General features: G+C 64.6%; 57 protein-coding genes and 1 riboswitch (2 of these 58 cut by a window edge). Of the genes, 16 read left to right on the top strand and 41 right to left on the bottom strand.

Features of this window, described 5'->3' with window-relative positions:
• The 12 genes from J7355_RS03015 to J7355_RS02955 form a co-directional block, all read right to left on the bottom strand.
• Positions 1-69 carry the 5' end (the start) of an alpha/beta hydrolase gene (locus J7355_RS03015; RefSeq protein WP_247739731.1) on the bottom strand. It extends 822 nt beyond the left edge of the window, so 69 of the gene's 891 nt are visible here — the first part of the coding sequence; it begins with the start codon at positions 67-69; its stop codon lies off the left edge, out of view.
• 69 nt (positions 70-138) lie between these two features.
• Complete coding sequence (locus tag J7355_RS03010) at positions 139-345, bottom strand: DUF2945 domain-containing protein (RefSeq protein WP_209059831.1); 207 nt, start codon at positions 343-345, stop codon at positions 139-141.
• 67 nt (positions 346-412) lie between these two features.
• A complete protein-coding gene (locus tag J7355_RS03005) occupies positions 413-682 on the bottom strand; it encodes a hypothetical protein (RefSeq protein WP_209059830.1) in 270 nt (89 codons plus the stop codon).
• A 2-nt stretch (positions 683-684) separates the two neighbouring features.
• On the bottom strand, positions 685-1176 hold the full coding sequence (locus J7355_RS03000; protein WP_209059829.1) for a hypothetical protein: 492 nt from the start codon (positions 1174-1176) through the stop codon (positions 685-687).
• Positions 1177-1213: 37 nt separating this feature from the next.
• On the bottom strand, positions 1214-2359 hold the full coding sequence (locus tag J7355_RS02995; RefSeq protein WP_209059828.1) for an ion channel: 1146 nt from the start codon (positions 2357-2359) through the stop codon (positions 1214-1216).
• A 149-nt stretch (positions 2360-2508) separates the two neighbouring features.
• Entirely contained in the window at positions 2509-2856 is a 348-nt protein-coding gene (locus J7355_RS02990) for an AzlD domain-containing protein (RefSeq protein ID WP_209059826.1), read from the bottom strand.
• A complete protein-coding gene (locus J7355_RS02985; protein ID WP_209059824.1) occupies positions 2853-3563 on the bottom strand; it encodes an AzlC family ABC transporter permease in 711 nt (236 codons plus the stop codon). Before J7355_RS02985 ends, J7355_RS02990 begins: the two co-directional genes overlap by 4 nt.
• A 139-nt stretch (positions 3564-3702) precedes the next feature.
• Positions 3703-4098, bottom strand: a complete 396-nt coding sequence (locus J7355_RS02980) for a DoxX-like family protein (RefSeq protein WP_209059822.1) — start codon at positions 4096-4098, stop codon at positions 3703-3705.
• The gene (locus J7355_RS02975) at positions 4088-4609 is read right to left on the bottom strand and encodes a thiol-disulfide oxidoreductase DCC family protein (protein ID WP_209059820.1); all 522 of its coding nucleotides are present in this window, start codon (positions 4607-4609) and stop codon (positions 4088-4090) included. Before J7355_RS02975 ends, J7355_RS02980 begins: the two co-directional genes overlap by 11 nt.
• A 201-nt stretch (positions 4610-4810) precedes the next feature.
• Positions 4811-5428: a hypothetical protein gene (locus J7355_RS02965; protein WP_209059818.1), complete on the bottom strand. Its 618-nt coding sequence runs from the start codon at positions 5426-5428 to the stop codon at positions 4811-4813.
• Positions 5429-5443: 15 nt separating this feature from the next.
• Positions 5444-7636 carry a xanthine dehydrogenase family protein molybdopterin-binding subunit gene (locus tag J7355_RS02960; protein WP_209059815.1) on the bottom strand — a complete coding sequence of 731 codons (2193 nt, stop codon included), beginning with the start codon at positions 7634-7636 and terminating at the stop codon, positions 5444-5446.
• 2 nt (positions 7637-7638) lie between these two features.
• Positions 7639-8094 carry a (2Fe-2S)-binding protein gene (locus J7355_RS02955; protein WP_209059811.1) on the bottom strand — a complete coding sequence of 152 codons (456 nt, stop codon included), beginning with the start codon at positions 8092-8094 and terminating at the stop codon, positions 7639-7641.
• 253 nt (positions 8095-8347) lie between these two features.
• On the opposite strand from J7355_RS02955, the gene J7355_RS02950 reads away from it, so the two are divergent.
• The gene (locus J7355_RS02950) at positions 8348-8995 is read left to right on the top strand and encodes a M15 family metallopeptidase (RefSeq protein ID WP_209059808.1); all 648 of its coding nucleotides are present in this window, start codon (positions 8348-8350) and stop codon (positions 8993-8995) included.
• 83 nt (positions 8996-9078) lie between these two features.
• Here the strand turns inward: J7355_RS02950 and recQ are convergent, their stop codons facing one another.
• From recQ to J7355_RS02935, 3 genes are all read right to left on the bottom strand, one after another.
• On the bottom strand, positions 9079-10893 hold the full coding sequence (gene recQ / locus J7355_RS02945) for a DNA helicase RecQ (protein WP_209059806.1): 1815 nt from the start codon (positions 10891-10893) through the stop codon (positions 9079-9081).
• 1 nt (position 10894) lies between these two features.
• Positions 10895-11599, bottom strand: a complete 705-nt coding sequence (locus J7355_RS02940) for a hemolysin III family protein (RefSeq protein WP_209059804.1) — start codon at positions 11597-11599, stop codon at positions 10895-10897.
• 155 nt (positions 11600-11754) lie between these two features.
• Positions 11755-14007 carry an acyl-CoA dehydrogenase gene (locus J7355_RS02935; protein ID WP_209059802.1) on the bottom strand — a complete coding sequence of 751 codons (2253 nt, stop codon included), beginning with the start codon at positions 14005-14007 and terminating at the stop codon, positions 11755-11757.
• A gap of 272 nt (positions 14008-14279) precedes the next feature.
• On the opposite strand from J7355_RS02935, the gene J7355_RS02930 reads away from it, so the two are divergent.
• The gene (locus J7355_RS02930) at positions 14280-14966 is read left to right on the top strand and encodes a TetR/AcrR family transcriptional regulator (RefSeq protein ID WP_247739729.1); all 687 of its coding nucleotides are present in this window, start codon (positions 14280-14282) and stop codon (positions 14964-14966) included.
• Between the two features lie 30 nt (positions 14967-14996).
• Here J7355_RS02930 and J7355_RS02925 read toward each other — a convergent pair whose 3' ends face one another.
• The 10 genes from J7355_RS02925 to fabD form a co-directional block, all read right to left on the bottom strand.
• Positions 14997-15365, bottom strand: coding sequence for a PilZ domain-containing protein (locus J7355_RS02925; protein WP_209059799.1), 369 nt, complete (start codon positions 15363-15365; stop codon positions 14997-14999).
• Positions 15365-16393 carry a DNA polymerase III subunit gene (locus J7355_RS02920; RefSeq protein ID WP_209059798.1) on the bottom strand — a complete coding sequence of 343 codons (1029 nt, stop codon included), beginning with the start codon at positions 16391-16393 and terminating at the stop codon, positions 15365-15367. Before J7355_RS02920 ends, J7355_RS02925 begins: the two co-directional genes overlap by 1 nt.
• Positions 16390-17025, bottom strand: a complete 636-nt coding sequence (gene tmk / locus J7355_RS02915; RefSeq protein ID WP_209059797.1) for a dTMP kinase — start codon at positions 17023-17025, stop codon at positions 16390-16392. The genes J7355_RS02920 and tmk overlap by 4 nt, the downstream gene beginning before the upstream one ends.
• Positions 17025-18032: an endolytic transglycosylase MltG gene (gene mltG, locus J7355_RS02910; protein WP_209059796.1), complete on the bottom strand. Its 1008-nt coding sequence runs from the start codon at positions 18030-18032 to the stop codon at positions 17025-17027. Before mltG ends, tmk begins: the two co-directional genes overlap by 1 nt.
• Positions 18033-18083: 51 nt before the next feature.
• A complete protein-coding gene (gene pabC / locus J7355_RS02905) occupies positions 18084-18893 on the bottom strand; it encodes an aminodeoxychorismate lyase (protein WP_209059795.1) in 810 nt (269 codons plus the stop codon).
• Positions 18886-20241 (bottom strand): aminodeoxychorismate synthase component I, encoded by a 1356-nt coding sequence (locus tag J7355_RS02900; RefSeq protein ID WP_209059794.1) that lies wholly within the window; start codon positions 20239-20241, stop codon positions 18886-18888. Before J7355_RS02900 ends, pabC begins: the two co-directional genes overlap by 8 nt.
• Before the next feature lie 38 nt (positions 20242-20279).
• Complete coding sequence (fabF, locus tag J7355_RS02895; protein ID WP_209059792.1) at positions 20280-21521, bottom strand: beta-ketoacyl-ACP synthase II; 1242 nt, start codon at positions 21519-21521, stop codon at positions 20280-20282.
• A 105-nt stretch (positions 21522-21626) separates the two neighbouring features.
• Positions 21627-21866: an acyl carrier protein gene (gene acpP / locus J7355_RS02890; protein WP_006912784.1), complete on the bottom strand. Its 240-nt coding sequence runs from the start codon at positions 21864-21866 to the stop codon at positions 21627-21629.
• A 101-nt stretch (positions 21867-21967) separates the two neighbouring features.
• A complete protein-coding gene (fabG, locus tag J7355_RS02885; RefSeq protein WP_209059789.1) occupies positions 21968-22723 on the bottom strand; it encodes a 3-oxoacyl-ACP reductase FabG in 756 nt (251 codons plus the stop codon).
• 44 nt (positions 22724-22767) lie between these two features.
• A complete protein-coding gene (fabD, locus tag J7355_RS02880) occupies positions 22768-23730 on the bottom strand; it encodes an ACP S-malonyltransferase (protein ID WP_209059785.1) in 963 nt (320 codons plus the stop codon).
• A 104-nt stretch (positions 23731-23834) separates the two neighbouring features.
• On the opposite strand from fabD, the gene J7355_RS02875 reads away from it, so the two are divergent.
• From J7355_RS02875 to acnA, 4 genes are all read left to right on the top strand, one after another.
• Complete coding sequence (locus J7355_RS02875; protein WP_209059783.1) at positions 23835-24293, top strand: NUDIX hydrolase; 459 nt, start codon at positions 23835-23837, stop codon at positions 24291-24293.
• Positions 24277-25443 carry a tRNA 2-thiouridine(34) synthase MnmA gene (gene mnmA / locus J7355_RS02870; protein WP_247739728.1) on the top strand — a complete coding sequence of 389 codons (1167 nt, stop codon included), beginning with the start codon at positions 24277-24279 and terminating at the stop codon, positions 25441-25443. The genes J7355_RS02875 and mnmA overlap by 17 nt, the downstream gene beginning before the upstream one ends.
• On the top strand, positions 25440-26069 hold the full coding sequence (locus tag J7355_RS02865) for a DUF489 family protein (RefSeq protein WP_209059780.1): 630 nt from the start codon (positions 25440-25442) through the stop codon (positions 26067-26069). Before mnmA ends, J7355_RS02865 begins: the two co-directional genes overlap by 4 nt.
• Positions 26070-26207: 138 nt before the next feature.
• The gene (gene acnA, locus J7355_RS02860; protein ID WP_209059779.1) at positions 26208-28946 is read left to right on the top strand and encodes an aconitate hydratase AcnA; all 2739 of its coding nucleotides are present in this window, start codon (positions 26208-26210) and stop codon (positions 28944-28946) included.
• Between the two features lie 181 nt (positions 28947-29127).
• On the opposite strand, the gene J7355_RS02855 is transcribed toward acnA, so the two are convergent.
• Complete coding sequence (locus tag J7355_RS02855; protein WP_209059778.1) at positions 29128-31245, bottom strand: EAL domain-containing protein; 2118 nt, start codon at positions 31243-31245, stop codon at positions 29128-29130.
• Between the two features lie 234 nt (positions 31246-31479).
• Positions 31480-32277, bottom strand: coding sequence for a PilZ domain-containing protein (locus tag J7355_RS17980; RefSeq protein WP_209059777.1), 798 nt, complete (start codon positions 32275-32277; stop codon positions 31480-31482).
• Positions 32278-32689: 412 nt separating this feature from the next.
• Between J7355_RS17980 and J7355_RS02845 the strand changes: the two genes are divergently transcribed.
• The gene (locus J7355_RS02845) at positions 32690-32896 is read left to right on the top strand and encodes a cold-shock protein (RefSeq protein ID WP_209060148.1); all 207 of its coding nucleotides are present in this window, start codon (positions 32690-32692) and stop codon (positions 32894-32896) included.
• 374 nt (positions 32897-33270) lie between these two features.
• Positions 33271-33726, top strand: coding sequence for a YaiI/YqxD family protein (locus J7355_RS02840; RefSeq protein ID WP_209059776.1), 456 nt, complete (start codon positions 33271-33273; stop codon positions 33724-33726).
• 44 nt (positions 33727-33770) lie between these two features.
• Here J7355_RS02840 and eat read toward each other — a convergent pair whose 3' ends face one another.
• From eat to J7355_RS02810, 6 genes are all read right to left on the bottom strand, one after another.
• A complete protein-coding gene (gene eat, locus J7355_RS02835; protein WP_209059775.1) occupies positions 33771-35198 on the bottom strand; it encodes an ethanolamine permease in 1428 nt (475 codons plus the stop codon).
• Between the two features lie 24 nt (positions 35199-35222).
• Entirely contained in the window at positions 35223-36116 is an 894-nt protein-coding gene (gene eutC, locus J7355_RS02830; protein WP_209059774.1) for an ethanolamine ammonia-lyase subunit EutC, read from the bottom strand.
• On the bottom strand, positions 36109-37521 hold the full coding sequence (locus tag J7355_RS02825) for an ethanolamine ammonia-lyase subunit EutB (RefSeq protein WP_209059771.1): 1413 nt from the start codon (positions 37519-37521) through the stop codon (positions 36109-36111). Before J7355_RS02825 ends, eutC begins: the two co-directional genes overlap by 8 nt.
• Before the next feature lie 219 nt (positions 37522-37740).
• Positions 37741-40326: an EAL domain-containing protein gene (locus tag J7355_RS02820; protein WP_348522989.1), complete on the bottom strand. Its 2586-nt coding sequence runs from the start codon at positions 40324-40326 to the stop codon at positions 37741-37743.
• Between the two features lie 418 nt (positions 40327-40744).
• Entirely contained in the window at positions 40745-41041 is a 297-nt protein-coding gene (locus J7355_RS02815; protein WP_209059768.1) for a hypothetical protein, read from the bottom strand.
• Positions 41042-41185: 144 nt separating this feature from the next.
• Complete coding sequence (locus J7355_RS02810) at positions 41186-42985, bottom strand: DEAD/DEAH box helicase (RefSeq protein ID WP_209059765.1); 1800 nt, start codon at positions 42983-42985, stop codon at positions 41186-41188.
• Between the two features lie 266 nt (positions 42986-43251).
• Between J7355_RS02810 and J7355_RS02805 the strand changes: the two genes are divergently transcribed.
• A complete protein-coding gene (locus J7355_RS02805; protein ID WP_209059761.1) occupies positions 43252-44823 on the top strand; it encodes a hypothetical protein in 1572 nt (523 codons plus the stop codon).
• On the opposite strand, the gene J7355_RS02800 is transcribed toward J7355_RS02805, so the two are convergent.
• Positions 44820-46061, bottom strand: a complete 1242-nt coding sequence (locus J7355_RS02800) for a D-amino acid dehydrogenase (protein WP_209059759.1) — start codon at positions 46059-46061, stop codon at positions 44820-44822. The genes J7355_RS02805 and J7355_RS02800 overlap by 4 nt on opposite strands.
• A 161-nt stretch (positions 46062-46222) precedes the next feature.
• Positions 46223-46313: riboswitch (glycine riboswitch) on the bottom strand.
• Between the two features lie 101 nt (positions 46314-46414).
• Here J7355_RS02800 and J7355_RS02795 point away from each other — a divergent pair.
• A complete protein-coding gene (locus J7355_RS02795; protein WP_209059757.1) occupies positions 46415-46780 on the top strand; it encodes a cupin domain-containing protein in 366 nt (121 codons plus the stop codon).
• A 21-nt stretch (positions 46781-46801) separates the two neighbouring features.
• Here J7355_RS02795 and J7355_RS17975 read toward each other — a convergent pair whose 3' ends face one another.
• The gene (locus tag J7355_RS17975; protein ID WP_209059756.1) at positions 46802-47830 is read right to left on the bottom strand and encodes a GGDEF domain-containing protein; all 1029 of its coding nucleotides are present in this window, start codon (positions 47828-47830) and stop codon (positions 46802-46804) included.
• A 510-nt stretch (positions 47831-48340) separates the two neighbouring features.
• On the opposite strand from J7355_RS17975, the gene J7355_RS02785 reads away from it, so the two are divergent.
• The 3 genes from J7355_RS02785 (at position 48341) to J7355_RS02775 (ending at position 50290) form a co-directional block, all read left to right on the top strand.
• On the top strand, positions 48341-48967 hold the full coding sequence (locus J7355_RS02785; RefSeq protein WP_209059755.1) for a carbonic anhydrase: 627 nt from the start codon (positions 48341-48343) through the stop codon (positions 48965-48967).
• A 156-nt stretch (positions 48968-49123) separates the two neighbouring features.
• Positions 49124-49603: a DUF302 domain-containing protein gene (locus J7355_RS02780; RefSeq protein ID WP_209059754.1), complete on the top strand. Its 480-nt coding sequence runs from the start codon at positions 49124-49126 to the stop codon at positions 49601-49603.
• A gap of 87 nt (positions 49604-49690) precedes the next feature.
• A complete protein-coding gene (locus J7355_RS02775) occupies positions 49691-50290 on the top strand; it encodes a cysteine hydrolase family protein (RefSeq protein ID WP_209059753.1) in 600 nt (199 codons plus the stop codon).
• Positions 50291-50329: 39 nt separating this feature from the next.
• Here J7355_RS02775 and J7355_RS02770 read toward each other — a convergent pair whose 3' ends face one another.
• Positions 50330-51469, bottom strand: coding sequence for an aminotransferase class V-fold PLP-dependent enzyme (locus J7355_RS02770; RefSeq protein ID WP_209059752.1), 1140 nt, complete (start codon positions 51467-51469; stop codon positions 50330-50332).
• Positions 51470-51592: 123 nt separating this feature from the next.
• On the opposite strand from J7355_RS02770, the gene J7355_RS02765 reads away from it, so the two are divergent.
• Positions 51593-52168 carry an ACP phosphodiesterase gene (locus J7355_RS02765; RefSeq protein WP_209059751.1) on the top strand — a complete coding sequence of 192 codons (576 nt, stop codon included), beginning with the start codon at positions 51593-51595 and terminating at the stop codon, positions 52166-52168.
• On the opposite strand, the gene J7355_RS02760 is transcribed toward J7355_RS02765, so the two are convergent.
• From J7355_RS02760 to J7355_RS02740, 5 genes are all read right to left on the bottom strand, one after another.
• On the bottom strand, positions 52141-52770 hold the full coding sequence (locus J7355_RS02760) for a hypothetical protein (protein ID WP_209059749.1): 630 nt from the start codon (positions 52768-52770) through the stop codon (positions 52141-52143). The genes J7355_RS02765 and J7355_RS02760 overlap by 28 nt on opposite strands.
• A gap of 94 nt (positions 52771-52864) precedes the next feature.
• Positions 52865-53383, bottom strand: coding sequence for an invasion associated locus B family protein (locus J7355_RS02755; RefSeq protein ID WP_209059748.1), 519 nt, complete (start codon positions 53381-53383; stop codon positions 52865-52867).
• An 85-nt stretch (positions 53384-53468) separates the two neighbouring features.
• The gene (locus J7355_RS02750) at positions 53469-53885 is read right to left on the bottom strand and encodes a VOC family protein (RefSeq protein ID WP_209059747.1); all 417 of its coding nucleotides are present in this window, start codon (positions 53883-53885) and stop codon (positions 53469-53471) included.
• Between the two features lie 26 nt (positions 53886-53911).
• Complete coding sequence (locus tag J7355_RS02745; RefSeq protein WP_209059746.1) at positions 53912-54745, bottom strand: aldo/keto reductase; 834 nt, start codon at positions 54743-54745, stop codon at positions 53912-53914.
• Positions 54746-54853: 108 nt separating this feature from the next.
• Entirely contained in the window at positions 54854-56032 is a 1179-nt protein-coding gene (locus tag J7355_RS02740; protein ID WP_209059744.1) for an acetyl-CoA C-acetyltransferase, read from the bottom strand.
• Positions 56033-56108: 76 nt separating this feature from the next.
• Between J7355_RS02740 and J7355_RS02735 the strand changes: the two genes are divergently transcribed.
• Positions 56109-56459 carry an MGMT family protein gene (locus J7355_RS02735; RefSeq protein ID WP_247739727.1) on the top strand — a complete coding sequence of 117 codons (351 nt, stop codon included), beginning with the start codon at positions 56109-56111 and terminating at the stop codon, positions 56457-56459.
• Positions 56460-56634: 175 nt separating this feature from the next.
• Positions 56635-56876: the start of an SDR family NAD(P)-dependent oxidoreductase gene (locus tag J7355_RS02730; RefSeq protein WP_209059742.1), read on the top strand. The gene runs 529 nt beyond the window's last position; the window shows 242 of its 771 coding nt (coding positions 1-242); its start codon is at positions 56635-56637; its stop codon lies beyond the right edge, outside the window.

Genomic DNA, 56876 nt, shown 5'->3' with positions numbered 1-56876 from the left:
GTGTGCCACATGCAACGTCACCTCGCCCGTATCGACTGCAGTGCTGTCGAAGTCGTCCGGCATCGGCATCGGTCACTCCCTATCGGTCAACACGGCGGAGTGTAGCCTGCGGTCAGCGCATGCGGTCTTCGCCGCGGCTCAATCCAGCTCGGACGCCAGCTTGAGGACCTGGTCGCCGTCATCCTGTTCGATCAGGTAGGCCGGGTTGTCCTCGCTGCCTTCGCGCACGATCTCGGACCCCTTGAGCGTCTTGCTCACCCGTGTCTTGTAGATCTGCGTGATTCGGCCCTCGGCCGTGCCCTGCCCCCAGTTCCAGCGAACCGTGTCGCCTATCGAACGCGCCATACGTGAATCCTGTTGTCGTGAAAGAAGAACAGCTTACGCCGGGTTGCAGGCATCGGTTGCCCGGCAGCTAATCGTTGCTGCGCAACTTGAACCACTTCAATGCGCCGGGCGCCATCCCGCGAAACTTGGGATGCGCCGAAAGCGGTGCCACAAGCAGGCCGTCCGGCAGGCACAGATCACGCACGGCATGGTAGAGCTCGGACCGGCTCAGCCGCGTATGCACGGCAAACAGGTCGTCACGCAGCCGTACGGCATCGAAGTTTGCCTGCAGCGCCCGCTCATCGGCGCCATCGGCGAACACGAGAAAGAAGCGCAGCGTATCTTGCGACACGGTCATCCTTATTTGTCCGGCAAGGCCAACCAGTGCGCCCAGGGCGTATCCCGGCCCGGCCAGGCGGCATGCGTGAAGCACCAGCGATCGGCAATCCAGGAATGCAGCGCATCGTCGAGCCGGGATTCCAGCCCCGTGGCCAGTTCGCTGTCGCGCACCCAGAAGAACACCTGCGCGTCGTAGCCCTGCTTTGGCGACGGCTCGACGTAGGCACAGCCGAGGCAGCGGGTCTCGTCCGGCGTCATCACCGTATACGCAAAGGACTGGCGGATCTGGAACTCCTTCTGATGCCATCCGAGATCGATCAGGTCCTGCTCCAGCGACAGATCCGGCGCAGGCCAGCCGTGGCCGGGACCGAAAAGATCCAGCAGCCGCGCCTGGCTGGTCATCACGGCGTCGTAGTCCTTGACCACGTCGTTGATCGTCAGCGGGCGCAACACGAAGCCATCGCCCGCGAGGCGTTCCGGTACGTCGAAATCATCGGGGACGAAAGCGGTCATGGCATTGTCTGTGTAGCGTGAAGAAATCGGCGCGCCGTCAACTGCCGGGCGCGGTCGTGGCGTGCGGCGACTGCGCGGCGATCGCCGCCAGGCATTCACGGATACGCGCCGGCGTCGGCTCCTGATTGGCGCGCACCATCACGATCAACCCGGTGCCGTGGACGCGGGTCTCCGAAGGGGGATTGCAGACGACTTCGCCGGCGTCATCCGTATAAGCCAACGCGGTGCCAAGGTCAGCCTGGATAAGCCCGGCCACCAGATCCGCCCAGCGGAGCCCGTCCACCGGCAGGTCGTAGCGCTGGGAATGATCGCCGTGATGGGTGAATAGATTCTCCATCATCGTTTCCACGCCCGGCGATACGATGGCACGCACGATCAACTCCGGATAGGCGCGAATCGGGCGGATCACGGAATGCGCGCCCAGGTCGCGCAGGCGCTGCCGGTTGGCATCGTTCACGCACTCGACCACCACATGCGTGCGACTTCGGTCGACGTGCTGCATCAGCCGGTGGGTGGTGTCGAACGTCAGGCTGTCGGCGTGGCGATCGTAGTGGTCGTGCGCGAGCACGACCACATGACGCGCGCGCTCGGGTTCGACGCGTGCCAGATCGTCGGCGTTGTCGGCCTCGCCGTGGCGATGCAGCGCGCCGTGAGCACGAAGATCGTCGGGCAGGCCGTGCGGGAAGCCTGTGGTCAGAAACTGGATCGGCACATCGGCAAAAGCGGGTGTTTCACGAATCTGGCGCACGAGGATCTCGCAGTAGTGCGCGCCGTTGAACTTCGGCGTGTTGATGACGAGCAGGTGGTCTTGCATGTCCCAGTCCCATTTACCTTCGATCATGCGCTGGCGGCGCTGCAGGCGATAGTCGATATAGTCGCTGGCCAGTTGCGCAAGCACGGTGATGCCGATCGCATACATCAGCACGGTGGTCGCGATCCGGCCACCGACCGTCGCCGCCGAGAAATCGCCATAGCCCACAGTCGTGAGCGTGGTCAGCGTGAGCCAGATGGCGTCCGACACGCCGATGTCTTCGAACCAGAGCACGGCCAGCGTATGCGCGATCGCCACGCCCAGCAGCACGAGCAGCAGCCGTCGCACACGCGCGCCGATATCGAAATACAGTTCGCGGGCGATACGCTGGTGCGAGCGTCGCCGCAGGCGTTTGAGTCGGAGCTGGAACATGGCGACACGCGCGGGCCGAACAGCGGCCCGCGGCGGTGATTCATTCGACAGACAATGCGCTCACGATACCTGCTGTCCGGGTCAATGCGAACGCCCAACCCGGCCTTTCGAGACGACGGCAGCAGCCCCTTGCTGACAGCAACACAGCCTCAGCCGATATTTACAAGCGCGGTCAAACCCCAGAGTGCGAGCATGCCGGTCGCGATCGTGTAAAAGATGCTGCGCGTGCGCCAGGCCACCACCGCAGCCACCAGCGCCGCGATCAGGCGGAGGTTGTCGGGCGACAGATCGACCGCGCCGTTCTGCACGACGACCGCCGGCCCGATGATCGCCGACAGTACGGCCGCCGGCACGAAGCGCAATGCACGGCGCACACCGGAAGGCATTTCCAGCGAGTCGATCATCGCAATGAACGACCAGCGCAACACGAACGTCAGCAGGCCGGCCGCGGCTATGGTGAACCAGAGCATTGTCGTGCCCAGCGGCTCCGCGTTCATGTCGACGCCTTATCGCCCGCGAGGGTCGAAACGAGCATACCGGTCGCGATACCGGCGAGTGCGCCGAGAATCAGCCCGAGATTCCATGGCAGCGCATGGCCCGCCACCGCGAGCGCGCCGCCGACCAGGGCCGCCGCGCCCGTCGCCCTGTCGGTGATCGACGGCACGACCATTGCCATGAACGTCAGCGGTATGCCGAACTCCAATCCCCACGACTCCGGCAGGCGTGACCCGGCTACCGCGCCGACCACGGTCGCGACCTGCCAGCATAGCCACAGCGGCAGCGCCACGCCGAGATAGAACGCGATCCGGCGCGCAAGCGCTGGACGGTCCGAAAAGCCATAAAGACCCAGCACATAGGCTTGATCGGTGAGCAGATACCCGAGCATGGCCTTGGTACGCGCTCGCGCGCCGCGAAAATGCGGCGCGATCGAGGCGCTGTACATGGTGAAACGCAAGTTGATGAAAAACACCGTGATCAGGATGATCAGCAGCGGCGCGCCGTCGTGTATCAACTGGATCGCGGCGAGCTGGGACGCGCCCGCGAATATCAGCACGGACAGCCCGCTCGCCGCGAGCGGCGACAGCCCCAGCCGAACGGCGACCACCCCTGCAATCAGCGCGAACGGCAGCACGCCGATCAGCACGGGTGCCACCACGCGCGCACCGGAGAGAAAGTCGTCCCGCAGCCCCGTCTGCCCGCCCATGTTCGTGCTCCCCGCCTACCCGAAATGTCACGGCGCCGTCGCCGCCGAAACGCGATATTGCACGATACAGACAAGGCCTGAAACCGTTGCCCGCCCATAGGCTTGAAACGGCATTCGACACCCGAGCGGCGGCGAACGGCTATCGCGTCGGCGATCGCATGGCGGGTTGGCTCGCATAAATCGCATAGCACAGCCCGAGCGCCGCAATATTGGTCGTCGCCGGGTTGAACGCCTGCACGAACAGACCGGGCGCGAAAAGCATAGCGTCCGCCAGCAGAGCGACCAGTAGCGCACCAGCGACGCCAACCGGCCACAGAACGCGTGGGCGCATCGCGATGGCCAGCGCGATCGCGATCTCGAACACGCCCGCGACCGCCGCAAACAGCGCAGGCGGCAACGGCAGGTGATGCGCATTCACCCAGGCGACTTCGACCGGGCTCAGCCAGAGAATCTTTGGCACGAGACCGTGAAAAGCGAACACGAAAGCCAGCGCGTAACGGCAGACGCGATTGATACGCGCCGGCTCAGTCGTCATCGGCAATCGTGTCGTCCAGAAACCGCCGCTCGTGATCCGGGCTCGGCAACACGCATTGATCGTAGCGACCGAAGATCGTGTAGCGGTTTAGCGCGATTCGGTCATAGCACCAGTCGCGCACCACGCGCGGGCATAGTCGTGCCACTGCGAGCAGTTTCCAAGACCAACCGAGCTGAACGACGATTCGCAGAAAGGCATCGCTTTTCTCGAACGCCCGGTCACCCTCGACATAGAGCATGGTGTCGAAGGTCGTCGTCGACATATCGAAATGCGCGAGGATGCGCTGGCCCGCCGGCGACTGCACTGACGCCAGCCGAAACAGGCGCCCATGGTCATGACGAATGATAAATCGGCACCACGCGTTGCAGAGCTTGCACACGCCGTCGAACAGAATCACACGCTCGCCCGCCGCCACCGGCGATGAAGATGGCCGCGCGTTCACGCCGCACCCGGGCGCTGGGTCACATACCGCACCGCTACAACCCCAGTTCGGACAACCCGGGGTGATCATCGGGTCGCCGACCGATCAGCCAGTAAAACTTGCGCTCGTCTGCGCTGATCGGCAAATCGTTGATGCTGGCGATATACCGACTCATGGGCACCACGTTGCGGATGTTCGAATTCTCGTCGCCATAAGCTGGAAGCCGGGAACACGCATCACGGCCACGCCGTTAGTCGTGAAACCAGGCGATGCGAAATCGGCGGATTAGCCCTATTCAACCGGACAATGCGCCCCGGAATGCACCCAGGCGGCGAAGAGCTTGCCGAACTTCTCCTGCGTGCCGGGCACCGGCTGGCGGTCGCCGCCTGGGTTCCAGGCCCAGCCGACGAGGCTGTCTTCGGCCATGTGCTGAATGAGGTCATCCATATCCATGCCGCCGTTGCGATCCTGATCCTTGATCTGGGTGCAGATCTCGGCAAGTGACTTGCCGTACCAGGCCATGGATTTCGGCGCGAGATGCCATTTCGGGTTGCCGGGCACGCCGTTGCCGACCGGGTCGACATTCTGGGGCTGGTGGCAGGTGCTGCAGACCATGCCGGGGGCGCCGTGGTTGTCCGGCCCGCGCACGACCGGCGGTTCATGCGGGCGCATGTCCAGGCCCTGGCGCGGGGTGTCGGAAACGGGATGGCAGTTCACGCAGCGCGGGTGCTGGATGACCTTGCCGGCCTCCTTGAACATGGCACGCGAACGCTCGGTTTCATCCTCGATCTGGCTGAAGGCTTCGGGCCCCTTGAGCTCTTGGCTGCTTGGGAGTTCGGTGGCATGCACGCTGCCCAGCAGGCCAAGGCCCAGAGCAGCGGTAAAGCTGGCGATACGTAGAATATTCACGGTGGCCGGCATCCTTTAGGAAATGGTCACGAAAGGCAGATCGCGCACGGTGTCGCCGGTGAGGCGGCGCCAGGCGTTGGCGAGCGCGGGGGCGATCGGCGGCACGCCGGGTTCGCCCACGCCGGTGGGGTCGGCATCGGATTGCACGATGGTGACCTTGACCTCCGGCATTTCGTGAATACGCAGCGAGCGGTAGCGGTCGAAGTTGGCCTGCGCGACCGTACCGCCCTCTTCCAGCGTGATCTCGTTATACAGCGCGGCGCTCAGGCCGTAGCCGATACCGCCTTCCATCTGTGCGGTGATGACGTTCGGGTTCACGGCCACGCCGCAGTCCACCGCGCACCAGACCTTGTTCACCTTCGGGCGGCCGTCGTCGTCGCGCGAGACTTCCACGATCTGGGCGACATAGCTGCCAAAAGACTTGTGTACGGCCACGCCGCGGGCGCGATCGGGTGACGACGGTTCGAGCCCGCCGGCGAGATCGGCCACAGCCTTGAGCACGCCAGCATGGCGCGGATGTTCGCCGAGCATGGCGATCCGGCCTTCGATCGGGTCCTTCTCGGCGAGTTCGAGCAGCTCGTCGACGAACGTTTCTGTCGAGTACGCGGTATGCGTATGGCCGACCGAGCGCCACCAGAGAATCGGTACGCCGGCTTCGCCGTCGTGCAGCGAAACGCGGAAGTTGTCGATCGCATACGGCAAGTCTTCCGCGCCTTCGACCGAGGACGGATCGATCCCGTCCTTGATCATCGCCGCGAAGGCGCTGCCGCCGAAAATGGACTGGCCGACGATGGTCTGATCCCAGCCGACGATATTGCCGTCGGCATCCACGCCGCCGGTCAGGCGATGCACGTTCAGCGGGCGATACCAGCCGCCCTGGATATCGTCCTCGCGCGACCACACCAGCTTGAGCGGGCGCGACTCGGCATGTGCCTTGGCCACATGCGCGGCTTCCGCGGCCAGCGGGCTGCCCGGCTGGGCACGCCGGCCGAAGCTGCCGCCGGCGAACATGGTGTGAATGGTCACCTGCGGGGGTTCGATACCGAAGACCTCGGCGATCGCACCCTGGTCCCCGGTCTGCAACTGCGAGCCGAACCAGGTCTCGACCGTGCCTTCCCCGGCATGGATCACGCAGTCGAGCGTTTCCATCGGCGCATGGGCCAGATAGGGGAAGCTGTATTCCGCGGTGAGCGTCTTCGTGGCCGTACCCACCTGTTCCGGCTTGCCGCGCGAGGCCGCGGTCTTGCCCGGCTTCTGGGCGCGCTCGCGGTAGTGTTCGGTTATCTGGCGGCTGGAACGGGTTTCGGCCTTGGCCGTGTTCCATTCGATCTGCAGCGCGCGCCGGCCCTGCAGCGCGGCCCAGGTGTCTTCGGCATAGACCGCCACGCCGGTAGGAATCTGCTGGATATCGACCACGCCCGGGGTTTTCATCGCCGCGGCCTTGTTCACCGAGGCCACCGTGGCGCCGAACTGCGGCGGGTGGGCGACCATGACAGTGAGCATGTCGTCGAAATGCAGGTCCTGGGTGAACAGGGCCCGGCCGTCGGTCTTGATGTTCGTATCCAGCTTCGGCACGTCGGTGCCGATGAGCTTGAATTCGCTGGCCTTCTTGAGCGGCACGTCCTCGGGCGGGTCGTACTGCGCAGCGGCCTGGGCGAATTCGCCGAATTTGGCGGACTGGCCGCTGCCGGCATGCGAGATCACGCCTTTTTCGACCGTGATCTCACTCTCCGGTACCGACCACTGTTCGGCCGCGGCGCGTACCAGCAGCGCCCGGGCCGTCGCGCCCGCCTTGCGCATCTGATTATAGGAATTGGCGATCGCGGTAGAGCCGCCGGTGCCCTGCATACCGAAGGCGAAGTTCTTGTACAGCTCGGAGTCGGCCGGCGCGCTGGCGGCGCGCATCTGGGACCAGTCCGCATCCAGTTCTTCGGCCACCAGCGTGGACAAACCGGTGAACGGCCCTTGGCCGAATTCGATGTGCTTGATAAGTACGGTAACGGTGTTGTCCGGCGCGATCCGCACAAAGGCATTGGGGGCGAAATCGGCGTTTTCGCCACCCAGAAGCGCGGAATTCGCCGCGCCCAGGTCGGCCTCGGCGGCACGCCCGCGTCCCGGCAGCGCCATGGCGATGACCAGGCCCGCACTGCCCCAGGCGGCGTTGCGCAGGAAGGCACGCCGGCTCAGCGATGTGGTTGTCATGCTCATGGTTACGCCTCTAGCGTGTCTGCGGCGTCGTGCACGGCCTGGCGAATGCGCACATAGGTCGCACAGCGGCAGATGTTGCCGGCCAAGGCGTTGTCGATATCGGTATCGCTGGGCGCGGGTTTTTCCTTGAGCAGCGCAACGGCGGTCATCACCTGGCCGGACTGGCAGAAGCCACATTGAGGCACGTCGATGGCGCGCCAGGCGTTCTGGATGGCTTCGTACTCGGCGCCGTCCATGCCCTCAATGGTGGTGATCTCGTGATCGACGGCGAATTTCAGCGGCGTCACGCAGGAGCGCTGCGGCTTGCCGTCCACCATCACCGTGCAGGCGCCGCACTGGGCCACGCCGCAGCCATACTTGGTGCCGGTGAGCTTGAGCCGGTCGCGAATGGCCCAGAGCAAAGGCATGTCCTCCGGCGCGTCGATATCGTGGCTCGACCCGTTGACGGTAATCTTCATGTGCCGCGATCCCCCGTTTACTTGTATGAGGCAAATGTACCGCTTCAGGTCATGAGCGCAACCCCGCGAAATGCAGATTATCGGTATCGCGACCGGCTATCATTTGCATCGAATTCTCAACAACTTGCATTGCCCACTCGATTACCCTGTGCGGCTCGCCCAGCTTTCACGAACGCCAATACCCCCGATTCCCCAACAGCCCATACCACCCCAGCCAACGCCCGACACGCCGCGTATTCGCGCGTTACCCATCGTGGACAATGGCGAACCCCTGGTACCCGCCAGCCTCGCTCCCGAACAGGTGCTCGCCCGCCCGCGCTATCACCTCGAAGGTCTGCCGGGTGCCTTGCCGGAATGTTTTGTGAGGGAAGGCGTATGGACGCGCCTGCTGGCCGCCGCCGCGGCGCTGCCCACGGGTCATCGGCTGGTGCTGTTCGATACCTGGCGACCGGTCGGGCTGCAGCGCTGGCTGTTCGAACGCTTCGTGGCCGAATGTGAAGAACACGAACCCGGGGCCGGTCTCGAACAGGCCGAATCGTTCGTTTCGCGCCCCATGGCGGATAGCCAGACCAACCCGCCCTATCACCTCACCGGCGGCGCGGTGGATCTGTCGATCGTCGACCCGCGCGGGCGGTTACTCGACATGGGTACCGATTTCGACACCATGACCGCGGCATCGCATACGCGAGCGTTCGAAGACGCTGCGGCTGCAGGCGAGCGCACGATCCGCGACAACCGGCGTTTGCTCTATCACGCCATGATCGACGCCGGCTTCGTGAACCTGCCGAGCGAATGGTGGCACTACGACTACGGTGACCAGCTGTGGGCCTGGACGCGGGACGAACCGCAGGCGATCTATGGCGCGGCGCGACCGACGTTTCGATGGGGCGCGGTGCCGTGAAACGCGGCGGATAGCCATAGCCTGGGCGTTGCCGACGAAGCCCGGCGCGGCGACGCTAGCGCGCGAGCGCCGCTAACGTTCGTCTACGACACGTGTGCGGCGATGACGTCCACGAAAGCGCGCCCGTAGGCATCGCGCTTCTTTTCACCGATGCCGGGCACGTCCGCGAGTTCGCGCACTTCGGTCGGCCGTCGCGCCAGCATCTCGCGCAGCGTCGCATCGTGAAAGATCACGTACGGGGGCACGTCCTGTTCCTTCGCGAGGTCGAGGCGCAGCGCCCGTAACGCCTCCCAGAGCGGTTCGTCCTCGAGCTCGATCGGCGGCAGTTCCTTTTTCAGCCGGCTGCGGCTGCGGCTACGCTTGGCGCTGCGGTCCACCCGCAGCTCCAGCGTCTCCCGGCCCTTGAGCAGGTCGCGACAGGTGCCCCCGAGCGCGAGCCCGCCATAGGCCTGGTCCACCCGCACGTAACCGAGCGCGATCAGCTGTCGCAGCACGGAACGCCACTGCTTGGTTTCGGTTTCGGCGCCAACGCCGAATGTCGAGAGCCGGTCGTGGCCGAGTTCCTTTGCGCGATCGCTGTCGCCGCCGCGCAGATGGCTGATCACATAGCCGGTGCCGAACCGCTGCCCGGTGCGATAGATCGCGGATAGCGCCATGCGCGCGTTGCGTGTCGCGTCGTAAGTTTCGGGCGGGTTGAGACAGGTGTCGCAGTTGCCGCAGGCCGCATCGCACTGCTCACCGAAATAGCCGAGCAGGCTCACCCGGCGGCAACTGGCCAGCTCGCAGTAGGCCAACATGGCGTCGAGCTTGGCGCGCTCGACGCGCTTGCGCTCCTCGGGCGCGTTGCCCTGCTCGATCATGCGCGTGCGCTGAACCACGTCGTTGAGCCCGTACAGCATCCAGGCCGTGGCCGGCGCGCCGTCACGGCCGGCGCGGCCGGTCTCCTGGTAATAGGCTTCCATGCTTGCCGGCAGATCGACATGGGCGACGAAGCGGACATCGGGCTTGTCGATACCCATGCCGAAGGCGACCGTCGCACACACGATCACCCCCTCTTCGCGCAGAAAGCGCGCTTGGTGGGTCTGGCGCAGCGCTGCGGGCAAGCCGGCGTGATACGCAAGCGCGGTCTTGCCGCGCGCATTCAGCCATTCGGCTGTTTCCTCGGTCTTGCGTCGCGACAGGCAGTAGACGATGCCCGCATCGCCGTCGTGCTCGCGCTCGATGAAATCGAGCAGCTGCTGGCGCGCACTGCCGCGCTCGGCGACGCGATACTGGATGTTGGGCCGGTCGAAGCTGTGCAGATAGATCGCGGCGCGTTCCAAGCGCAGGCGTTCGACGATCTCGTCGCGCGTGGGCAGATCGGCCGTGGCCGTGAGCGCGACACGCGGAATGTCCGGAAACCGGTCCGCGAGCGCGGCCAGCTGGCGATACTCGGGCCTGAAGTCGTGTCCCCACTGGGATACGCAATGCGCTTCGTCGATTGCGAACAGCGAGACATGGCAGTCCGCGACGAGGTCCAGCATGCGCGGCTGCATGAGCCGCTCCGGCGCGACGTATACGAGATCGATGGTGCCGGCACGCATGGCCTGCTCGATATCCACCTGGCGGCCGAATTCGAGCGTCGAGTTCAGATACGCTGCGCGCACGCCGAGCTGCTCGAGCGCGGCCACCTGGTCCGCCATGAGCGCAATCAGCGGCGAGACCACGATGGCCACACCGCTGCGCACCAGCGCCGGAATCTGGTAGCACAGCGACTTGCCACCGCCGGTGGGCATGAGCACCAGGGCATCCTGGCCGGCACAGACGGCATCGATGATTTCGGCCTGACGCCCCCGGAAAGCGTCGTAGCCGAACACCGATTGCAGTACGGCGGTCGGCGTGCGCGCCTCGTCCTGCATGCTAGCCCAGCAGCTCGAGCGCGGCCGGCGCGAGCGGGATCACGTAGAACAGCACGGCGAAGAAATGGAACACGCTGCCGCCGATCACGAACAGATGCCAGATCGCATGGTTATAGGGCATGCGATTCCAGACATAGAACAGCACGCCGACCGTGTAAGAGATGCCGCCGGCCAGCAGCAGCCACACGCCGCCCATGGCGACGTTCTCGATCACCGGGCCGATCACCAGCACGACGGTCCAGCCCATGGCTACATAGAAGGCGGTCGACAGATACTTCACATCGTTGAGCCGCGTGAGCTTGATCAGCACGCCGCCGATCGCGAGCGACCAGATCAGGGCGAACAGGCTCCAACCCCAGACACCACGCAGGTTGACCAGCGTGAAAGGCGTATAGGTGCCGGCGATCAACACGTAAATCGCCAGGTGATCGAAGACCTTGAGCACGCTCTTCGCGCGCGGCGGCGCGATGGCGTGGTACAGCGTGGACGACAGATGGCTGAGAATCAGGCTGGTGCCGAAAATGCTCACGCTGATCACGTGCCAGACATCACCATGCAGCGCGGCATAGACGACGAGAAGCACCAGCCCCGCGATCGAAAGCGCGGTGCCGATGCCCGAGGTGATCGCGTTGGCGATCTCTTCGCCGAGGGTGTAGCCGGAGCTGTTCACGCGCGGCTGGTTCGGTGTGCTGGCGGTCGTTGTCATGGCGCGCATTCTGCCATGCGCCGGGCTCATTTGCCGCTGCAATGGCGTCGATAGGCAACGCACCGAACCCGGCCCGCAGGCCGTAGCCGCGCCCCGAACGAAAAACGGGCGCCCCCGAAGGAGGCGCCCGTCTGTCTCAGGCTAGCGAGCCAGCGCTACTGATTGGCCGCACGTGCCATGTGCGGGGCCTCGCGATTGTCGGCGACCTCGTCCTTGTAATAGTCCTCGGCCGAGAAGGTATCGACCTGGATCGCCTCCATGCGGGCGGCTTCGGCGCGACGAATCTTGTCGCCCTCGTCCTGCGTGATCACACCGGCTTCGACCGCGGGGTCGATCGCCGCGACCAGATCCGTGGCCTCGACCTGTTTCTTGTGCATGGCCTTGCGAACCTTGAAGGTCGCGGTCTGTGCATCGCTGACCAGTCGCCAGGCGTGGATCAGGCGGCCCATGCCGGGTTCATCGTCGCGCGGCGTACCCAGCCCGCCGGCAACGCGCGCATACTGCTCGCCCGGCTTCTGGATGCTGGCGGCGACCGCTCGATCCATGGCGTCCTTGGGCCCGGTGGACAGCGGGTTGATACGCAGCCAGAACCGGCCCGGGTAGCGCAGGAACCAGCCGATCACCGGCACATCGAAGTTCGCGTAGATGCCTTCGAATGCCTGCTGGATCTGCTGCAGGCTGTAACGCAGCGCCCAGTGCACCAGCGGCAGGTCTTCCTTACGGCGACCTTCGGCATCGAAACGCCGCAACGTGGTCACGCCGAACAGCATCCACGACAACGCATCCGCAAACCGCCCCGACAGCTTTCCGCGCTGCTTGAGCTTGCCGCCGATCAGGAACATCGCCAGATCGGTCATGAAGGCAAAGCGGCTGGCGGCCCAGCCGAGCTTGCGGAAGTACTGCGCGGTTTCATCGTTGACCGGCGTGCGCACCGTCCAGCCGCGCGTGAGCCCGCGCACGATCCCGCGGAAGAAGTTGGCTGTCGAATGCCGCATCCATCCGAGGATGGCCTTGCGGAACGCCGGCACATCGTCCGCCTGGATGGCGTTGAGCGTATCCAGCGCATGCGGATGACAGCGCACCGCGCCCTGCCCGAAGATCATCAGCGTACGGGTCAGGATATTCGCGCCCTCGACGGTGATACCGACCGGCGCACCGACATACCCGCCGCCGAGGATGTTGTTCGGCCCCTGCATGACGCCGGCCCCGGCCATGACATCCATGCCGTCCGTGACCAGCTGCTGGCCCACTTCCGTGGTCTGCTGCTTGAGGATCGCCGAAATGACCGGCGGGTGGTTGCCATTATCGACACCGGCACAGACGTAGATACGTGCCGATTCCATGGCATAAGTCAGCGCCGCGATGCGCGCCACGCGGGTTTCCACCCCTTCCATGAGGCCGACCGGAATTCCGAACTGCTCGCGCACCATGCTGTACGGGCCGGTTGCCGCCGCGCTGACCTTGGCGAGTGCCACGCCGCCGGCGGGCAGCGAAACCGCGCGGCCACCGCCGAGCTGCTCCATGAGCATGCGCCAGCCCTGGCCCGCGCCGTCGCGGCCGCCAACGATATTGTCGACCGGCGCGATGACGTCCTTGCCATAGATCGGCCCGTTGTCGAACGGCCCGATCGGCAGATGATGATCGCCCAGCTCCAGCCCCTCCGTGCCCTTCTCGAGCATCACGACGCTGATACCGGGGAACTCGCCCTTGCCGAGCAGGTTGTCCGGGTCGTGAAGAGAACAGGCGAGGCTCACGATGTTCGCGACCGGCGCGAGCGTGATGTAGCGCTTGGAGAAATTAAGCCGGATCTTGGCCTCACCGTCCATGTCCTTGAAGACCACGCCTTCGGCCTTGATCGACGCGGCGTCCGAACCGGCGGTCGGCTCGGTCAGGCCAAAGCACGGCACGAGCTCGCCGCTGGCAAGACGCGGCAGGTACTTGTCCTTCTGCGCATCCGTGCCGTACTCGATCAGCAGCTCGGCGGCACCCAGCGTGTTGGGGATGACCACCAGTGTGCCGATCGGGCCGAGGTTCGAGGTCTTCATCATTACCGCGCTGCGGCCCAGCACGGAAAAGCCCGAGCCGCCGTACTCCTTCGGGATAATCAGCCCGAAGAAGCCCTTCTCGCGCAAAAACTGCCAGATATCGTCCGGAATGCGGCGCGTTTCGCGCAGCTTCCAGCTGTCGACCTTGTGCAGCAGTTCCTCGACCGGGCCATCCAGAAACGCCTGCTCTTCGGCCGGTAGCGCCGGATAGGCTTCTGCCATGATGCGGCGAAAATCCGGATTACCGCTGAAGAATTCGCCGTCCACCCAGACCGATCCGGCTTCGAGCGCGTGACGCTCGGTATCCGAGATCTTGGGCAACAGCTTGGCGTCGTTGATTTTTTTGAGAAGCGTGGCAAACATGGCGTCTCCGGGGTATTCCCAACAAGATGAACGATCTAGCGGCCTTGCGCGGCCGTCGGTCTTGACTCGTGTCTGGTTCGACTATACCCCGCCACGGTGCACTGCACAAAGATAATTGAAATTATCATTTGCGCCGATGACCCTGTGCGTACGCGACATGACCCGTGCGATTTAAAGTTGCACACAATTATCTCAAGCAGTTACACAAACTTGGGCGCACTCGTTCAGGTTGCTAGAGTTACCCGTCACACGCCGCGTAATGGGGATTACTGTTGATTGACCGGTATCCGAGAACGACAAGCGAACGCGAACGCACCCTGGCCCGTCTGGACCCGGCAACACGCCAGCGCATCGAAGCCGCCGCGCTCGATCTCTTTTCGGAGCGCGAGTTTCACCGGGTCAAACTGATCAACATCGCGCGCGAAGCCCGCATCAGTCTGCAGACGCTGTACAAGTACTACGGCAGCAAGGAAGCCGTGCTGTTCGCCAGCCTCGATACCTGGCTCGGCGACCTGGCCACGCGGATGATCGATCACCTGCAGGGCATCGAGAATTTCGAGGATCGCCTGCGCAAGGTGTTCTGGGTGCTGCTGGATTACTTCGAACGCAATCCCAAGGTCGCGCAGATCATCCTCAGCTCGGTGTACCTGAGCACATGGCGCGATGACGAGACCTTCCGTCAGCCTGCGCTGATGTCGGTGTTTCTCGGCGTGATTCAGGATGGCCGCGAACGCGGCATTCTTACCGACGAAGTCGACGAGATCGAGATTTCCGACTTCATCTGGGGTGTGGCCAACCGCACGGTGGCCATGTGGTTGCTTCGCGGTCGCAAGAAGCCGCTGACGGCGAACGCCCCCGCCCTGTTCAACATGGTGTGGCGCGCGATTGCCAGCGAGCAGGTGCTCACCGAGCAGCTGCTCGGCCGCTCGATGCCCGAAAACACCGCGGCAACCGGCTGAGAACGCTTCGCCGCGCGGCGAGGCGCGGCGCTAGAGCGTGTGCGTCGCGCGCGGACTTTCGAGCATGCCCGCCAGCAACGTTTCCAGACGCCGCTGGGTCGCGCCGTTGTCCTGGTTCGAGAACTGGATGCCGATACCCGAGGGGCGCTGGACGCCGCCGCCGCGGGGCGTTACCCAGATTACCTTGCCGGCGACCGGCATCCGTTCGTTCTGCTCGACAAGATGCATGAGCAGGAAAACGTCGCTGCCCATGTCGTAGCGTGCGTTGCCGAGCGTGGCCTGCGTCACGAACAGCCCGCCATTGGTCACGAACGGCATGTAGGCGACGAACAGCTCGTCCCGATCCTTGATGTCCAGGCGCACGATGCCGGACTGACTGGCAACATTGGGTTCGGTCATCATGCAGTTCGCCTCCGCTTGAGACAGCTTTTCAGGCTCAGGAACAACGACTCTATCACCAGCTGCCAGTCGGCGTTAGTGCGTGCCAGCCGGGCCGTATCGGCCACCCGCGCGCACCAGGGCTGAAACACGAACGGATCGAGCCGGATCGCGATACGCGCGAGCGACTCGGGCAGATCGCGGCGGCTTGGAGTGCCCGCCCCGGGATCGGTGCCTGCTTGTGCGGCCTCCAGGGCCGCGGCCAGCATCGCGCCCGCCCGGCGGTAGAGCCAATCCATGAACAGATCCCGGGGCTGACCGGCCAGACGTTCGGATATCAGGGCGATGTCCTCGCGCCCGCGAATGGCGTTGGCGAGATCGTCGTCCCAGGCGGACACGAGGCTTGCGTAATCGCGCGACGCCCGCTCGATGACGCCGAACGGTGCGCGCAGGCTGTCGGCATCGAGATCGGCCACATCGACACCCGCCGCGTCGAGCCACGATGCCGCTGTCTCCGGGTCCGGCGGCGGCACGCGCCAGAGCTGACAGCGACTGCGTACCGTGGCCATAAGCGCCGATACCCGATCGGTAACCAGCACGATATGACAATCTCGGGGCGGCTCTTCCAGCGTCTTGAGCAGGCTGTTCGCCGCGCTGGGCGACAGATCCTCGGCAGGCTCGATCCAGCCGATGCGGCCCGTCGCGTATTGCGGCGTAAGGTGCAGACGCTCGGAGAAGGCGCGCACCTGATCCACCTTGATCAGCTTGCCCCGCTCTTCGGGAACGAGACGCGATATGTCGGGATGGGTATCGGCCAGGCGCTGACGACAGGTCGCACACTGATCGCAGGCATCTCCGTTCTCGAGGCGCTCGCAGCACAAAAGCGCCGCGACGATGCGTTCCGCGAAGCGGCGTTTGCCCACGCCGGGCGGGCCGCACACCAGCAATCCATGGGCGACGCGATCGCTTTCGATCGCCTGCCCGAAATGCCCCCACAGCGGCGCATGCCACGGCGGTGCACGGCGCGATGCCTCGGCCGCGTCGGTCATGGCCAGTCCGCAAGGGCGGTTTCGATCTGGCGGCGTACCGCTGCCGGCGAGGCCTCGGCGTCGATCACGCGATAGCGCGCCGGCGCGGCGTGTGCACGCGCGAGATACGCGGCACGCACGCGTTCATGAAATGCAACCGTTTCGCGGTCGAAACGATTGCCGTCCCCGCGCTTGCCGGCACGGGCAAGCCCTGCTTCGACCGGAATGTCGAAAACCAGCACGCCGTCCGGCCGACGCTCGCCCTGCACCAGCCGCTCGAGCGTGGCGACCGCCGCGTCGCCGAGTCCGCGCGCAGCACCCTGGTAGGCATAGCTGGCATCGGTAAACCGGTCGGTCACTACCCACGCGCCGCGTGCAAGCGCCGGCTCGATCACCTGCGACAGATGCGCGGCGCGGGCGGCGAACATCAGCAGTAGTTCGCTCATGGCCGGCATGGGGTGATCGTATTCGTTCATCAATACGCCGCGAACCGCTTCGCCGAGACGCGTGCCGCCCGGTTCACGCGAGGTGACGACATCCAGTCCGCGGCCACGCAATATCGCAGCCACCATCTCGATCTGGGTGCTCTTGCCGGCGCCCTCGCCGCCCTCGAGCGCAATCAGCCGCGGCGCGTCTGTGACCGGTTCCGTCATCACGACCCACGCTGATACTTGTCGACCGCGCGATTGTGTTCGGATAGTGAATCCGAAAACACATGGCTGCCATCGCCCCGGGAGACGAAATACAGGGCATCGCCCGGGGCGGGATCGAGGGCGGCCTTGATCGCCGCGCGCGAAGGCATGGCAATCGGCGTCGGCGGCAGCCCGGTGCGGGTATAGGTGTTGTAGGGCGTATCGCGCCGCAGGTCCGAACGACGGATGTTGCCATCGTAGTCCTCGATGCCGTAAATCACGGTTGGGTCGGTCTGCAGACGCATGCCTTTTTCAAGCCGACGCGTGAACACGCCCGCGATGCGCCCCCGCTCTTCCGGGACGGCGGTTTCCTTCTCGATGATGGAGGCCAGAATCAGGGCTTCATAAGGCGTTTCCACCACCGTGTTTTCCGAGCGGTTCTCCCAAGCCTCGTCCAGAAATGTCTGCATGGCGTCGTACGCGCGCTTGAGGAACGCGATATCCGTCATGCCACGCGGGAACAGATAGGTATCGGGCATGAAGCGGCCTTCGGCCTGCTCGTCCGGATGGCCGATCGCGGCCATCACCTCGGCCTCGCTCTTGCCGGTGAGCTTCTGGTCGAGCGCATCGTTGGATTCGATCAACTGCCTTATCTCGCTGAAGCGCCGGCCTTCCACGAGCGTGATCCGGTATTGACGCGTCTTGCCGGAAACCAGCAGTTCGAGCAGATGGGCCGGCGTCTGGCGTGCGGGTACTGCGTATTCGCCGGCCTTGATGCGATTGGCCACGCCCTGATAACGCGCATACAACGACAGATAGCGCGCATCGCGCGCATTCACGATCACGCCCTCCTCGACCAGGCGTGCGGCAATCGCGTTGAAGCTCATGCCGGATTCGACGGTGACCAGCTGTCCCGACGTATTATGCAGCGGCGACGTGAAGAACCGTCCCGCATCTAGGCCGAGCGCCGCGCCAGCGAGCAGCCCGACGGCAACGAATATCCAAATCACTCGCTTGATCACCGGCACCTGCCTGTTCCTTCGTCGCGCCCGGCGTATTGCCCGCGCGATGTGGTTCCGTTATTCGATAATGCCGCGCGCCCACACGGCGGCTCGCTCACTGTACGTCAGCGCCCTGCCGTCGAGCGCGTTCACGGGGGCCACCCCGCCGACGCTGTTGCACGCCAGCGCTGCACCGAACTGCCCCAGCTCGTCGGGCCGGATATCGCGTTCGTGCAACGTGATACCGGACCGGCCCAGAGCGCGGATCAGTCGCTGGCGTGTGGCCCCGATGATACCGGCTCGGGTGATGGCCGGGGTATGCCACGCGTCGTTCGCGTCCACGAAAAACAGATTGCGCATGGTGGTCGCGACCACGAAACCTTCGCTGTCGGCCATCCAGGAATCGGCGTCGCCGCGCTCGTCACAGGCCGCCCGAGCCAGCACCTGCTCCAGGCGGTTGAGATGTTTCACCCCGGCGAGGCGCGGCTGGCAGGCCAGCGCGATCGGCGAGCGGCGCAATGTCAGTGCCGCAGGCTCGCCGTGCGCGTGTGCGGGCAAGGCATGCGCGGACACGATACGCCGCGCGCTGTCGTGCGGCGGCGCATAACCGCGGCCGCCACTGCCGCGGCTGATGATGATCTTCAGTATGCCGTCCCGTTCGTTCGGAAACAGAGCACGAAGATCGCGCTCGAGCACGCTCTGATCTGGTGCCGGGAGCGACAACGCCGCGCAGTCGTAGGCCAGCCGGGCCTGATGCTCGTCCCAGGCCAGCGGGCGGCCGCGCGCAATCCGCACGGTACGGAATATGCCGTCGCCGTAGGCAAGGCCGCGATCGTCCGCAGGTATCGCGCCGCACGGCTCGCCGTCGACCAGAACCTCGCTAGCCATACGGCCTTCCCGCGCTGTCGACGAAACTTCGCAATACGCCGCGCGCCTTTACGCGGGTTTCCTCAAGTTCTTTCTGCGGATCCGAATCTGCCACGATTCCCGCCCCGGTGCGCAATGTAAGCTGCCGGCCGCGCTGCGTGAGCGAGCGAATGACGATATTCGTGTCCAGGCGGCCGCAGCGGCTCAGATACCCGATGCTGCCGGTATACGGTCCGCGGCCCTCGCCTTCCAGTTCCGCGATGATCTCCATGCAGCGCACTTTCGGACACCCGGTGATGGTGCCGCCGGGAAACACCGCGCGCAGCGCCCTTCCGGCCCCGACATCCACCGCCAGCTCGCCCCGGATGTTGGACACGATGTGATGCACGTGGGCATAGGATTCGGCGACCATGAGCTCGTCGACCGCAATACTGCCGGGCCGACAGACGCGGCCCAGATCGTTGCGCTCGAGATCGATGAGCATGACGTGTTCGGCCCGCTCCTTCGGATGCGCGAGCAACGCCTGCGTCATCCCGGCGTCGGTGCCCGGCGTGCGTGCGCGCGTGCCGGCGATCGGCCGGGTCTGGGCGATACCGTTCTCCACGAGCATGAGGCGCTCGGGCGACGAGCAGGCCAGCGCGGCGCCCTCCCACTGGACGAGCGCCGAAAACGGCGCCGGGTTGGCGTCGCGCAACGCCGCATAGACGCTGGCCGGGGCCGCACCTTCGTGCAGCGTGCCGCGCCAGGCGCGCGACAAATTCACCTGAAATACGTCGCCGGCGTGGATGAGATCGCGCGCGCGGCGGACACGCGACATGTATTCATCCGGCGGTTGTTCTACCCAATTCGCGGCCAGCGGATCCGATGCCACCGTACGCGCGCCGGCCAGATCCTGCTGCATCTGCTCGAGTCGGTCGTCGTTGCCTTCCGACACAAACAACAGCCGGCCTTCGCGACGATCGTGGATGATCGCCGCCGGGCATCGTACGGCGAAGGCATCGGCAAAGGCGCCGTCCGGATCGACCGGCAGATCGAGCGTCGGCTCGACGCCCTGCGCCATCTCGTACCCGAGATAGACAAACCACCCGCCGACAAACGGCACGCCCGGCACGGGCTCATGGCGCTGCGCGTTCAGCCGATCGAGCGCGTCAAAGAATGCCGCACCGGACTCGTCCGCGGCCGCGCCCCGAATCGTGTCCCCCGGATACGCCAGGAGGATGTCGAAACGGCTCTGCGCCGCCGCGCCGGCACTGCTTTCCAGAAGAAAGGGATAACGTTCGGGAAAGGCCGAAGCCAGACGCAACAGGTCCGGCGTCTGCGAGATCGCGCTTTCGACGATTCGCAGATCGCCCGCTTCGTAAGCGCGCACCGATCGAGCCTGGCGTGGATGGACGCCGGGCAGACCGCTCAATCGAGACGCTTGAAGATCAGTGACCCGTTGGTCCCGCCGAACCCGAATGAATTCGACAAGGCGGCGTCGATGCGCATCTGGCGTGCCTCGTGAGGCACATAGTCCAGATTGCAGCCCTCGGCGGGATTGTCGAGATTGATTGTCGGCGGCGCCACCTGATCGCGGATCGCGAGCAGCGTGAAGATCGCCTCCGCGGAACCCGCCGCGCCGAGCATGTGCCCGGTCATCGACTTGGTCGAGCTGACGGCGACATTCTTGGCCGCATCACCGAGCACGGATTCGATCGACTGGCTTTCGGACACATCACCCACGTTCGTGGACGTGCCGTGGGCATTGATGTACTGCAGCTCGTCCGGGTTCATTTCGGCATCGGCCAGCGCATGGGTCATGCACTGACGCGCGCCGCGCCCGCTCGGCTGCGTGATGTGGTGGGCGTCGCCGCTCATGCCGAAGCCGACGACCTCGCCGTAGATATTCGCGCCACGCGCCCTGGCCTGCTCGTACTCTTCGAGCATCACCACGCCGGCGCCATCGGACAGCACGAAACCATCGCGGTCGACATCCCACGGCCGGCTCGCCGCCTGCGGGTCGTCGTTGCGGCTGGACAGGGCCCGCGCAGCACAGAAGCCGGCCAGCCCGATCGGGTTAACGGCCATCTCGCAGCCACCCGAAAGCATGGCATCGGCATCACCGGCAGCGATAAGGCGTGCGGCGAGACCGATGTTGTGCACGCCCGTGGTACAGGCGGACACCGCCGCGATGTTCGGCCCGTGCAGGTTCAGCTGTATGGATACCTGCCCGGCCGCCATGTTGGCGATACTGGAAGGAATGAAGAAGGGCGACACCTTCTTCGCGCTGTAGTCGGCCTCGTGGAAGCCGACACAGGTCTTGAGGATGGTCCCGATACCCCCGATACCGGAACCCACGGCCACGCCGACCCGGTCGTTGTACTCGTCGTCGAGTTCCAGACCGCTGTCGTTGAAAGCCTGTACCGACGCCGCAACACCGTAGTGCACGAACGGGTCGTAACGCTTGGCTTCCTTGGCCGACATGTACTGGGTGACGTCGAAGTCACGAATCGGCCCGCCAAACTGCGTCGGATAGCCCGACACATCGAAGCTGTCGATGGTCGAAATGCCGCTGCGCCCGGCCAGGATCGCCGACCAGCTCGAAGCCACATCCAGGCCCATCGGGGATATCAGACCCAGCCCGGTAACCACTACGCGACGCTGTTTCAACGGGGGCCCCCTAGTTGCTCGAATCGCCGCGCGTGGCGGCGGAGTGAAGAGTCTGGTCGGCCGATCCGTCACCGGCCGCCAACGCGAAGTCTCTCGCCGGGCGTTTTAGCCTTCGGCGTGGGACTTGATGTAATCGACCGCGTCCTTGACGTTGACGATCTTCTCGGCTTCCTCGTCGGGAATGTCGATCTCGAACTCTTCTTCGAGGGCCATGACCAGTTCCACGGTATCCAGGGAATCCGCACCGAGATCGTCGACGAACGACGCTTCCGAGGTGACCTGGTCTTCGCTGACCGAAAGCTGTTCGGCAATGATCTTCTGTACTCGTTCTTCAACGCTACTCATCGGACTCTCTCCTGATTGACTATGGTTTACGCGTCTAGCGCGCGCATTCGCCCTCGCGAACCGCGCGCCATTCTAGGGAAAAAGGGTGGGCCTCGCCAGATTCAGGAACCCATATACAGGCCGCCGTTGACGCTGAGCGTCTCGCCGGTGATGTAGGCGGCCGATGGGGAAACCAGAAACGCGACGCTTGCGGCGATGTCGTCGACGCTGCCCAGACGCTGCAATGGGATCTGCTCCAGCATCGTTTCGCGGGTCTTTTCGTCGAGATCGCGGGTCATGTCGGTTTCGATGAAGCCGGGTGCGATGGCGTTGACCGTAATCTGACGCGATCCGACTTCCCGTGCAAGCGACCGGGTAAAACCCAGCAGCCCGGCCTTGGCCGCGCTGTAGTTCGTCTGACCGGCGTTACCCATCAGACCGACCACTGAGGCCACGTTCACGATGCGCCCGCCGCGCGCCTTCATCATGCCGCGCAGCGCCGCCTTCGATACGCGGAACACGCCCGACAGATTGGCGTCCAGCACCGACTGCCAGTCGTCTTCCTTCATGCGCATGAGCAGGTTGTCGCGCGTGATCGCGGCATTGTTCACGACGATGGTGGGCGCGCCGTATGCTTTGGTGATGTCCTTGATCAGCGCTGCGACGCCGTCTTCGTCGGTCACGTCCAGGCGACGCCCCGCGCCCGCTACTGCGGCCTGGCCGAGGTGTTCGTCGATACGCTGCGCGCCATCGTCGCTGGTCGCGGTGCCGACAACCGTGGCGCCGTCGGCCGCCAGGCGGTCGGCGATCGCGGCGCCGATGCCGCGCGATGCGCCGGTCACCAGGGCCACCTGGCCGGAAAGAGTGCGTTCTGTCATGTCGTTCCTGTGTCGCTCAGGCCTGTCTCGATTGCAACGAACGGCTATTCGTCGTCGTTCTGTGTGGCCGTCAGGGCCTGGCGCAGATTTTCGGTATCCGACAAGGCGAAGGACGTCACGCTCTTATCGATGCGCTTGTTCAGGCCGGTGAGCACCTTGCCCGGTCCGCACTCCAGAAACAATTCGCAATTAGCCGCACGCATGGTGCGAATGGTGTCTGCCCAGAGCACCGACTGGGCAAGCTGGCGCACCAGCGCCTTGCGAATGCCGTCGACGTCCTCGCGTGGCTGCGCGTCGACATTGTGCAGCACGGTCAGCTTGGGCTGACGCAGGGGAATCTCGAGCAGATGCGCCTGCAACCGCTCCGCGGCCGGCTGCATGAGCGCGCAGTGCGACGGCACGCTCACGGCCAGCGGCTTGACCAGCTTTGCACCCTTGTCCTTGGCGATACGCCCGGCCGTGGCCACGGCGTCTGCGTGCCCGGCGATAACGACCTGAAGCGGCGCGTTGAAATTGGCGGCCGACACCACGAGGGCGTCGCTCGCGTGCTCCTGCTCGGCCTGCGAACAGGCCTCGCGAACCGCGTCATCGTCCAGGCCGATCACGGCCGACATCGCACCCTCGTCCGGGCCCACGGCGTTCTGCATGGCCTTGCCACGCATACGCGTCAACCGCAGCGCGTCGCCAAAATCGAGCGCGTCGGCTGCGACCAGCGCCGTGTATTCGCCGAGACTGTGCCCGGCGAGAAACTCGGGCGTGCGCCCGCCGCGGCTCTGCCAGACACGCCAGGCAGCCACGCCGGCAGTGACCAGCGCGGGCTGGGTGTATTCGGTCTGATCGAGGCGGCCTTCGCTGTCGTTGTTGATCAGATCGGCGACGTCGTAGCCCAGCGCGTCACTGGCTTCAGCGTAGGTCTCGCCGACGACCGCGTAGCGCTCGGCGAGCGCCGAAAGCATACCGGCCGACTGGGCCCCCTGACCGGGAAAAAGCATCCCGAAACGCGACATAAGAATCGTCGTGAACAAGCGATGGCGGCATCATACCCACCCGTTCTGGTCTTGGCCACGTGAAAAGCGGCTTTGCTAGAATCGCGGTTCTTATAGCCCGGATCATGGCGAGGCTGCCCTTGGTTCATGCCGAACTTACCGTTGCCGCGATCGTGCGCGTGGACGACCGATACCTGGTCGTCGAGGAATTCGCCCACGGCGAACGTGTGATCAATCAGCCGGCCGGTCATGTCGAATCGGGCGAGACGATTCTCGATGCGGTCGTGCGCGAAACCCGGGAGGAAACGGCCTGGGGCTTCACGCCCACCGGCCTGGTCGGCATGTACTACTGGCCGCACGACGACGGCCGCACGACACTGCGCTTCGCGTTCTGCGGCGAGGTGTTCGGTCACGCCGGCGATCAGTCGCTCGACGAGGGGATCATCGCCGCCCATTGGCTGACCCGTGACGAGCTCGCCCGCCGCGACGATCTGCGCAGCCCGCTGGTGCTGCGCGCGATCGAGGATTTCAGCACCTGCGAGCCGCTACCGCTCGACCGGGTGCAGCATGTTCACGGCCGCTGACATGGCGCCCACGTTCTGGCAGAAACCGCCCGCCGAAACCCGCGTGATCGTGGGTCTTTCCGGCGGTGTGGACTCCTCGGTTACGGCCCTGCAGCTGGTTGAAGCCGGTTATCAGGTCGAAGGCCTGTTCATGTTCAACTGGAGCGAGGACGAAGCCGGCCGCTGCCAGGCCGCCGACGACTTCGACGACGCCGCTGCAGTGTGCGAAGCGCTCGACATCCCGCTGCACCGGGCGGATTTCTCGCGCGAGTACAAGGCGCGCGTGTTCCGCTATTTTCTCGACAGCTACGCGGCCGGGCGCACGCCCAATCCGGATGTGCTGTGCAACCGCGAGATCAAGTTCGACGCGTTTCTCCATCACGCCGAACGACTTGGCGCCGACGCGATCGCCACCGGTCACTATGCCCGTCTCGAGCATGACGCGAACGGCACCCGTCTGCTGCGCGGGCGCGATCCGGGCAAGGACCAGTCCTATTTTCTGGCCGCGGTGCCCATGGCCGCGCTCGAGCGCACGCTGTTTCCGCTGGGCGAGACCCGGAAGACGGACGTGCGCGCCATCGCCCGCGCGGCCGGTTTGCCGATTCACGACAAGCCGGACAGCACCGGCGTGTGTTTTATCGGCGAGCGCGATTTCGAGGGCTTTCTGCGCCAGTACCTGTCCGGCCGTGCCGGCCCGGTACGTGTCGCGGGCGGCGCGCTCGACGGCCGAACCATCGGCGAACACGCCGGGCTGATCTACTACACGATCGGCCAGCGCAAGGGCCTGGGCCTTGGCGGCGTCGCCGGCGCCTCCGACGCGCCCTGGTATGTGGCCGCCAAGGATCTGGAGCGCGATACGCTCTGGGTGACCCAGGATCACGCCCATCCCGCGCTCCTCGAGAAGACGTTGACCAGCATCGCGCCGCACTGGCTGATCGAAGCCCCCGTGTTTCCGTTTCGCTGCGCCGCTCAGGTACGCTACCGCCAGCGCGCGATCGACTGTGTTGTCGACGAGGGCCCGGACGGCGGCCTCGTGGTCGAGTTCGACACGCCGCCGCGCGCCATCGCCCCCGGTCAATACGCCGTGTTCTATGACGGCGATCAGTGTCTGGGCAGTGCCGAGATCCTGCACGCCGGACGGCCCGATTTTCGAGTTTCAGCGAGCGCATGAGCGAACAGCAAACGCACACCCTGCGTGACCAGGCCCTCTCCCTGGCCGGCGTGGCGCAATTTGCGCTCTACGCGCACGAACTCGCCTCCGACGGCCGCGATCTGCCGCAGCGCATGGAGGTTGCACAGCATGCCATCTTCTCGACCGATCCGGATTCGGTGGTCGATGTGTATGGCGATCTGTCGAGCGTGGGCGACGGTATCGCCTATCTGAAGGGGCAGCTGGCCGGCCACAAGCCGGACCAGAAGGCCGCCCTGGTCGCCCGCTACATCGGCCAGATCCTGCGCCTGTCCGGCGCGCTGCTCAAGGACGACGCGGCGCTGAGCCGGATTCGCGGCGCGATCGATCGCGCACGACTGGCGGAGGCCGCAGACGTGCCGGCGATTCTCGACGACGCCTATCGCGACAGCATCAGCCCGGTGAAACCCCGAATCATGCTGCACGGCCACCCGACCTATCTGCAGAACGAGGCTATACAGGCGCGTGCGCGTACCCAGCTCATGGCAGCCGTGCGTTGCGCGATCATGTGGCGGCAGTGCGGCGGCGGCTTCATTACCCTGTTCTTCCGCCGCAAGGCGCTGCTCAAGTCACTGGAAAGCATCGGTCCGAGCGCGCCGGTACGCTGACGCCATTCCTGCCCGCGCGCGCATCCAGCTGCTTGTCTGCAGGGCTGCGCCGGAAAACGCTATAATGCGCAGCGTTTTCAAGAGCCCGGACTCGTACCGGGCCGAAGATCCACCGAGTGTCTTTGGAGATAAGAACCTATGACGGACAGTTTCAATACACGCTCGCAGTTCACTGCCGGCGATCGCAGTTTCGACTACTTCAGCCTGCCGAAGCTCCAGGAGCAGTTCCCGGGCGTGGCGAAGCTGCCCTACGCGCAGAAGATCCTGCTCGAGAACCTGCTCCGTCATGAAGACGGTTCCAACGTCGACGCCGACGACATCAAGGCGCTGGCCAACTGGGATGCCAAGGCCGAGCCGGATACCGAGATCGCCTTCACGCCCGCGCGCGTCGTGCTGCAGGACTTTACCGGCGTGCCGGCGGTGGTCGATCTGGCCGCGATGCGCGATGCCATGGCCAACCTCGGTGGCAGCCCCGACAAGATCAATCCGCTGTCGCCGGCCGAACTGGTCATCGACCACTCGGTGATGGTCGACGAGTACGGCAGCGACAAGGCGTTCGATCTGAACGCCAAACTCGAGTTCAACCGCAACAAGGAGCGCTATGCGTTCCTGCGCTGGGGTCAGGGTGCGTTCGACAATTTCAAGGTCGTGCCGCCGGACACCGGCATCGTGCACCAAGTCAACCTCGAATACCTGGCCCGCGTGGTCTTCGGCAATGAAGACACGAACCTGGCCTACCCGGACACGCTGGTCGGCACCGACAGCCACACCACCATGATCAACGGCGTGGGCGTGCTCGGCTGGGGCGTGGGCGGCATCGAAGCCGAAGCGGCCATGCTCGGCCAGCCGATCACCATGCTCATTCCGCAGGTCGTCGGCTTCAAGCTCAAGGGCAAGCTCGCCGAAGGCACCACCGCGACCGACCTCGTGCTGACCGTCACCGAGATGCTGCGCGCCAAGGGCGTGGTCGGCAAATTCGTCGAGTTCTTCGGCGACGGCCTGGCCGATCTGCCGCTGGCCGATCGCGCGACGATCGCCAACATGGCCCCGGAATACGGCGCCACCTGCGGCATCTTCCCGGTCGACGGCGAAACCATTCGCTACATGGAACTCACCGGTCGTCCGCAGGAGCAGCTGGATCTGGTCGAGGCCTATGCCAAGGCCCAGGGCCTGTGGCGCGAGGAAGGCCAGCCGGATGCGGACTACACCGATGTGCTGGAACTGGACCTGTCGACGGTTCAGCCGTCGCTGGCCGGCCCCAAGCGCCCGCAGGATCGCGTGCTGCTGACCGACATGCAGAAAACCTACCGCCGCGAGGTCGAGCCGTTCATGGCTAACCGCGCGGAGAAGCAGGAAAAGAGCATGGCCGAGGCCAAGCAGCAGAGCGAAGCCGGCCTGGCCTCGAACGACATCGGCGGCCCCACGCACGCACCGGTGACGTACAAGGAAGCAGAATTCGATCTGCACGACGGTTCGGTCGTGATCGCAGCGATTACATCCTGCACGAACACCTCCAACCCCGCTGTGATGATCGGCGCTGGCCTTCTGGCCCGCAATGCGATCCAAAAGGGCCTTCAGGTCAAGCCCTGGGTCAAGACTTCGCTGGCGCCCGGTTCCAAGGTCGTGACCGAGTATCTCGAAAAGGCCGGTCTCGACGACGACCTGGACAAGCTCGGTTTCCAGCTCGTCGGCTACGGCTGCACCACCTGCATCGGCAACTCCGGCCCGCTGCCGGAACCGATCGGCGAAGCCGTGCGCGAGCATGACCTCAACGTCGCCTCGGTGTTGTCGGGCAACCGCAACTTCGAAGGGCGCGTGCACGGCGACGTGCGCATGAACTTCCTGGCCAGCCCGCCGCTCGTGGTGGCCTATGCGCTGGCCGGCACCATCGACACCGATCTAACCAGCGACCCGCTGGGTCAGGATGCCGACGGCAACGACGTTTACCTGAAGGATCTCTGGCCGTCGCAGAAAGAAATCTACGACACCATCGGCAGCTCGCTGAACTCCGAGATGTTCAAGGACAGCTACGGCGACGTCTTCGCCGGCGACTCCCGCTGGAAGGGCCTGGACGTGCCGGAGGGCGAAATCTTCGACTGGGACGAGACCAGCACCTACGTGCAGAACCCGCCCTATTTCGAAGGCATGTCGGTCGACGTCGACGACATTCCGACCATCCAGAACGCACGTTGCCTGGCCCTGCTCGGCGACTCGATCACGACCGACCATATCTCCCCGGCCGGCGCGATCACGAAGGACTCCCCCGCGGGTCAGTACCTGCAGGAGAAAGGCGTCAAGCCATCGGACTTCAACAGCTACGGTTCGCGTCGTGGCAACCACGAAGTCATGATGCGCGGCACCTTTGCCAATGTGCGCCTGCGCAACCTGCTGGCGCCCGGCACCGAAGGCGGCTGGACACGTCATCAGCCCTCGGGCGATGAAATGTTCATCTACGACGCCGCCATGCAGTACAAGGATGAAGGTACGCCGCTGGTGGTTCTTGCCGGCAAGGAGTACGGCACCGGCTCGTCGCGTGACTGGGCCGCCAAGGGCACCCTGCTGCTCGGCGTCAAGACCGTGATCGCCCAGTCCTTCGAGCGCATTCATCGCTCGAACCTGGTCGGCATGGGCGTGCTGCCGCTGCAGTTCAAGGAAGGCGATAGCGCCGATTCCCTGGGGCTCGACGGTACCGAGACCTTCGATATCGAGGGCCTGTCTGCAGGTGCCACGAGCGTGACCGTGAAGGCGACGAAGGAAGGTGGCGAGACCTCCGAATTCGAAGCCAAGGTCCGGATCGACACGCCGAAGGAGTGGGACTACTACCAGAACGGCGGCATCCTGCACTACGTGCTGCGCCAGCTGGCCAAGGCGGCCTGATAACAGGCGCCACCCGCTCGCAGCCAAAGCCTGCGATAAAGCCCCGCTTCGGCGGGGCTTTTTTTATGCCGTGATCGGATCGATTCGCCTTGGGCTTAGCGCGGCTGACCGCGTCTCGATGGCGAGAAAGGCGCCGCTTTGGGCTGAGGCATTCGCCTGCAGACTAGCCGCGGTTCTGCTATCAGGCCCCCGGCAGCAGGTGAATCGTCGCCCGTCCTTCGCGCGCTGACTGGCGGGCGATGATATTGCCGAAATCCTCGACAGGTACGGGTCGGCTCAAGAGAAAACCCTGCACCTCGTCGCAGTTCAGACTGTCGAGAAATGCCATCTGCTCTTCAGTCTCGACGCCCTCGGCAACCACCCGCAGCCGCAGGGCATGCGCGAGCCCGATGATGGAACGCACGATCTCGACATGATCGCCGTCGCAGCTGCCGAGATCCTTGATGAAGGAGCGGTCGATCTTCAGCTGCTGGATCGGCAGCTGGCGAAGGTAAGACAGACTCGAGTGCCCGGTGCCGAAATCGTCGAGGGCCACGCGCACTCCCATCGCGCTGAAGCGTTTGAGGGCCTCGACCGCCCGCAGAATCTCGCGTACCGCCAGCGATTCGGTGATCTCGAACATGAGATACCCGGCATCGACGTTGTGCTGTTCGAGGCAGGCCTGCGTACGCTCCGGCAGATCCTCGTTGTGAATGCGAATCGCGGAGAGATTCACCGAGATCGGCGGCACGGTGAGCCCCTGATCCAGCCAGCGCCGTATCTGGGCGCAGACCGAATCCAGCACCCAGCTTTCGAGATCGTTGATCAAGCCCGTGCGCTCGGCGATGCCGATGAACTTGTCGGGCGGGATCATCCCTTTTTCGGGATGCTGCCAGCGCACCAGTGCCTCGGCGCCGGTAAGCTGGCGGTCACGCGTCGAATATTTGGGCTGGTAGTGGACCACCAGTTCGCCGTCCCGGATCGCGCCCCGCAGATCCTCCTGGACGGCATATTCCTCGGCGATACGCGTGGCCATGTCGCCGTGATAGGGCTGGTAGCAGTTCTTGCCCTTGTTCTTGGCCATGTACATGGCGACATCGGCCGCGGTCACCAGATCCGATAGTTTCGTCCCGTCGTCGGGGCATGTGGCCGAACCGATACTGGCCGACAAGCTCGTGGTCCCCTGCTGGATATGAGCGACCGCATCGAGCAGCTTTTCGCAGATCTGCGCGATCCCCGCGCGTGACGACACACCTTCGAGCACGAGAATGAACTCGTCGCCGCCCATGCGGGCGACCGTGTCGCTATGGCGTACAACCGCCGTCATGGCGGCAGCCGCGCGCTTGAGCAGCACATCGCCGGCATCATGGCCAAGCTGGTCGTTGATGACCTTGAAACCGTCGAGGTCCACATAGATCACCGCGAACGGCTCGTCGTGTTCGCGCCAGCGCGCGAGCGCGTCCTCGATGGTCTCGTGCAGCAGGTTGCGGTTCGCCAGATTGGTCAGCGGATCGTGACGACTGGCATGGCGCAGATTCGAATTGGCCTGGCTGAGCGAGCGCACCAGCTGCGCGGTATGGTTTTCCAGCCGTCGATCCAGCGCCGCCGCGGTCAACGCGGTCCCGAGCAGCAGAATTGTGCAGGCGCCGACGAGCGTGGCCAGCCACTCACTGTCGAGCTGCGACGCCGCGCCGCAGATACTGCCGATGGGAAACTGCGCGGCGACCATGCCGGTGTAGTGCATGCCCACGATCGCAGCGCCCATGACCACCGCGGCTGTCGCCTTGCCGGCAAAACCGCGCAGACGGCTCGCGTCGCGCAGTACAAACGCGATCCACAGCGCCGCGCCGGACACGCCGAGGGCAACCAGCAGCGACAGCACGACCCAGAGCGGGTCGTAGACGATACCGGGCTCCATGAGCATGGCGGCCATGCCGGTGTAATGCATGCCCGCGATACTGGCCGCCATGAACACGGCGCCGAGGATCAAGCGCGCGCGCGACATCTGGCTGCGGCTGGCGACCAGCAGCGCGATCGAGGAGGCGATCACGGCCATCACCCACGACAGCGCCGTAATCTCGAAGTCGTACCCCATTTCGATCGGCAGATCGAAGGCGAGCATGCCGATGAAATGCATCGACCAGATACCCGTGCCCATGCAGACCGCGCCCGCGGCAAGCCAGGCGTAGGCATCACGGGTGCGCGAAGCGCTGACGCGACCGACCAGATCGAGCGCGGTATAGGACGCCAGGATTGCCACGACGATGGCCAGCGCCGTGACCCGGTAGTCGTAGGTACCGAACATGTAATCGATGCCCAAGATCGTCGCTCCTATCTCGATGAACGCATCACGCGGGACGTGTTCAGCCAAGAAACCGCGGCATGATCGACCTGGTGCGTGCGTCGGCGACCGGAAGTACGCCGTGGCGCCGACCGCAGCACAGGTCGTTGCCTATAGATCGGCCGCGTCACACGATTCTTGAGCGCAGACGATCGCCCGGACCGCTTCGTGCGCAAGGGCTCAACGCCCGAAGACCGAGCCATGGGCGGCCGATCAGACGGCAGGCATGTCGCCGTCGGCCTCGAACAGGCGCGACGCTGCGAGCGGGCGCATCTCCGGTCGCGCGCTTGCCTGGCGCGCCTGCTCCCGCTCGACTTCGCGCACATAGAACCAAACGTCCCGCGACTCCTTCTCGAGGCCGATATCGAAACTCACGCCGATATAGGCCCGCTGCGCGTCGGTATCGATATGGCTGTGGCTGAGTTGGCTTGCGGCCTCGAAGGTTTCGCCATTGGGAAAGCAGGCACGCGCCCGGTAGCGCACATCGCCGAACTCGAGGCCGTGGACGTCGTCCGCCGGCAGACTCAACAAGCAGCCGCCAATGGACAGGTCGTGCAGGGTGGCCTTCCATTCGTTTCCGCGCGAATCACGCAACAGGACGGCCACGCGCATCCCCTGCCCCAGCGCCGCGCGGAAATAGCTGCGCCGCTTGAGAAACGTGATCTGACCCGGCAGCTCGCAGCGCAGGCCGAGGCGGGTCGAGCGTTGCAGGACCTCGACGGTTCGCATCGCGCTCGTCTGCATGACGGCGGATGCCTGGCGCGCGTGCAGCACGAACCACCGGTCGGCGCCGAGCATACGATTGAGGTCCCCGATACCCGTGATATCGAGCAGACATCGGCCGAGTACCCGATCGACGGTCATCACGCTGATCGGATAATGAATCAGTGTGCCGTCGAAACGCAGGGTCACTTCGTGCGCGTTGCGTGTCAGGTCGACAAAGGCATCGGCAATTGCTTGCGGTGCCTCGATTTCCGCGTAGCGCGCATTCGACATGGCAACGGTTTCCACTGGCTTTCGGTTCGCTGGACGCAGACCTATCGGCGGCGCGCGCGTTTCGCTTTAATGCCCAGCCTCGTTAGTCACGCGGCCCGCGCGATGACGACCGCGGGCGGGATTTGGGCGCGGCCCGCCCGCCGGCCAGGCACGGAACCCGGTGAGGCAGCGCGGATTCAAACAATCGGGTTGCGCCACGTCTGCTGTGGCGCATGACGGGTGTGGCCGGCCCTAGGTATCTGGCATGGGAGTGATTCTTCACCCGGTTGCCTGCAATCTAGCGGGATTCTCCAAGGCGGATCAGTCCGCTGCTGCAATTGTTGCGACAGGCTTGCTGATGGTTTCCTTCGCGTTGCGCCGGGCCGACCGCTACACTGTTGGCGCAGAAATCTGCAATCAATCAGTTCGATCAAGCAAAGAGAAAATTATGGCCAAAGGCACCGTTAAGTGGTTCAGCTCCGAAAAGGGCTATGGCTTCATCGCTCCCGAGGATGGCAGCAAGGACCTTTTCGTACACCACTCTGAAATTCAGAACGGCGGCGGCTTTGCCACCCTCGAAGACGGCCAGGCGGTCGAGTTCGAAGTCGGCGAAGGCAGAAAAGGACCGTGCGCCAACAAGGTGGTCGCGGTTTAAGACCCATGCATCGCGGTTGCCCTGCTACATTTTCGTGGCAGGCACACCGGACGGATCGCCCGGCGATCTGCCCCTGCACGTGACCGATCGATGCAACAGCACCGAATCCTAGCGATTCAAAACCACTGCATGTCGGGGAGCAGCAGCGAAATCCCGTGCTCCGTCGGAGGCGGGAATCTACTCGTCAATGCTTTCCGACATGTGGCGGAGGCGGTGCCGAACCGCCCCATTCCCATCTTTGCGTACCCGATAATTGCGCGGCTGACTGCTGGCGTAACGACACGGCCGGTATGGCTTTTCCATAGCCGTGACCATGCCGCAAGCCATACACAAGTCTGCCGCGTGCCTGCGGCATAAGCGCCAACGAGCGTCTTATGAACATCTGGGTCGATGCCGACGCCTGCCCCGGCGTCATCAAGGACATTCTCTTTCGCGCCGCGCGCCGCACCGGCATGACGCTGACGCTGGTCGCGAACCAGCCGATCCGCGTGCCGCGATCGCCAAACATCGCGGCCATCCAGGTGGCTGCGGGCTTTGACGTCGCGGACAACGAGATCGTCAAACGTGTCGCGGCGGGCGACCTCGTGATCACCGCGGACATACCGCTGGCCGCCGAAGCCGTCGAACGTGGCGCGCTGGCGCTCAGTCCACGCGGCGAACTCTATACGCATGACAACGTCAAGGCACGTCTGAACATGCGCGACTTCATGGACAGCCTGCGGGGCGCGGGCGTGGATACCGGCGGCCCGCCACCGCTTCACCCGAACGATCGTCACGCCTTTGCGCAGAAGTTGGATCAGCTGCTCGCAAAACGGCCGACACGCCACTGAGCCGGCGCGCATAAGCCCTCACGGCGACGCGCGGCGCCCTGTAGCTAGCTCGAACCCTCTGCCGCGCCCTCGCCGTCAAGATCCGATTCCGCCCGCGCGAGTAGCGCGAATTCTTCCTCGGCCGTCTTGGCGACCAGATGATGCCGGCTGAAAAGAAAGAAATACGCCGCGCCGACAGCAAACAGGATCAGCGTGTAGCCAAACGCCCGCGGATCGAATGCATAGACGCCGGTCAGCGCGACCAGCGACAGCACGAGCGCAATCCCCGAAGTCACGATGCCACCGGGCGTGCGGTACGGCCGCTCGAGCTGCGGCTGATTCACGCGCAGCAGGATATGGCTCAGGGCCATGAGCGCGTAGGACAGTGTCGCGCCGACAACGGCCATGCCCAGAATCAGATCACCCGCGCCGCTCAACGACACGAGGAATCCCAGTACGCCGGGCACGATCAAGGCCCAGGACGGCGCCTTGCGGGAACTCGTCAGCGACAGAAACTGCGGCAGGTAGCCCGCGCGCGAGAGCGCGAAAACGAGACGACTGTAGCCGTAGATGATCGAGAAGAAAGAGGCGATCAGCCCGGCAAGGCCGAGCACATTGACGACCGTGCCCAGCGTTTCGCTGCCGCTTTCCTTGAGCGCGGTCACCAGCGGCACGCCGCTCTCGCCGATCGCCTGGGCGCCCGCCGCACCAGCGAGCAGAAACAGCACGAGCACTGCCGTTCCCAGCAGGAAGATCATTGCGCCGATAATGCCCTTGGGCACATCGCGGGCCGGGTTCTTGGCCTCCTCTGCCGCCAGCGGAACCCCTTCCACCGCGAGGAAAAGCCACATGCCGAAAGGCAACGCTGCCCATACACCATACCAGCCCATCGGCAGAAAGCTCGATGCGCCGACCGCATCGGTGGTTGCCATGTCGAACAGGTTGGCGGTATCGAAATCGCCGATCAGTGCGATGGCGGTCGCGAGAATCGCGAAAACCGCGAGGCCGCTGATGACCATCATGACTTTCAGCGCTTCGCCGACACCGGCAAGATGAATGGCGATGAACACGGCATAGAAGACGGCATACACCACCGGGCCGTTCACCCCCAGCAGTTCCTCCACCGCGGCCCCGATGAAGATGACGATCGCCGCCGGCGCGAGCGCATACTCGATGAGCACGGCGAGCCCGGTGAGATATCCCCCGGCCGGCCCCATGGCCTGACGGGCGAAGCTGTAGCCGCCGCCGGCGGCCGGAATGGCGGCCGACATCTCGGCAAGCGACAGGACGAGCGTGAAATACATCAAGGCCATCAAGGCCGCGGCAATGGCGAAACCGCCCCAGCCGGCTTCCGCGATGCCGAAGTTCCAGCCGGCGAAATCCCCGGAGATGACATAAGACACGCCAAGACCGGCAAGCAGCACCCATCCGGCCGTGCCACGGCGGAGCTGGCGTTTGGCCAGATAGTCGTCGTCCAGTCCTTCTGCCGCCATGACCGTACCTCGCTTTATGGATTTCTAGGAAATCAGGAAATTGCCCGGCTCGCTGTCGTGTTCGATAACGTTCGAGTCGCTACGGTCCTTGAGCTTCACGCCAGACAGTTCGAGTCGGCGCGCCTCGCGCAACAGATACAGCGCACGACGGCTCGCCTCGTCCAGCTGCAGGCCCGCGGGCCGCACGTTGGATATGCAGTTACGCAAAGCATCGGTCGTGCCAGGTTTCGGATTCCAGGTGAGATACAGCCCGAGGCTGTCCGGTGAACTCAACCCCGGCCGCTCGCCGATCAGGACCAGCACCGCGCGCGCGTTGAGTAACGCCCCGATCTCGTCGCCGATGGCGACACGCCCCTGCTCGACGACACACAACCGGGCGAGCGCCCAGTGCTCCGCGTCTTGCGCGAGTGCGGACGCGAGTGCTTTCACGAACGGCGCGGCATGGGCCTGCACGGCACGCGAGGACAGCCCATCCACGACCACGATTGCGAGATCACACGTCTTCTGCGCGGCGTCCGCGCCGTCGCCCAGTGCCTTGTGCGACGCGTCGTCGAGCCGGCGCCCCAGATCGGGGCGTTGCAGATAGGTGATACGGTCCGACGCCTGGCTGTGCAGGCGCAGCGGCTCGGTTGTGCCATCGCCGCCCGCAGAATCGACGATATCGTTCAGGCCGTCGCAGAGGCTATCGACATCGAGCGGCAGGTGCACCGCATCCCGCGCCTGGGCATGGGCCAGCTGAAACGCGAGCATTTCGTCGGTCGGCAGGCTGACCCCTGCGCGCCCCAGGCCGATGCGGGCGTCGGTGAAATCGCGCAGCGCGCGCCAGGGATTGTCGACGACGCCTGCCTCGCGACGCGACGCAGGGTCGGCTTTCGTGACGTCGGATTGTGAGTCGGACCGGTCGGTTGGATCAGCCATGGTCGGCACCGCCTGGCAGATTCTCGAGCGAGCGGGCAAAGGACGGCGGCATCTGCTCGTGCAGCACGTGGCGGTCGGCATCGCGCATGATCTGCATGCGTTCGAGCCAGGCCTCGAACTCCGGCGCCAGCCGCAGATCGAGCGCGCGCCGTGCGTAGAGCGCGTCGTGAAACGACGTCGTCTGGTAGTTGAGCATGATGTCGTCCGAGCCGGGAATGCCCATGATGAAGTTGCAGCCGGCCACGCCGAGCAGCGTGAGCAAGTTGTCCATATCGTTCTGATCGGCTTCGGCGTGGTTCGTGTAGCAGACGTCGCAGCCCATGGGCACGCCGAGCAGCTTGCCGCAGAAATGGTCTTCCAGACCGGCACGGATGATCTCCTTGCCGTCGAACAGATACTCGGGGCCGATGAAGCCGACCACCGTATTCACAAGCAGCGGCTTGAACTTGCGCGCCACGGCATAGGCGCGTGCTTCGCAGGTCTGCTGGTCGAGGCCGTGATGGGCATCGGCCGAGAGCGAACTGCCCTGACCGGTTTCGAAGTACATCACGTTGTTACCGACGGTGCCGCGGCCCAGCGATTGCGCGGCCGACTCGGCCTCCGCGAGATCCTTCAGGCCGAAGCCGAAACTGCTATTGGTCGCCTCGGTGCCGCCGATCGACTGAAACACGAGATCGACCGGCGCGCCCTGTTCGATCGCCTCCATGGTGTTCGTGACGTGGGTCAGCACGCAGGACTGGGTCGGGATCTCGTACTTGCAAATCACCTCGTCGAGCAGACGCATGAGCTTGACCGATTGGGCCACATTGTCTGTCGCCGGGTTGATGCCGATCACGGCGTCCCCGTTGCCGTATAAAAGACCGTCGAGAATGCTCGCGGCGATGCCGGTGGTGTCGTCGGTGGGGTGATTGGGTTGCAGCCGTGTCGACATGTGCCCGGCCAGGCCGATCGTGCTGCGAAAGGCAGTTGTCACGCGGCATTTGCGCGCGACGAGGATCAGGTCCTGATTCCGCATGATCTTGCTCACCGCGGCCGCCATTTCCGGCGTGATTCCCGGCCGCAGCTTTTCGAGCACCTCGGGCGTACTGTCGTCGCTCAACAGCCAATTGCGAAAATCACCGACGGTCAGGTGCGCGATGGTTTCGAAGGCCGATGCATCGTGATCATCGACGATGAGCCGCGTGATCTCGTCGTCCTCGTAGGCGACGAGCGCCTCGTTGAGGAAGGTCTTGAGCGGCAGCTCGGCGAGCACCATCTGGGCGACGACGCGTTCCTCGGCGGACTCGGCGATGACCCCTGCCAGTCGGTCGCCGGAGCGCGCCGGGCTGGCCTTGGCCATGACCTCGGCAAGATGGGCGAACCGGTAGGTTCGATCGCCCAGGGTGTAGCGATACGTCCCGCTCATCTCGGCTCTACCTCGATGGCCGCGCCCGCAGGATGCGATAGCCGTCGGCTCTTCGAGCGTAAACGAAAGTTGGCGTTTGCACGAGCCGCCGGATCGACGCGAACCGATGCGCGCGTTATTACCAGGGCGCGAGCTGCGCCACCGACTCACCCGCGTGCCACGGCCTCCAGAAGTCCGACGGGACTTCGACCCGCCGCTGGCCTGCCGACAAGTCGCGACTTATCCGGACGAGGTCGTGACCGGCGTCTGCTCCTGGAGATAGCGCGTGAGCGTATCGAACGGCATGGGCCGGGCGAACAGATAGCCCTGAAACAGATCGCAACCGCGTTCGAGCAGAAACAGATGCTGCGCGCCGGTTTCGATACCCTCGGCAACCACTTCGAGCCCGAGGTGATGCGCCATCGTGATGATGCCCTGGGCGATGGCCGCGTCCCCGGCGTTGCGGGTGATGTCGCGGGTGAATGTCCGGTCGATCTTCACCTTGTTGATCGGCAGGTGCTTGAGATAACTCAGACTGGAGAACCCGGTCCCGAAGTCGTCGATGAACACATCGACGCCCATGCGCCGCAGCGTGCGCAGAATGTCGATTGCCGCGTCGGTGTTCTCCATCAGCACCCCCTCGGTGAGCTCGATCTTGAGCAGCGAGGTCGCAAGCCCGGTTTCCTCCAGCGTCTCGAGGAGGCTGCCCAGGAAATTGCGGCCGTGGAACTGCACCGGCGATATGTTCACCGCGACCGAGTAGGCCGTACCGTGATGCCGGTTGAGCGCGACGATATCGCGGCAAGCCCGGTGCATGACCCACTCGCCGATGGGGATGATCTGTCCGGTCTGTTCGGCAAGCGGGATGAAGGTCACCGGCGACACCATGCCGCGTGTTGGATGCGCCCAGCGGATCAGGGCCTCGAAACCTTCCACCGCGCCGGATGCGGCTTCGATAAGGGGCTGGTAATGCAACGTGAACTCGGCTTGTGTCAGTGCATCGTGAAGTTCACGACGCATGCTCACGCGCTCGTTCATCGTCGCCGTGATCTCTTGCGTGTACCAGTGATAGGTGTTGCGACCCTGGCGCTTGGCCAGATACATCGCCATGTCGGCATGCTGGATGAGTGCATTCGGGTGTTCGGCACTCTGGTCGTTGATCGCGATGCCGATACTCGCGGTGACATGAACCTCGTGGTTGTCGATCCGGTGCGGCTTGTCGAGCACGGCCAGCGCCCGCTCGGCCACGGCGAGCGCCTGCGCCGGTTCGTCGATGCGGGGCAGCAGCATCACGAACTCGTCGCCGCCCACGTCAGCTAGTGTGTCGCCGGGCGCGAGTATGCCGGAAAGACGCCGTGCCACTGCGTTGAGAAGCTTGTCGCCCACGCCGTGACCCAGCGTGTCGTTAACCGGCTTGAATTCATCCTGATCGATATAAAGCAGCGCGATCAGCGTCGCGTCGCGATGGGCCTGAACGAACGCCGTCTGCAGCCGCTTTTCGAGCAGGCCGCGGTTGGGCAGCCCGGTCAACGGTTCGTGGCTCGCCTGATGCGCTAGATCCTCCTCATGCGCCTTCTGCGCCGTCACGTCGTGCTGAATACCCACGAAATGGGTCAGCTGGCCGGCATCGGCGGTCACCGGGGACACGAACATGTCGTTCCAGAAGGTGCTGCCGTCCTTTCGATAATTGAGCAGCGTCACCCGGACATCGCGCGATTCGCTCACCCGCTGGCGGATCAGCGCAAGGGCCCTGGGATCGGTGTCCGGCCCCCTGAGGAAACGACAGTTTCGCCCGAGCACCTCGTCGCGCCGGTAGCCGGTCATGCGCTCGAAAGGTTTGTTGACGTAGATGAGGGGAAAATCGGGCAGGCCCGCGTCCGCGATCACAACGCCGTTGACCGTGGTTTCCACACTGCGCTGGAGAATCCGCAGCTCGGTCTCCTGCGCCCGGCGCCGCGTGATGTCCTTCGCGATGCCGTACACGCCGGCAACGGCGCCGTCGACCATGCTGGGAAGATTGGTGACGTCGAGCACGCGTGTTTCGCCGCGTGCATCGGTGATCTGTATTTCGTAGCGCTGCGGCTCGCCTTTCGCGGCGGCCTCGAAGAAGCGATCGGTCCTGGACACATCGTCTTCGACGACGAAATCCCGATAATGAAGACCGATGAGATCCGCCTCGGGCACGCCGGTGATATCGCAGGCCGCTTCGTTGACGCTGCGTAGAAACCCATCCTTATCGAGCGAGAACACGGCATCGGGGTTGTGCGTGAACAGCGAGCGATAACGCTGCTCGCTTTCCAGCAGCGCACGCCGGTCACGGTGGCGCTCGATCGCGAGCGCGACCAACCCCGCAGCACGCTCGATGGGCGCACGTTCCGTATCGTCGGGCGCGCCGGTTGTGCGTTGATAGATCGCGAACGTGCCGAGCAGTTCGTCTTCTTTCGTGAACAGCGGGTACGACCATCCCGCGCGAATGTCGAGTTCCGTGCAGAGGTCGTGATATCCCGCGCAGTTGGGGTCTGCAAGGATGTCCGCGCAGATCACGACCTGGCGTCGATGCGCGGCTGTGCCACAGATCGCTGAGGCCGGCCCAACGGGCACCTGGGCCGCCGCGTTGCGAAAGCGCTCGGGCAGCCGCCCCCCGCCGGCCCGGAAACGCAGGGTCTGCGACTCCCAGTCGAAAAGCATGAGCGAGCTCATCGCTTCGGAAAGCTGGGACTCGATCATTTCGCAGATCGCCGCGAGCGTATGCTCCAACGGCGCGTCATGCGCGATCATGTACTGGATCCGCTGAAGCGCGTCGTCACGCGCGCCATTGTCCGTCACACCGCGGTCCTCCGGGCACGATCCATTACGCCGCAATGGATTCTATCCCCTCGCATTACGCGCCGGTATCGTCCGGTGCTGTTATCGTTCGCGGGCTTGCGCGCGATTCGCGCCTTGCCCATGACGATAATCCAGATCAAACCATGCCTTCGGGGAAGTTTTTCACAACGGATTCTTGAATTTTCGACGGCGCGGCTAGCGATTACACCAAACGGTCGCCCCTTATCTGGCCGGCAAATATCGCGTTAAGTGTGCTTTTGCCAACCTCGGCGGCAAAAGCGCAAACGGGCTATTTGTGCAGCAGCACCTATAACTTACTTGGCTATAACCGATTTTGCCGCTTTGTATCCAGGGGTATCATTTCTGGAACTCTGCGTTCCGAGAACCGACGAGTCGAGTGGGCCTCGCGGGTTTCGCTTCAACGATCGGATTTCTGGCGATGCGCCTTGATCTGCTCGCCGGCCTGCTCGCGCAGGCTGCCGATTTCCTTGAGCGTGGTCACCACGGCCTCGATACGCGGCTGAGGCCAGGCGCGCACATAATCGGGGACCGATCCATCGCCTTCGCGCATGGCCTTGTCGACAGCAAGCGCGTCGGGCAAGTGCTGTTCGAATCGCGCGATATCCGGCAGCACCTCGACAAGCTCGTCGCGTGGCAGGGCCACCCCGCCGATATCGATATGGGTTGCAGAGAGATGGTTCGAGTCGGCGGTCACGCTATGCTCCGTTCGCGGTCTGGCAATCCGTGAAGATGCCGGAAGCATGGGGCGCCCGGCCGCGCTGTACAACCGCCGCCAGACAACATCGCCAGGCGTTATGTCCGGGCGGGCATCCCGATACGAGCGAGAAAGGAAACGCGGTCAGCCTGCCCCGCCGGCCGGTTGCTTTCCGGCTTTCCGCTTCGATTTGGGCTTGGCCTTGCCTGCCTTGCTCTTTACCGGTTTTTTCGTCTTCGGCGTTTTCGGTTTCTTCCGACGCCCGGCGGGCGGCGCCGGCGGCGCGCCTTGATCGCGGCTGATGGCCAGCTGTCGATTGGCCACCCAGACCGTTTTCAGATGCTCGAAGATCTCCTTCGGCATGCCCTTGGGCAGATCCACCAGGCTGAATTCGTCGCGAATATCGATACGCCCGATATGCTTGCTGTCCACGCCGGCCTCGTTGGCGATCGCGCCGACGATATTGCGCGGCTCGACACCGTGCGCGCGCCCGACCTCGATCCGGAAGGTTTCCAGATCGCCGTCCGTGAACGCAGCGTTTCGGCCCGCCGCCTTGTCCGTAGAGGGGCCGGCGGCCGCGCTCGATGGCTTTTTCTTCGACGTGTCGAGCATCAACGGCTCGTCGCCCTGCGCCATATAGGCGAGCACCGGCGCGAGCTCTTCGAGCTCGACGTTCTGCTCCGCGCGGTATTCATCGATCAGCCGCCGGAACGTATCGAGCTCCGCGCTGTTCAATGTGTCGGTGATGCGCTGCTTGAAACGCGCGACCCGCTGCTCGTTGACTTCGGCCACGCTGGGCAGATCCATCGGCTCGATCGACTGGCGCGTGGCGCGCTCGATGGCCTTGAACAGCCGCTTTTCGCGCATCGTCACGAACAGGATGGCGTCGCCCTCGCGCCCGGCGCGACCGGTCCGGCCGATGCGATGCACATACGACTCGGTGTCGTGCGGAATATCAAAATTGATGACGTGGCTGATTCGCTCGACGTCCAGGCCGCGGGCCGCCACGTCGGTGGCCACCAGGATATCGAGCTGGCGGTTCTTCAGGCGCGCGACGGTGCGCTCGCGCTGGGTTTGGGCGATATCGCCGTTGAGCGCAGCACAGGCATGGCCGCGCGCGGACAGCCGTTCGGCAAGTTCATCGGTCGCCTTCTTGGTGCGCGCGAATACGATCATCGCGTCGAAAGGCTCGGCCTCGAGCAGCCGCGTAAGCGCGTCGAGCTTGCTGGTGCCGCCGCCGACGATCCAGTAGCGCTGGCGGATGTTGACCGCGGTCGTGGTCTTCGCCTGAATGGTGACTTCCTGTGGCGCCTTGAGATGCGTCTTCGCGATGCGCCGGATCGCCGACGGCATGGTCGCCGAAAACAGCGCCACCTGACGTTCGGCCGGCGTCTGTTCGAAAATCCATTCGACGTCGTCGATGAACCCCATGCGCAGCATTTCGTCGGCTTCGTCGAGCACCATCCAGCCCAGGTTCCCGAGCCGCAGCGTGCCGCGCTTGATGTGATCCATCACACGGCCGGGCGTGCCGACCACCACATCGACACCGCGCTTGAGCGCGGACAACTGTGGGCCATAGCTCTGGCCGCCGTAGATCGGCAGCACGGTGAATCCGTCCACATGGCTGGCATAGCGCTGAAAGGCTTCCGCGACCTGGATCGTCAGCTCGCGCGTGGGCGTTAGCACGAGCGCCTGCGGCCCCTGTCCGCGGCCACCGCTGCGCAGGCGCGACAGAATGGGTAGCGCGAACGCCGCGGTCTTGCCGGTACCGGTCTGGGCCTGGCCGAGCACATCGCGCCCCGCGAGCAGCGGCGGGATCGTCGCGGCCTGGATCGGCGACGGCGTTTCATAGCCAACCTCCGACAGACCGGCCATCACGGCGTCGGAAAGGCCCAGGTCGCGGAAAGCGACCGGGTTGGAATCGTCTTGGGGAGAGGCGGCCATGCGTTGCCTGCGAGCGCGGGGCGCCAACGTGCGCCCGGGGAACTACCGCGCCGAACGGCGCGGGCGCATATTCTAACGCGTATCGGCAGGACAGCAGTGCGCAACACGCACGCCCACGCGAAGAATTTCACGATCCCGCCACACGGGCGTCGCCACGAACCAATTGCGCGATCGCAACGCCGGTGCTAATTAAACCGCAGGGGATGAATGCCGCCATCGCACGGTCGCGCACCACGCACGCCCGGCGAAGCCTTGGGGAGCCGCGCATGCCGACCGTCGAGCCGCCCTATTTTCCGATCATCTACGTGCGGGGCTATGCGGCCACGGACGGCGAGATCGAAGACACCGTCGCCACGCCCTACATGGGCTTCAATCTGGGGGCGACCAAAAGCCGCCAGGACCATGACGGCAAGATCAATCGCTTCATCTTCGAATCGCCGCTGCTGCGGCTGATGAAGGATGAAGACTATATCGACACCTACCGCGACGGCGACTACGTCAAGGGCGCAGCGCCGGCGCGCAGCGTCTGGATCTTTCGTTACTACGAGCCGTCGTCCAACGATTTGGGCGACGGCAAACGGCGACAGATGGTGGTATTCGCCACCGACTTGCGGCGTTTCATTCTGAGCGTGCGCGACAAGGTCTGCGGCGACGATCCGCAGGCGCGCGAGCAATTCCAGGTCTATCTCGTGGCCCACTCCATGGGCGGGCTGATCAGCCGCTGCTACCTGCAGAACGTGTGCATTCACGGCAGCGGCGACAAGGCGCTCGACGCGCAGCTCGGCCTGCCGGGCGCCAGCCTAGTCGACAAGGTCTTCACCTATGGCACGCCGCACAACGGCATCGATATTCGCGGGCTCAACGTGCCCGACCTGGGTCTGACCCGCGCGCTCGAAGCCGATACCTTCAACCGCGGCGACATGGCCCGGTATCTGGCCATCGACGGCCAGCCTGCACGTGTCGATACGCTCGACGGCCACTTCCCGCCCGAGCGCTTTTTCTGCTGCATCGGCACGAACTACAACGATTACACGGCTTTCTTCGGCCTTGCGCGCAAGGGCACCGGGCCAATGAGTGACGGCCTGGTGATGATCGGCAACGCCGCGGTGAGCGGCGCGCCGCGCGCGTTCGTGCATCGCAGCCATAGCGGCGCCTACGGGCTGGTCAACAGCGAAGAGGGATACCAGAACCTGCGGCGATTCCTGTTCGGCCAGTTTCGCGTCGACGCCAGACTCGTCATCGATGCGATCACCCTGCCCCCGGCCATCGAGAAAGCCGTGGGCGGCGCCACGGGTCGCCACCGGGTGAATGCGGCCTACTACATCGAAACCGAGGCCGCGGTACGCGGTGCCCGCTATTTCCTACACCAGCGGCGTTTCGATCAGAGTTCGGCGCTGATGAAGAACTACGATGAACTGGTGCACGGGCACGATCCGCTCTACCTGTTTACCGGCTATCTGCATGAGGGCGCGAAAATGCCGGAAAGCCACGACCGCGCGCTGGCCTTTCAGCTGCGCCTCGCGATTCAGGTCCCCGCCTACGAGATCGACAACGCCTTCTGGTTCGACGAGCACTATCCGGGCGACTACATCTTCGACGAGACGCTCACCTTCGAAATACGCCCCCGCCAGACACCGTTATCGATCAGCTACGGACTGGCGTCGCGGCATGCCCCGCGGCGCGCGCCGAAGAAAATCGCTGGCGACGACCTGACAATCGCCGCGGACGGTTCGCTTCATTTCGAGATTGTGCTGGGTTTCGACAGGCAGAGTGCCAATCCGCCGGCGCCCGGCTTCTCGGGGCGCCTGCAGATCAGCGCGAGTCCGTGGAACGGCTAGCGCGCGGTATCGACCGGTTGCGGGTCGATCACGTTGGCAATGGTGTCTGCCGTCAGCGCCGACAGCGTCCAGCCCAGGTGTCCGTGGCCGGTGTTGTAGAACACGTTCGGCGCGCGGCCGCGGCCCACCTTGGGCATCATGTTCGGCATCATCGGCCGCAGGCCCGCCCAGGGCACCACGTGGCGCGTACTCACCCCCGGGAAACACTGGTTGACCCAGTCGACCAGCGGTTCGATACGGTCGGCGCGTATATCGCGGTTGAAGCCGTTGAACTCTGCCGTGCCCGCTACCCGGAAACGGTCGGGCCCCAGCCGGCTGCTCACCAGCTTGGTCTCGTCGTCGAGCAGGCTGACTTCCGGCGCGGCCGACCGCGAGGCCTCGTCCTCGAGATCCACGGTGATGGAATATCCCTTCACCGGGTAGACGTTCACGCGATCGCCGAGCTGCGCGGCGATATGGCGGCTGCCCGTGCCGGCACAGACCACCACCTGGTCGAAGGTTGCGGCATGCCGATCTTCTGGTAGATCGTTTTCGTAGGCGGCGATATGAATGCGCCGACCGTCCGAGCGCACGCTTTCCACCGAATGGTTGTAGCGAAACCGCGCGCCGTGACGCTCCGCCGCTGCGGCCAGGCCGTTGGTGAATTTGTGAATATCGCCGGTCGAATCGCTTTCGGTGAAGAAACCGCCGTAATAATTACCGGCAAGCGTCGGTTCGATGGCGCGCATCTCTTCCGGCGTGACCGGCTGGCGCTCGAGCCCGCCCGCGGCAAGCAGCCGCGATACCTTCTCGGCGTGCCGGTAGCCGGCTCGGTTGCGGTAGATGTGCAGAATGCCCTTGCGCTTCACGTCGAAATCCACGTTTTCGCGCTCGGCCCAGGAGAACAGGTAATCGCGCGCCTCGATCGCCATGCGCGCGGTCTCGGTCGTGTTCTTCTCGTACTGCGGGATGGCCGCCATGAACTCGAAGAACCACGACAGCTTGTGCCAGGAGGGCTTGGGGTTGACCAGCAGCGGCGCGTCGTTGCGCAGCATCCACTTCAACCCCTTGAAGATCATCGGCCAGTGGTTCCACACCTCCGCGTTCGAGGCCGACAACTGGCCGCCGTTCGCGAACGATGTCTCCATCGCGGCGTAGCGGTTGCGATCGTAGAGGGTGACATCGTGACCCCGCGTGATCAGCGCGTAGGCCGTGGTGACGCCCGTGATGCCACCGCCAATGACTGCAATCTGGTTCATGACTCTCTATCCGATAACGTCGAGCTTTCGAGTCCCTGCAATTCGTGGGCAGGGAATGCCCCTCCGTTTCTGGACCTGAGAGATTCGCGGTACCGCCAGGCCGTACCGCTTGCTCCTTCGGTGCGCCGATGGACGAATGCATCGGCAGCTCTTCGGAATATGGGGTGATACCGGTCCCTGATGCCTGAGAGTTTCCGGGGCGGTTGCTCCTTCGGCGCCGGCCGACTGGCCGGTCTCTCCCGATATCACGCGCTGTTTTGTGTACCGTGGTCACATGAAGTTGTGAGCCTCGATCGCCGCAAACCCTGTCGCGGCGATCGAGACGCAAGAATATCACGTTTGATGAGGTCCGCATGCGCCCGCAAGTGCGATACGAAGCGGCTTGCAGCGAGTTCGACACCGCCGAACGCTGCGCGATTCTGGAAATCTCGAACCACGAGGCCGATCCGGCCGTGTCCATCGCCCGGGCGCGCGTCGCGGTCGGCGGCACCACCGCCTGGCATCGCCTGCGCGGCACGGTCGAGCGTTATCTGATCACGCGCGGCCGCGGCGAAGTCGAAGTCGGCGACCGCCCACCGGCGGCGGTCGGCCCGGGCGACGTGGTGCTCATCCCGGCTGGCGTACGCCAGCGCATACGAAACATCGGCGACCAGGATCTGGTTTTTCACGCGATCTGCACGCCGCGTTTTCACCCGGAGTGCTACGAAGCGCTCGAATAGCGCGCCGAGTATCGGCCGCAATCAGCCGACCACCCGGTTGCGCCCCGACGCCTTGGCCTCGTAAAGGCGCCGATCGGCGTGCGCGAACACGCTGCGAAAATCGAGCCCGTCGCGGCCGAGTTCCGCGATCCCGATGCTCACCGACAGCGCGATATCCTGGCCGTGATAGCGAAATGGCCGTAACCGCACGCGGTCGCGCAGCATCACCGCGACCGGCCGCGCGTAGTCGATATCCGCGCCGGAGAGCAGGATGCCGAATTCCTCGCCGCCAAGACGCCCGGCGATATCGGTCTTGCGAATCCGGCCGCTGAGAATATCCGCCACGAACCGCAACGCCATGTCGCCCGCGTCGTGGCCTAGCGTGTCGTTGACCCGTTTGAAATGATCCACGTCGACCACCAGCAGCGACAGCGGCGTCTTGTGACGCAGGTATCTTTGGCGTTCGCGGGCGAACACGTCACGAAAGCGCGTGCGATTGGGCAGCCCGGTCAGCGGGTCGACGAGCGCCAGCCGCCGGAGTTCTTCTTCGGTGCGCTCCCGGCTGACCTCGTAGACATAGGAAAACCCGAAGATCGCGATCGCACAGAGGCTGATGTGCACGACTTCGATCAGACCCGGCATGCCGGGGGTCATCTCGAACTTGAACACGAAGATCACGCCGGCGCACATCATGAACACCATCGCCACCAGCATGCCCTGCCAGCGGCCGAGCAACAGATGCGACAGCAGCGGCACGAGCAGTACCCAGACGAAAACGGTCAGACCGTTTTCCGGTGACGCCAGCGCATACATCATGACCACGAAGAACGGCACGATGAACAGCAGGCTGCGCGTGCGCAGACGATCCATTTCCTGAAGCACGTACAACAACAGCGCGGCATAGCCGACCAGACACAGCTCCGCGACCGCGAGCCAGGTGTCGCCGATGTACAAATGCATGACCGCGAACAGCAGCACGGCGGAACAGGTGAACCACAGCAGCGCGCGCAGAACCGCGCGCTGGTGCGGGCGCACCTCGGCGTCGTGGAAGGGATTCTTAAGCGAGAGCACGCCCATCCGCCCCGCGCGCTGAACGACCTGGCCGTGAAACGAGCCCGGCCCGCTCGGCGCCGGCCTGCCGCAGCGCCTTGCGTATCGTCGGCCTCGCGCCGGCGAACTCCGCATGGATCGTCTCGATGCTCACTCCGTCTCCCCAGATCCCGCGCTCAGATGTCGCGCGATCTTTCCTGTTTTTATATGGCGATTGCCAACGCGTGTCGATGATTCTTTTGGTTACGCCGTCCCAGGCACATTCGCTCGAAGGCGTAGCGGGCATGCATGAGCCGGCCGACCGCCGGCCGCGGTAATCGCCGCGCTATCCTCGATATCGGCCGCGCGAGTCAAAACCGATGGGCGGGCGACCCGGATCAGCTGGTACAAAATGTGCTGCTCGATATGACGCGACCTCGACGTCCGGTACACAGGCATCGCACATCCCCGTGCCGCGTCACGCAAGTTGATGTAAGTTGAGTCGCGTGGAGCACACAGGCTCGTTGTTTTTTCAGAGGATTTTCACCACTCATGATCACGGCAGACGAAGCGATCGAACGTCTCAAACTGGGTAACCGTCAGTTCGTGGATAACATCCAGAACGAGGACACGCTCAGCAAGTATCCGCGCCCGGCCGAGCTCGTGTACGAGCAAGAGCCGTTCGCCATCATCCTCGGCTGTTCGGATGCGCGGGTACCCGCCGAGATCGTTTTCAATCAGGGCCTTGGCGATCTGTTCGTGATTCGCGTCGCGGGCAACATCGTCGCGCCCTCGCAGATCGGCAGCATCGAGTTCGCGGCGGCCAAGTTCGGCACCCCGCTGGTCGTCGTGCTCGGGCACACACAATGCGGCGCCGTGACCACGACGCTCGAAGAGCTCCAACAGCCGACAGAGAACCAGTCGCCGAATCTGCGCACCATCGTGGATCGCGTGCGGCCTTCGGTGGAAAAGCTTCTGAAGACCGATCTCGCAGGCGACCGCGACGCGCTCATCCACGCGGGTGTGCGCGCGAACGTGGCCAAGTCGGTGCACCGGTTGCGCAACGGTTCGGACATCCTGGAGCAGCTGATCTCCGACGGGCAGCTGAAGATCGTCGGCGCCGAATATGCGGTCGAGACCGGCGAAGTGGCTTTCCTGGACGACACGATTCAGGCCTGAACGCCGACCGTTCGGGCGGTGTCTGGCGCCAGACGGTAATGCGGGCTACCCTCATCTGAACACCCGCTGGCGCGCATCAATCGATCCGCCGGCGGGTGCGCCGAAATAACCATCACGACATACCCATAAAAAATACCGATAACGAGTAGATAGACCATGCCCATACTGTCGCGCCTGACCCTGCTCGCACTGCTCGTCGGCATGAACGGCGCCGCGTTTGGCGCGAGCGCCTCGGCCGACGGCCTGATCAGCACCCAGAGCCCCTATTCGGTCGCCGAAACCGTGGAGCGTTTCGAAAAGCGGGCGCAGGACAAAGGGCTCAAGATATTTGCCGTGGTCGAGCACGCCCAGGGGGCGGCCGAGGTCGACATGACGCTGCGCCCCACCACCGTCGTGATCTTCGGCAATCCCAAGGGCGGCACCCCGTTCATGCAGTGCGCCCAGACGGTGGGTATCGACCTGCCGTTGAAAGCACTGGTCTGGGAGGACGCTGCGGGCCAGACCTGGATGGGGTATAATGACCCGGCCTATATCGCCAAACGTCACGGCGTGCCGGACTGCAAGCCGGTACAGCCGATCAGCAAGGCGCTCGCCGAGCTGACCCAGGCCACCGTGGCTGAAAAAGAAAGCGACTGAAGCGGGTAGCCCACCACAGCTTCGACTCAACGAAAACAACAATCGCCGCAAACTCAGCGCGGCAATCACGCGATCAGGAGATCGACCATGGCTGATGCCTCCCCCACGCTGCGTGCCGTATCCGGCCTGAGCGATGCACCGCCGGCGCTGTCCGAGTCCGTGCTGGTGCTGATCGATTGTCAGAACACTTATCGCGAAGGCGTGATGCAGCTCGTGGGCGTCGAGCCCGCGCTCCAGCGCGCCCAGCGGCTGCTGGAACGCGCCCGGGACGCGGGCATTTCGATCGTTCATGTCCGCCACGACGCTGGCCCCGGCTCGCCTTACGATCTCGACACCGCAGCGGGCCAGATCGCGGACGAAGTGGCACCGCGTGACGGCGAGATCGTGATCACCAAGACACATCCCAATGCGTTCGTGAACACCGATCTGCACGCCACGCTGCAGTCCGCCGGCGCGAGCCAGCTCGTGCTGGGCGGGTTCATGACCCATATGTGCGTGAACTCCACGGCACGCGGAGCTTTCAACCACGGGTATGCCCCGACGGTGGTCGCCGCGGCGACCGCCACGCGCGATCTCGCGCGCGGCGCGCACCTGGTGCGGGCGGCGGATCTGCACGAGGCCAGTCTCGCAAGCATTGCCGACCTGTTCGGGGTGGTCGTCGAGGATGCCGACGACCTCGGGCGCTAGCCCCGCGCTTCGTTCATGGCGGAACCGCCGGGGTGGCGATCAGCAGACCTGATCGAGCGCCTCGGCGAATCGTTCGACGGTGCGGTCGACGTTCTGCAGCTTGTCCAGGCCGAACAGGCCGACACGAAACGAGTGGAAGTCGTCGCCCTCGTCGCACATCAGCGGTACGCCGGCAGCGATTTGCACACCCGCTGTCTTGAAGCGCTGGCCGGACTGGATGTCCGGGTCGTCGGTATAGCTCACGACCACCCCCGACGCCTGGAAGCCTTCGGCGGCGACGCTGGCGAAGCCCTTGTTCTCGAGGCGCTCGCGCACCGCGCGACCGATCTCGATCTGGCGCGCTTTCGCGGTATCGAGCCCGAGCGCCTCGGTCTCGTCCATCATCGCGAGCAGACGGGTCAGGCCGTCCGTCGGCATGGTCGCGTGGTAGGCATGTTTCCCGGCTTCGTAGGTTTCCATGATCTGCAGCCATTTGCGCAGATCGCAGGCGTAGCTGTCGCTCGTCGTGGATTCAATGCGCTCACGCGCTCGCGCGCTCAGCATCACCATCGCGCAGCACGGGGAACTGCTCCAGCCTTTCTGCGGCGCACTGACCAGCACGTCGACCCCGCAGGCGTCCATGTCCACCCAGTGCGTGCCCGAGGCAATGCAGTCGAGCACGAACAGGCCGTCGTGTTCGTGGACCGCATCGGCGATGGCGCGCAGGTAGTCGTCGGGCAGCAACATTCCGGCCGAGGTTTCCACGTGCGGGGCAAACACCACGGCCGGCTTTTCCTCGCGAATACGCGCAACCACGGCATCGATGGGTGCCGGGCGAAACGGCGCCTGCCTGCGCTGGCCTTCGCGCTGGCCTTCGCGCTCGGCTTTAAGCACCGTGCTGCTGCGCGCGATCGCGCCCATTTCCAGTATCTGCGTCCATCGATAACTAAACCAGCCGTTGCGCACGATCAGGCAGTGCTGATCGCGGGCGAACTGGCGAGCCACGGCTTCCATGCCGAACGTGCCGCTGCCCGGCACGATCACGCTCGAATGCGCACTGTAGACGCGCTTGAGCCGTTCGGAGATACCGGTGAGCACATCCTGAAAACGCGCCGACATGTGGTTGAGCGCGCGATCGGTATAGACAACCGAGTATTCGAGCAATCCGCCCGGATCGACGGGCGACCAAGAATCCGCCATGAGCTGTTCCTGACTGTCGGGATCTCCAGGGCGCTACTGTCGCATAAAACCGTGGGCCATCGAGGCGTCGCCCCGGCCTGCGGTCGACGCGTATGCTGACCACGTACGTCCAAAGGCTGTTTCATGAATCTGCTCGCCCATCTGCTGCTCGCCGAGCGCAGTGACACGTCGTTTGCCGGCCAGATTCTCGGCGACGAGATCAAGGGTTGGCTCGACGAACGCTTCGCCCCGCCGATCCGCGAGGGGATTCGACTGCATCGGGCCATTGACCGCTACAGCGACGACCACACCCTGCACCGGGAGCTGCGACGCACGTTCGAGCCGCCGTTGCGCCGCTATGCCGGCATTCTGGTCGACATTGGCCTGGACCACGCGCTGGCGCGCCAGTGGCCGGCGTTTCACGCCGACACGCTGAACGCCTTCAGCGACACCGCCCAACGGCGCGTGATCGCCGAATGGCCATCACAGGCACCGTTCAGCTCCGCGCGTCTTGCATGGCTGGCCCGGGTTCTTGCCGGGTACGCGCATCCCGAGGGCATTCAGCGCGCACTGAATTCCGTAGCCCGGCGTCTGCGTCGCCGCAACGAGGTGCACCTTTGCCTGCCCGAGCTGCTGGCACGCAACCCCATTTTCGACGACGCAATCGCCGCGCTGATCTACGATCTGGATCGTCACGTGCGCGACGTGGCGCTCCCCTGATCGCGGGCGCGCTTCTTGTCCGGCCCGCCGCTCTCCAGGCGTTCGCGCACATCGATGTCGCGCATGGCCCGGATATTCGGCTTGTCGATCTCCTTGCCGATATAACGGGCCACGAAGCGCCGCAGTTCGCCGTCGACATCGGCGACAACGTCGAGCACCGACGCGCGCAGTCCCTGGGCTTCAATATCGACCTCGACATCCTTCTCGGTGGGCGCAGGAATATCGATGAACACATGCAGCGGGCGTTGTGCACGCGCGGTGAGATGCAGATGCGCGCGCAGATGGGCTCGAAACCGGTGATCGTGCGCCGCGAGACGCACCGTGAGCTCCAGATAGATCGGGATCACGACCGCGAACCGAATCAGCTCGTGCTCCTGCCGCGATACCGACGGCGCGCGGATCTCGCCTTTCGCGGTGATGCTCGCGAGGTTGGCCGGGCCGGCGTGGCGCGGCCCGAAATCGATCGCGTTGCCGGTGAGACCGGCCAATGCCGATTCGACGCGCGTCTTCGTGACCGCCGTTTCGAAGAATTCGCGGCCGAAGGCCTCATACGAGTAATCGGTTCGTGACTCCGGGCGGCGCGCGTCGGGGCTATCGGTCATGGCGGCATCCGAAAGGGCTGATTCGAAGGACTGTACGCGCGACGATCACGGCGGGCACGCCGCTATCGCGCCGTAGGCGGATCAGGCGAAAACGCTAGCGGCGGATTCGGTTATCCGCGTCGGTGAAGCCCTGCAACGACACGTTCAGATCCATACGTTCGCCCTGCGGATCGATGAGGCTGACCGTGGCCGTGCTGCCGCTGCGCATGCGGTTACGCAGTGCATCGTTGACCGGAAAATCGGCGCGGCAACCCTGCTCCAGACAAATCTGGAAGGGAAACGCCTGCGCCTCGCCGTTATCAACCTGCAGCTGCACACCCGGCGCGAGCCGCGTGCCCAGGGGCAGGATGAACACCATCGCGGCGGTATCGATTTCGGGCGGGTAACCCATCACCACACGAAGAATCGGCTTGCCGTTATCGGGGCTGTTGACGAGCTGGGTCATCTCGCAGCCGCCGCTGCCCGACTGCTCGGGACAACGCACTTCCCAGTCCTGGAAGGTTTCCACGGTCGTGTTGCCGCCACCCGACTGCTGGGCGAACGCCATCGGCGACAACATGAAAACGGTCGCCAGAATAAAAGCGCCGAAACTCGAAACTAGACGGAGCGACATATGAAACGGTCCCTTCAGGATTTATTCGACGCTACTCTACTAGACAACGCGGTGGCGGTCGCCGCCGACCTTCGTCGCGCACCGGTCAGTAGTTGGGCCAGATGCCGGGCGTGACGACTTCCAGCAGATGGCCATCCGGATCGCGAAAATAAAGACTCTCGGCGCCCCTGGGCCAGTGCGTTCGCCCCTCGATTGGCACACCCCGGGCGTCGAGATGGTCGGCCCAGGCGTGTAGCTGGTCGCGGTCGATCGCCAGCGCGATGTGCTGTCGCCCGCTGCCGTCGTGCGGCGGGATCGTGCCCATGCCGTTCGGCAGCTCGACGGTCTCGCGTGTCTCGCCATCCGCAAACAGCAGCAGCATGTTCCAGCCCACCGAATACGCGGTGAAGCGGTGATCCGCGGTATGCGGGATCAGACCCATGACGTTTTCAAAGAAATCCCGCGCCCGCGCCATGTCTCGCGTATACAGAATGGTTTCCAGAACGCCGTTCAGTCGGGGCATGGGCGGATGGCGTCGTTCGGCCGACATCAGTAGATCTGCAAGGGCTCGGGCCCCTGCGGGGGTGCGAACAGGGCATCGAGCGTGGCCCGGTCATCGCGCGAAAGAGTGATCTCAAGCGCCCCGGCGTTCTCGATCACCCGGTCCGCGCTTGCGGATTTCGGGATCGGCATCACCGCGTCGTGACCAAGCAGCCAAGCCAGCGCCGCCTGGGCGGCGGTCATGTCGCGCGCCGCGGCGAACTCCTGCAAACCGTCGTGGGACAGCAGGCTCGCATGGTCGAACGGCGAGTACGCCATGGTCGCGATGCCCTGGCTCTGCAACCAGGGCAACAAATCCCATTCGATGCCGCGCTGGTTGAGGTTGTACAGCAGCTGGTTGACCTGGATCGCGGCGCCACCGGGCGTCGCGTGAAAATCGCGCGCGGCATCAATATCCAGATTGCTGATGCCGAAATACCGGATCTTGCCGTCGCGTTGCAGCTGCTCGAATGCGGCGATCGTGTCCTCGAACGCCACACCGCCCTGCCAGTGCAGCAGATACAGGTCGAGACACTCGGTACCGAGCCTCTGCAGACTGGCTTCGCAGGCAGCGATCGCCCGCTTACGCCCGGCATTGGACGGCAAAACCTTGCTGACCAGAAACACGTTGTCACGGCGATCCGCGATGGCTTCGCCCACGAGCCGCTCCGAGCGCCCGCTGCCGTACATCTCGGCGGTGTCGATCAGCGACAGCCCACGTTCGATACCGGCCTGCAATGCGGCGATTTCCTCTCGACGGGTCGTGGGGTCATCGCCCAGAAACCAGGTGCCCTGACCCATCGCCGGGACGTTCTCTGCGCAGGGCAATTTGACGTACTGCATGAAAATCGCCTGTAGCCGTTCGTGTTCGGCGCATCGGCCTGACGACCAAGACCGCGCCGCGTCGTGCCTGCCGGGTTGCCGCGCGTCGTAGCGCGGCGCGGCCGCCGATCAGAGCCGTTCGATGATGGTTACGTTCGCCATGCCACCGCCCTCGCACATCGTCTGCAGACCATAACGACCGCCACGCGCCTGCAGTGCATGCACGAGCGTGGTCATCAGCTTCGTGCCCGAGGCGCCCAGCGGGTGCCCGAGCGCGATTGCACCTCCGTTGACGTTGAGCCGCTCCGGATCGGCGCGGGTCGACTGCAGCCAGGCAAGCGGAATTGGTGCGAAGGCCTCGTTGACTTCGAAAAGGTCGATATCGTCGATGGTCATGCCGGCGCGATCGAGCGCACGCTCGGTCGCCGGCAACGGTGCTTCGAGCATGATGACCGGGTCGTGGCCCATCACGCTCATGTGATGAATACGCGCCAGCGGCTTGACCCCCAGACGCTTGAGGCCAGCCTCGCTGACCACCATCACGCCGCTCGCCCCGTCGCATATCTGGCTCGCGGTGGCTGCAGAAATGCGGCCGTTCTCGGCGAGCAGCTTCACGCTCGAGATCGACTCCAGCGTGGCATCGAAACGAATACCTTCGTCGACGGTATGACTGCTCTCCTCGCCCGATTCGGGATCGAGCACGGTGATCGGAAGGATTTCGTCGTCGAAAGCGCCGGTCTGCGTGGCACGAATGGCGCGCTGGTGGCTCGCCAGGGCGAACTCGTCAAGCGCGGCGCGCTCGATGCCGTATTTCTCGGCGACCATCTCCGCGCCATCGAACTGACTGAACAGTTGCGTGTGCGGATAACGGTCCCGGATCGCCGGGCTCATGTAGATGCCCATATCGGCCTGCTTGGCGAGGGTTAGCGGCGCGCCCATGGGCACCCGCGTCATGCTCTCGACGCCGCCGGCGATAACGACGTCCATGCTGCCCGACATGACCGCCTGGGCGGCGAAGTGCAACGCCTGCTGGGAAGAACCGCACTGGCGGTCCACACTCGTGCCGGGTACCGACTCGGGCAGGCTGGAGGCGAGCACGGCATTGCGCGCGACGTTGACTGCCTGCTCGCCGACCTGGCCCACGCAGCCGAGGATCACGTCATCCACGGCATCGGGGTCGGCGCCGCTTCGACCCACGAGGCCGTCGATCAGTGCCCCGGCAAGGTCCACGGGGTGCCAGCCGGACAGACGGCCACCCCGGCGGCCGCCGGCGGTGCGCAGCGCAGAAACGAGATAGGCGTCGCTCATGTCATCATTCGCAATCGGGAGGGGATGTCTTTGTGCCACCCTCTCCGTCGCGCTGTAAAGCATGTTCGAAACCGATATGAGCAAAAGCGGGCAAGCCGATATGAATTCCGGCGCGTCGGACTCCAGCGCCTACACGCCCATCTTCGATGTCGTGCGCCGTATTCCGTCAGGCCGCGTCACGACCTATGGACGCATCGCGCGGCTGGTCGGGCGCCCGCGCGCGGCGCGCGTGGTCGGCTACGCGATGCATCGCTGCCCGCCGGGCCTGCCCTGGCATCGGGTGGTGAACGCGCAAGGGCGCGTGTCGCTGCCTGCCGACAGCACCGCCGGTCTGGCACAGCGGCGACAGCTCGAGGACGAAGGCGTGGTCTTCATCGGTGGGCGTATCGATCTCGATCGATATGCATGGCCCGACGACGACGCGTGACCTGCGTCGGCCTGGCGGTTTCGGGATGTTTGGCAAAAGCCGCTCGACCCGTCAGCCGGTGCATGACGATACGCCCGGCGATGCCCTAGTGCCCGCACACGACCGGGCAACCGCGATGCTAGGCTCAGGGACAGGGTTGCCCTGACCAAGTGCGTCGAAATATCAAGGAGTCGTCATGCAGATCGCAGACCGTTGTTTTCTGATCACCGGAGGCGGCTCCGGACTCGGCGCGGCGAGCGCGGCCATGCTGGTGGCGACTGGCGCGCGCGTACTCATCGCCGACGTCAACGAAGAGGCCGGGCGCGCCACCGCCGAGGATCTGGGCGAGGCCGCACGATTCGTGTATTGCGATGTCACCCGCGAAGAAGACGGCAAGGCCGCGATCAGTGCCGCGCGTCAGCACGGCGGCGCACTCCA

The organism is Endozoicomonas sp. G2_2, from assembly GCF_017744135.1.
GTDB lineage: Bacteria > Pseudomonadota > Gammaproteobacteria > Nevskiales > Salinisphaeraceae > Salinisphaera.
The sequence above is the reverse complement of the archived record's forward strand: the minus strand, read 5'-3'. Positions and strand labels throughout refer to the sequence as shown.

Excerpts from the sequence above, each read along its gene's own strand:
- J7355_RS03010 (WP_209059831.1), bottom strand. The coding sequence starts at position 345 with ATGGCGCGTTCGATAGGCGACACGGTTCGCTGGAACTGGGGGCAGGGC.
- J7355_RS03005 (WP_209059830.1), bottom strand. The coding sequence starts at position 682 with ATGACCGTGTCGCAAGATACGCTGCGCTTCTTTCTCGTGTTCGCCGAT.
- J7355_RS03000 (WP_209059829.1), bottom strand. The coding sequence starts at position 1,176 with ATGACCGCTTTCGTCCCCGATGATTTCGACGTACCGGAACGCCTCGCG.
- J7355_RS02995 (WP_209059828.1), bottom strand. The coding sequence starts at position 2,359 with ATGTTCCAGCTCCGACTCAAACGCCTGCGGCGACGCTCGCACCAGCGT.
- J7355_RS02990 (WP_209059826.1), bottom strand. The coding sequence starts at position 2,856 with ATGAACGCGGAGCCGCTGGGCACGACAATGCTCTGGTTCACCATAGCC.
- J7355_RS02985 (WP_209059824.1), bottom strand. The coding sequence starts at position 3,563 with ATGGGCGGGCAGACGGGGCTGCGGGACGACTTTCTCTCCGGTGCGCGC.
- J7355_RS02980 (WP_209059822.1), bottom strand. The coding sequence starts at position 4,098 with ATGACGACTGAGCCGGCGCGTATCAATCGCGTCTGCCGTTACGCGCTG.
- J7355_RS02975 (WP_209059820.1), bottom strand. The coding sequence starts at position 4,609 with ATGATCACCCCGGGTTGTCCGAACTGGGGTTGTAGCGGTGCGGTATGT.
- J7355_RS02960 (WP_209059815.1), bottom strand. The coding sequence starts at position 7,636 with ATGAGCATGACAACCACATCGCTGAGCCGGCGTGCCTTCCTGCGCAAC.
- J7355_RS02955 (WP_209059811.1), bottom strand. The coding sequence starts at position 8,094 with ATGAAGATTACCGTCAACGGGTCGAGCCACGATATCGACGCGCCGGAG.
- recQ (WP_209059806.1), bottom strand. The coding sequence starts at position 10,893 with ATGCAGGACGAGGCGCGCACGCCGACCGCCGTACTGCAATCGGTGTTC.
- J7355_RS02940 (WP_209059804.1), bottom strand. The coding sequence starts at position 11,599 with ATGACAACGACCGCCAGCACACCGAACCAGCCGCGCGTGAACAGCTCC.
- J7355_RS02935 (WP_209059802.1), bottom strand. The coding sequence starts at position 14,007 with ATGTTTGCCACGCTTCTCAAAAAAATCAACGACGCCAAGCTGTTGCCC.
- J7355_RS02925 (WP_209059799.1), bottom strand. The coding sequence starts at position 15,365 with ATGACCGAACCCAATGTTGCCAGTCAGTCCGGCATCGTGCGCCTGGAC.
- J7355_RS02920 (WP_209059798.1), bottom strand. The coding sequence starts at position 16,393 with ATGACCGACGCGGCCGAGGCATCGCGCCGTGCACCGCCGTGGCATGCG.
- tmk (WP_209059797.1), bottom strand. The coding sequence starts at position 17,025 with ATGACGGAACCGGTCACAGACGCGCCGCGGCTGATTGCGCTCGAGGGC.
- pabC (WP_209059795.1), bottom strand. The coding sequence starts at position 18,893 with ATGGCTAGCGAGGTTCTGGTCGACGGCGAGCCGTGCGGCGCGATACCT.
- acpP (WP_006912784.1), bottom strand. The coding sequence starts at position 21,866 with ATGAGTAGCGTTGAAGAACGAGTACAGAAGATCATTGCCGAACAGCTT.
- fabG (WP_209059789.1), bottom strand. The coding sequence starts at position 22,723 with ATGACAGAACGCACTCTTTCCGGCCAGGTGGCCCTGGTGACCGGCGCA.
- fabD (WP_209059785.1), bottom strand. The coding sequence starts at position 23,730 with ATGTCGCGTTTCGGGATGCTTTTTCCCGGTCAGGGGGCCCAGTCGGCC.
- J7355_RS02875 (WP_209059783.1), top strand. The coding sequence starts at position 23,835 with ATGGCGAGGCTGCCCTTGGTTCATGCCGAACTTACCGTTGCCGCGATC.
- mnmA (WP_247739728.1), top strand. The coding sequence starts at position 24,277 with ATGTTCACGGCCGCTGACATGGCGCCCACGTTCTGGCAGAAACCGCCC.
- J7355_RS02865 (WP_209059780.1), top strand. The coding sequence starts at position 25,440 with ATGAGCGAACAGCAAACGCACACCCTGCGTGACCAGGCCCTCTCCCTG.
- acnA (WP_209059779.1), top strand. The coding sequence starts at position 26,208 with ATGACGGACAGTTTCAATACACGCTCGCAGTTCACTGCCGGCGATCGC.
- J7355_RS02845 (WP_209060148.1), top strand. The coding sequence starts at position 32,690 with ATGGCCAAAGGCACCGTTAAGTGGTTCAGCTCCGAAAAGGGCTATGGC.
- J7355_RS02840 (WP_209059776.1), top strand. The coding sequence starts at position 33,271 with ATGAACATCTGGGTCGATGCCGACGCCTGCCCCGGCGTCATCAAGGAC.
- eat (WP_209059775.1), bottom strand. The coding sequence starts at position 35,198 with ATGGCGGCAGAAGGACTGGACGACGACTATCTGGCCAAACGCCAGCTC.
- eutC (WP_209059774.1), bottom strand. The coding sequence starts at position 36,116 with ATGGCTGATCCAACCGACCGGTCCGACTCACAATCCGACGTCACGAAA.
- J7355_RS02825 (WP_209059771.1), bottom strand. The coding sequence starts at position 37,521 with ATGAGCGGGACGTATCGCTACACCCTGGGCGATCGAACCTACCGGTTC.
- J7355_RS02810 (WP_209059765.1), bottom strand. The coding sequence starts at position 42,985 with ATGGCCGCCTCTCCCCAAGACGATTCCAACCCGGTCGCTTTCCGCGAC.
- J7355_RS02805 (WP_209059761.1), top strand. The coding sequence starts at position 43,252 with ATGCCGACCGTCGAGCCGCCCTATTTTCCGATCATCTACGTGCGGGGC.
- J7355_RS02800 (WP_209059759.1), bottom strand. The coding sequence starts at position 46,061 with ATGAACCAGATTGCAGTCATTGGCGGTGGCATCACGGGCGTCACCACG.
- J7355_RS02795 (WP_209059757.1), top strand. The coding sequence starts at position 46,415 with ATGCGCCCGCAAGTGCGATACGAAGCGGCTTGCAGCGAGTTCGACACC.
- J7355_RS02785 (WP_209059755.1), top strand. The coding sequence starts at position 48,341 with ATGATCACGGCAGACGAAGCGATCGAACGTCTCAAACTGGGTAACCGT.
- J7355_RS02780 (WP_209059754.1), top strand. The coding sequence starts at position 49,124 with ATGCCCATACTGTCGCGCCTGACCCTGCTCGCACTGCTCGTCGGCATG.
- J7355_RS02775 (WP_209059753.1), top strand. The coding sequence starts at position 49,691 with ATGGCTGATGCCTCCCCCACGCTGCGTGCCGTATCCGGCCTGAGCGAT.
- J7355_RS02770 (WP_209059752.1), bottom strand. The coding sequence starts at position 51,469 with ATGGCGGATTCTTGGTCGCCCGTCGATCCGGGCGGATTGCTCGAATAC.
- J7355_RS02765 (WP_209059751.1), top strand. The coding sequence starts at position 51,593 with ATGAATCTGCTCGCCCATCTGCTGCTCGCCGAGCGCAGTGACACGTCG.
- J7355_RS02760 (WP_209059749.1), bottom strand. The coding sequence starts at position 52,770 with ATGACCGATAGCCCCGACGCGCGCCGCCCGGAGTCACGAACCGATTAC.
- J7355_RS02755 (WP_209059748.1), bottom strand. The coding sequence starts at position 53,383 with ATGTCGCTCCGTCTAGTTTCGAGTTTCGGCGCTTTTATTCTGGCGACC.
- J7355_RS02750 (WP_209059747.1), bottom strand. The coding sequence starts at position 53,885 with ATGCCCCGACTGAACGGCGTTCTGGAAACCATTCTGTATACGCGAGAC.
- J7355_RS02745 (WP_209059746.1), bottom strand. The coding sequence starts at position 54,745 with ATGCAGTACGTCAAATTGCCCTGCGCAGAGAACGTCCCGGCGATGGGT.
- J7355_RS02740 (WP_209059744.1), bottom strand. The coding sequence starts at position 56,032 with ATGAGCGACGCCTATCTCGTTTCTGCGCTGCGCACCGCCGGCGGCCGC.
- J7355_RS02735 (WP_247739727.1), top strand. The coding sequence starts at position 56,109 with ATGAGCAAAAGCGGGCAAGCCGATATGAATTCCGGCGCGTCGGACTCC.